The 41,623-nt window shown below is 65.4% G+C and carries 37 protein-coding genes, 4 tRNA genes and 1 pseudogene (1 of these 42 only partly in view); 23 read left to right on the top strand and 19 right to left on the bottom strand.

Annotation, left to right across the window (positions count from 1 at the left end):
* The 3 genes from AC07RM_RS32630 to AC07RM_RS32640 form a co-directional block, all read left to right on the top strand.
* Positions 1 to 626, top strand: the 3' portion of a protein-coding gene (locus AC07RM_RS32630; RefSeq protein ID WP_495337116.1) for a LysR family transcriptional regulator. 259 nt of this gene lie to the left of the window's left edge; the window shows 626 of its 885 coding nt (coding positions 260-885); the start codon falls outside the window, past its left edge; it ends in the stop codon at positions 624 to 626.
* Between the two features lie 76 nt (positions 627 to 702).
* Positions 703 to 1,863 carry an agmatine deiminase family protein gene (locus AC07RM_RS32635; protein WP_495337117.1) on the top strand — a complete coding sequence of 387 codons (1,161 nt, stop codon included), beginning with the start codon at positions 703 to 705 and terminating at the stop codon, positions 1,861 to 1,863.
* Between the two features lie 28 nt (positions 1,864 to 1,891).
* Positions 1,892 to 2,983, top strand: coding sequence for an agmatine deiminase family protein (locus AC07RM_RS32640; RefSeq protein ID WP_495337118.1), 1,092 nt, complete (start codon positions 1,892 to 1,894; stop codon positions 2,981 to 2,983).
* Positions 2,984 to 2,989: 6 nt separating this feature from the next.
* Here AC07RM_RS32640 and paoC read toward each other — a convergent pair whose 3' ends face one another.
* From paoC to paoA, 3 genes are read right to left on the bottom strand one after another with little or no spacing between them, the layout of a single operon-like run.
* Positions 2,990 to 5,200, bottom strand: coding sequence for an aldehyde oxidoreductase molybdenum-binding subunit PaoC (paoC, locus tag AC07RM_RS32645; RefSeq protein ID WP_495337119.1), 2,211 nt, complete (start codon positions 5,198 to 5,200; stop codon positions 2,990 to 2,992).
* Between the two features lie 5 nt (positions 5,201 to 5,205).
* Positions 5,206 to 6,156, bottom strand: coding sequence for an FAD binding domain-containing protein (locus AC07RM_RS32650; protein WP_296791335.1), 951 nt, complete (start codon positions 6,154 to 6,156; stop codon positions 5,206 to 5,208).
* Positions 6,153 to 6,809, bottom strand: coding sequence for an aldehyde dehydrogenase iron-sulfur subunit PaoA (paoA, locus tag AC07RM_RS32655; RefSeq protein ID WP_495337120.1), 657 nt, complete (start codon positions 6,807 to 6,809; stop codon positions 6,153 to 6,155). The genes AC07RM_RS32650 and paoA overlap by 4 nt, the downstream gene beginning before the upstream one ends.
* Positions 6,810 to 7,431: 622 nt before the next feature.
* Between paoA and AC07RM_RS32660 the strand changes: the two genes are divergently transcribed.
* From AC07RM_RS32660 to AC07RM_RS32675, 4 genes are read left to right on the top strand one after another with little or no spacing between them, the layout of a single operon-like run.
* A complete protein-coding gene (locus AC07RM_RS32660) occupies positions 7,432 to 8,250 on the top strand; it encodes a DNA adenine methylase (protein WP_495337121.1) in 819 nt (272 codons plus the stop codon).
* Positions 8,251 to 8,258: 8 nt separating this feature from the next.
* Positions 8,259 to 9,542 (top strand): metallophosphoesterase family protein, encoded by a 1,284-nt coding sequence (locus AC07RM_RS32665; protein ID WP_495337122.1) that lies wholly within the window; start codon positions 8,259 to 8,261, stop codon positions 9,540 to 9,542.
* Entirely contained in the window at positions 9,539 to 11,425 is a 1,887-nt protein-coding gene (locus AC07RM_RS32670) for an ORC-CDC6 family AAA ATPase (protein WP_495337123.1), read from the top strand. The genes AC07RM_RS32665 and AC07RM_RS32670 overlap by 4 nt, the downstream gene beginning before the upstream one ends.
* Entirely contained in the window at positions 11,416 to 12,333 is a 918-nt protein-coding gene (locus AC07RM_RS32675) for a hypothetical protein (protein ID WP_495337124.1), read from the top strand. The genes AC07RM_RS32670 and AC07RM_RS32675 overlap by 10 nt, the downstream gene beginning before the upstream one ends.
* 793 nt (positions 12,334 to 13,126) lie before the next feature.
* Here AC07RM_RS32675 and AC07RM_RS32680 read toward each other — a convergent pair.
* The 8 genes from AC07RM_RS32680 to AC07RM_RS32715 form a co-directional block, all read right to left on the bottom strand.
* Positions 13,127 to 13,993 (bottom strand): hypothetical protein, encoded by an 867-nt coding sequence (locus AC07RM_RS32680; protein WP_495337125.1) that lies wholly within the window; start codon positions 13,991 to 13,993, stop codon positions 13,127 to 13,129.
* 7 nt (positions 13,994 to 14,000) lie between these two features.
* Positions 14,001 to 15,374 carry an AAA family ATPase gene (locus AC07RM_RS32685; protein WP_495337126.1) on the bottom strand — a complete coding sequence of 458 codons (1,374 nt, stop codon included), beginning with the start codon at positions 15,372 to 15,374 and terminating at the stop codon, positions 14,001 to 14,003.
* A 200-nt stretch (positions 15,375 to 15,574) separates the two neighbouring features.
* A tRNA-Ser gene (locus AC07RM_RS32690) sits at positions 15,575 to 15,662 on the bottom strand.
* Positions 15,663 to 15,697: 35 nt separating this feature from the next.
* A complete protein-coding gene (hemW, locus tag AC07RM_RS32695; protein WP_495337127.1) occupies positions 15,698 to 16,972 on the bottom strand; it encodes a radical SAM family heme chaperone HemW in 1,275 nt (424 codons plus the stop codon).
* Positions 16,963 to 17,562: an RdgB/HAM1 family non-canonical purine NTP pyrophosphatase gene (gene rdgB / locus AC07RM_RS32700; RefSeq protein WP_490875831.1), complete on the bottom strand. Its 600-nt coding sequence runs from the start codon at positions 17,560 to 17,562 to the stop codon at positions 16,963 to 16,965. Before rdgB ends, hemW begins: the two co-directional genes overlap by 10 nt.
* A gap of 52 nt (positions 17,563 to 17,614) precedes the next feature.
* Complete coding sequence (gene rph / locus AC07RM_RS32705) at positions 17,615 to 18,346, bottom strand: ribonuclease PH (protein ID WP_431510329.1); 732 nt, start codon at positions 18,344 to 18,346, stop codon at positions 17,615 to 17,617.
* A 67-nt stretch (positions 18,347 to 18,413) separates the two neighbouring features.
* Positions 18,414 to 19,325, bottom strand: a complete 912-nt coding sequence (locus AC07RM_RS32710; RefSeq protein ID WP_093341139.1) for a PP2C family protein-serine/threonine phosphatase — start codon at positions 19,323 to 19,325, stop codon at positions 18,414 to 18,416.
* Positions 19,326 to 19,374: 49 nt separating this feature from the next.
* The gene (locus tag AC07RM_RS32715; RefSeq protein WP_093341141.1) at positions 19,375 to 20,382 is read right to left on the bottom strand and encodes a serine/threonine protein kinase; all 1,008 of its coding nucleotides are present in this window, start codon (positions 20,380 to 20,382) and stop codon (positions 19,375 to 19,377) included.
* A 91-nt stretch (positions 20,383 to 20,473) separates the two neighbouring features.
* On the opposite strand from AC07RM_RS32715, the gene AC07RM_RS32720 reads away from it, so the two are divergent.
* From AC07RM_RS32720 to AC07RM_RS32735, 4 genes are all read left to right on the top strand, one after another.
* Positions 20,474 to 21,397: a YicC/YloC family endoribonuclease gene (locus AC07RM_RS32720; protein ID WP_495337128.1), complete on the top strand. Its 924-nt coding sequence runs from the start codon at positions 20,474 to 20,476 to the stop codon at positions 21,395 to 21,397.
* Between the two features lie 20 nt (positions 21,398 to 21,417).
* On the top strand, positions 21,418 to 22,038 hold the full coding sequence (gene gmk, locus AC07RM_RS32725) for a guanylate kinase (protein ID WP_057595158.1): 621 nt from the start codon (positions 21,418 to 21,420) through the stop codon (positions 22,036 to 22,038).
* Positions 22,039 to 22,068: 30 nt separating this feature from the next.
* On the top strand, positions 22,069 to 22,272 hold the full coding sequence (gene rpoZ / locus AC07RM_RS32730; protein ID WP_057595157.1) for a DNA-directed RNA polymerase subunit omega: 204 nt from the start codon (positions 22,069 to 22,071) through the stop codon (positions 22,270 to 22,272).
* Positions 22,273 to 22,367: 95 nt separating this feature from the next.
* Complete coding sequence (locus tag AC07RM_RS32735; protein ID WP_296785316.1) at positions 22,368 to 24,623, top strand: RelA/SpoT family protein; 2,256 nt, start codon at positions 22,368 to 22,370, stop codon at positions 24,621 to 24,623.
* A 27-nt stretch (positions 24,624 to 24,650) separates the two neighbouring features.
* Here AC07RM_RS32735 and greB read toward each other — a convergent pair whose 3' ends face one another.
* The 4 genes from greB to hrcA all read right to left on the bottom strand — a co-directional run bounded on the left by greB (position 24,651) and on the right by hrcA (position 26,603).
* Positions 24,651 to 25,226: a transcription elongation factor GreB gene (gene greB / locus AC07RM_RS32740; RefSeq protein WP_495337129.1), complete on the bottom strand. Its 576-nt coding sequence runs from the start codon at positions 25,224 to 25,226 to the stop codon at positions 24,651 to 24,653.
* Positions 25,227 to 25,332: 106 nt separating this feature from the next.
* Positions 25,333 to 25,409, bottom strand: a tRNA-Arg gene (locus tag AC07RM_RS32745).
* 70 nt (positions 25,410 to 25,479) lie between these two features.
* Positions 25,480 to 25,556, bottom strand: a tRNA-Ile gene (locus AC07RM_RS32750).
* Positions 25,557 to 25,595: 39 nt separating this feature from the next.
* Positions 25,596 to 26,603, bottom strand: a complete 1,008-nt coding sequence (gene hrcA / locus AC07RM_RS32755) for a heat-inducible transcriptional repressor HrcA (protein WP_093341149.1) — start codon at positions 26,601 to 26,603, stop codon at positions 25,596 to 25,598.
* A 30-nt stretch (positions 26,604 to 26,633) separates the two neighbouring features.
* Here hrcA and AC07RM_RS32760 point away from each other — a divergent pair, with 30 nt between their 5' ends.
* The 3 genes from AC07RM_RS32760 to rapZ are packed head-to-tail and all read left to right on the top strand — an operon-like array spanning position 26,634 to position 30,136.
* Complete coding sequence (locus AC07RM_RS32760; RefSeq protein WP_093341151.1) at positions 26,634 to 27,542, top strand: NAD kinase; 909 nt, start codon at positions 26,634 to 26,636, stop codon at positions 27,540 to 27,542.
* A 1-nt stretch (position 27,543) separates the two neighbouring features.
* On the top strand, positions 27,544 to 29,229 hold the full coding sequence (gene recN, locus AC07RM_RS32765; RefSeq protein WP_490875828.1) for a DNA repair protein RecN: 1,686 nt from the start codon (positions 27,544 to 27,546) through the stop codon (positions 29,227 to 29,229).
* A gap of 31 nt (positions 29,230 to 29,260) precedes the next feature.
* A complete protein-coding gene (rapZ, locus tag AC07RM_RS32770; protein ID WP_495337130.1) occupies positions 29,261 to 30,136 on the top strand; it encodes an RNase adapter RapZ in 876 nt (291 codons plus the stop codon).
* A 25-nt stretch (positions 30,137 to 30,161) separates the two neighbouring features.
* Here the strand turns inward: rapZ and mutY are convergent, their stop codons facing one another.
* The 3 genes from mutY to mutM form a co-directional block, all read right to left on the bottom strand.
* The gene (gene mutY, locus AC07RM_RS32775) at positions 30,162 to 31,202 is read right to left on the bottom strand and encodes an A/G-specific adenine glycosylase (protein ID WP_495337136.1); all 1,041 of its coding nucleotides are present in this window, start codon (positions 31,200 to 31,202) and stop codon (positions 30,162 to 30,164) included.
* A gap of 70 nt (positions 31,203 to 31,272) precedes the next feature.
* On the bottom strand, positions 31,273 to 33,240 hold the full coding sequence (locus tag AC07RM_RS32780) for a dynamin family protein (RefSeq protein WP_093341154.1): 1,968 nt from the start codon (positions 33,238 to 33,240) through the stop codon (positions 31,273 to 31,275).
* Between the two features lie 109 nt (positions 33,241 to 33,349).
* Positions 33,350 to 34,159, bottom strand: coding sequence for a bifunctional DNA-formamidopyrimidine glycosylase/DNA-(apurinic or apyrimidinic site) lyase (mutM, locus tag AC07RM_RS32785; RefSeq protein ID WP_093341156.1), 810 nt, complete (start codon positions 34,157 to 34,159; stop codon positions 33,350 to 33,352).
* Positions 34,160 to 34,230: 71 nt separating this feature from the next.
* On the opposite strand from mutM, the gene AC07RM_RS32790 reads away from it, so the two are divergent.
* The 8 genes from AC07RM_RS32790 (at position 34,231) to AC07RM_RS32825 (ending at position 40,934) form a co-directional block, all read left to right on the top strand.
* Positions 34,231 to 36,132 carry a tetratricopeptide repeat protein gene (locus tag AC07RM_RS32790; protein ID WP_431510334.1) on the top strand — a complete coding sequence of 634 codons (1,902 nt, stop codon included), beginning with the start codon at positions 34,231 to 34,233 and terminating at the stop codon, positions 36,130 to 36,132.
* A gap of 1 nt (position 36,133) precedes the next feature.
* Positions 36,134 to 36,676, top strand: a complete 543-nt coding sequence (locus tag AC07RM_RS32795) for a lipoprotein insertase outer membrane protein LolB (protein ID WP_495337131.1) — start codon at positions 36,134 to 36,136, stop codon at positions 36,674 to 36,676.
* Positions 36,673 to 37,563, top strand: coding sequence for a 4-(cytidine 5'-diphospho)-2-C-methyl-D-erythritol kinase (ispE, locus tag AC07RM_RS32800; protein ID WP_495337132.1), 891 nt, complete (start codon positions 36,673 to 36,675; stop codon positions 37,561 to 37,563). Before AC07RM_RS32795 ends, ispE begins: the two co-directional genes overlap by 4 nt.
* A gap of 72 nt (positions 37,564 to 37,635) precedes the next feature.
* A tRNA-Gln gene (locus AC07RM_RS32805) sits at positions 37,636 to 37,712 on the top strand.
* 174 nt (positions 37,713 to 37,886) lie between these two features.
* The gene (locus tag AC07RM_RS32810; protein WP_093341162.1) at positions 37,887 to 38,861 is read left to right on the top strand and encodes a ribose-phosphate pyrophosphokinase; all 975 of its coding nucleotides are present in this window, start codon (positions 37,887 to 37,889) and stop codon (positions 38,859 to 38,861) included.
* 135 nt (positions 38,862 to 38,996) lie between these two features.
* Positions 38,997 to 39,641, top strand: coding sequence for a 50S ribosomal protein L25/general stress protein Ctc (locus AC07RM_RS32815; RefSeq protein ID WP_093341163.1), 645 nt, complete (start codon positions 38,997 to 38,999; stop codon positions 39,639 to 39,641).
* 84 nt (positions 39,642 to 39,725) lie between these two features.
* Positions 39,726 to 40,358: an aminoacyl-tRNA hydrolase gene (pth, locus tag AC07RM_RS32820; RefSeq protein ID WP_495337133.1), complete on the top strand. Its 633-nt coding sequence runs from the start codon at positions 39,726 to 39,728 to the stop codon at positions 40,356 to 40,358.
* Between the two features lie 96 nt (positions 40,359 to 40,454).
* Entirely contained in the window at positions 40,455 to 40,934 is a 480-nt protein-coding gene (locus tag AC07RM_RS32825; protein WP_495337134.1) for a hypothetical protein, read from the top strand.
* Here AC07RM_RS32825 and AC07RM_RS32830 read toward each other — a convergent pair.
* A complete protein-coding gene (locus tag AC07RM_RS32830; RefSeq protein ID WP_495337135.1) occupies positions 40,920 to 41,213 on the bottom strand; it encodes a YfhL family 4Fe-4S dicluster ferredoxin in 294 nt (97 codons plus the stop codon). The two genes, AC07RM_RS32825 and AC07RM_RS32830, sit on opposite strands and share 15 nt — an antisense overlap.
* 117 nt (positions 41,214 to 41,330) lie before the next feature.
* Here AC07RM_RS32830 and AC07RM_RS32835 point away from each other — a divergent pair.
* A pseudogene (locus tag AC07RM_RS32835) lies at positions 41,331 to 41,623 on the top strand (ABC transporter permease); the annotation flags it as partial.

The raw sequence follows: 41,623 nt of genomic DNA on the forward strand, positions 1-41,623 counted from the left end.
GCATCGAGACCTACATGGACGACCGCCTCGTCACGCTGGTCTGCCCCGCGCCCGTCGCGCACGGCTGGCTGCAGCCGCGCATCGACCGGCTGCTGCAGGCGCATCCCGACCTGTGCCCGATCGTCTCGGTCGACGAGAGCGCCCGCTTCATCGACGAGCTCGACGTGGACATCGCGATCACGCGCGAGCCGCTGCAGCAACAGGGCGTGTTCGAGACGCCCCTGCTGAGCGACGAACTGGTGGCGGTCGGCCTGCCCGACGCCGACACGGAGGCCGCGCCCGGCCTGCTGTGCCTCGAGGCCGACCTCACGAGCGACCGCATCGGCCCCTTCATCCGCGAGCACTTCGGCCAGTTGCGCAAGGCCGCGATCTACGACGACCCGCGCCTGCTGCTCGACGCCGCGCTGCGCGGCCGCGGCCTCGCGCTGGTGTCGCGGCTGTCGGCCGACGATGCGCTGCGCAGCGGCCGCTTGCGTCACCTGGCGGCCTGGCCGAGCCTGCCGCTCGGCACCCTCTGGCTCTCTCGCACCGAAGGCCCGTCGCGCCTGCCGCTGGTGCGCGAGGTGTTCGACAGCCTGCGGGCGTTTGCACGCGAGGACGGCCAATTCATGAGCCAAATCGATTGATATGGCCAGAAAAGATCAATTGTGCGGATGAATGAGCGTCTACAGAATCCGGGACTCCGTAGAAACCCTGATTTTTATGACGACTCGACGAACACTCCTGGGCCTCGGTGGCCTGGGCCTCTTCCATGGACTGCTGAGCGCCTGCGGCGGTGGCGGCGGCAGTGCCGGCGGCCCCGCGCTCCCCTTTCCGCCGCCGGCGCCCGCTCCCGCGCCCGCACCTTCCCCCGCGCCCGGCAGCGCCTGGCGCATGCCCGACGAGGGCGGTGCCCATCGCGCCGTCTGGATGGCGTTCGCCGCGCGCGAATCGATCTGGACCGCCGAGCTGCGCGAGCCGGTGCAGCGCGCACTGGCGCGCATCGCCAATGCGATCAGCGTCTACGAGCCGGTGAAGATGCTCGTGAACGCCGAGGATGCCGCCACGGCGCGCCAGCTCTGCGGCTCCAACGTGCAGCTGATCGAACACCCGATCGATGACCTCTGGGCGCGCGACACCGGTTGCGTGTTCGTGCGCAACGCCCGCGGCGAGCGGGCCGCCGTGAACTTCAACTTCAACGGCTGGGGCCGCAAGCAGCCGCATGCGCGCGACGCCACGGTGGCGGCGCGCATGGCCGAACTCGCGGGCGTGCCGCTGCTGCGCAGCCGCCTGGTGCTCGAAGGCGGCGGCATCGAGGTCGACGGGGAAGGCACGGCCATCGTCACCGAGAGCTGCGTGCTCAACGAGAACCGCAACCCGGGCGTGACCAAGGCCGCGGCCGAGGAAGAGCTCCGGCGCCTGCTGGGACTCACGAAGATCATCTGGCTGCCCGGCATCGCCAACCGCGACATCACCGACGGCCATACCGACTTCTATGCACGCTTCCTCAAGCCGGGCGTGGTGGTGGCGGCACTGGACAACGACCCCGAGTCCTTCGACCATGCCGTGACCCGGCGCCACCTCGACCTGCTGCGCACGGCGACCGATGCGCGCGGACGCGCCCTGCGCATCGTCACGCTGGCAACGCCGGGCCGGGTGCGCCCCACCTACGCACGCAAGGAGTTCGCGGCCGGCTACGTGAATTTCCTGCTGACCGACAAGGCCCTGTTCCTGCCCGAGTTCGGCGACGGGGCGGCCGACGGGGCGGCCCGCGCGGCGCTGTCCGCGGAGCTGCCGAGCCACCAGATCGTGCAGCTCGACATCGATGCCATCGCCGCGGGCGGCGGCGGCATCCACTGCACCACGCAGCAGGAGCCGGCGTGATCCCGAACGCTTTCGCCAGGAGACCGACATGCATTTCTCGATGACCCGCCGCCGCCTGACAAGCGCCCTCGGCCTCGCGCCGCTGGGCTGCATCGCCATCGCACCCGCCGCCGCGCCCGAAAGCTGGCAGATGCCCGACGAAGCCGCGCCGCACCGCGCCACCTGGATGTCCTTCGGCCCGAGCGAGGCGATCTGGGGCCGGCGCCTGCTGACGCCGGTGCGCCAGCATCTGGCCCGCATCGCGCGCACCATCGCCGAGTTCGAACCCGTGCACCTGCTGGTGCGCGAACGCGAACACGACCTGGCCGCGCGCCTGTGCGGCAACCGCGTGCAGCTCGAGGTGCAGCCGGTGGACGACCTCTGGATGCGCGACACCGGGCCGGTGTTCGTGCGCAATGGCGCGGGCGAATGGGGCGGCGTCGATTTCAACTTCAACGGCTGGGGCGGCAAGCAGGCCCATGCCGACGATGCCGAGGTGGCCGGCTATGTGAGCGGTGCCGCCAAGGCACGGCCGCTGGCGACGGAGCTGGTGCTCGAGGGCGGCGGCATCGAGGTCGATGGCGCGGGCACGGCGCTGATCACCGAGAGCTGCGTGCTCAACGCCAACCGCAATCCCGGCTGGGGCCAGGAGGACTGCGAGGCCGAACTGCGGCGCCTGCTGGGCCTGCGCAAGATCATCTGGCTGCCCGGCATCGCGGGCCGCGACATCACCGACGGCCACACCGACTTCTATGCGCGCTTCGCGGCACCGGGCATCGTGGTGGCGGGCCTGGAGAACGACCCCGATGCCTACGACCACGCCGTGACCCGGCGCCACCTCGAGATCCTGCGGCAGGCCACCGACGCGCGCGGCCAGCGCCTGCGCGTGGAAGTGCTCGCGGGGCCGGACTCGGTGCGCGACGCCTACGACAGCGACGAGTTCGCGGCCGGCTACATCAACTTCTACGTCTGCAACGGCGCCGTCATCGCGCCGCAGTTCGGCGATGCGCGCGCCGACGGCAACGCCCGCGCATTGCTGCGCGAGCTGTTCCCGAAGCGCGAGGTGGTGCAGCTCGACATCGATGCGATCGCCGCGGGCGGCGGCGGCATCCACTGCACCACGCAGCAGCAGCCGCGTTGAGGCCGCTCACGCCACCGGCGGCAGTCGATCGAGCAGCTTGTCGAGCGTGATCGGATAGCTGCGCACGCGGATGCCGGTCGCGTTGTAGACCGCGTTGGCGACCGCGGCCGCGACGCCGCACATGCCGAGCTCGCCCACGCCCTTGGCCTTCATCGGCGAGGAGATCGGATCGGTCTCGTCGAGGAAGACCACGTCCTGGTGCGGGATGTCGGCATGCACCGGCACCTCGTAGCCCGCGAGGTCGTGGTTGACGAAGAAGCCGTGCCGCTTGTCGACCGCCAGCTCCTCCATCAGCGCGCCGCCCACGCCCATGGTCATGGCGCCGATCACCTGGCTGCGCGCGGCCTTGGGGTTGAGGATGCGGCCCGCGGCGCAGACCGCGAGCATGCGCCGCACGCGGATCTCGCCGGTGACCGCATCGACGCCGACTTCGACGAAGTGCGCGCCGAAGGTCGACTGCTGGTACTTCTTGTCGAGGTCGCCGTACTCGATGCCGTCCTCGGCCGACAGGCCCTCGGCGCCCGCGGCCTCGGCCAGCGGCACCGTGCGCTCGCCGGCGCGCACCATGCCGTCGGCAAAGCTCGCATCGGCGACCGCGAAGCCCAGCTTGCCCGCCACCGCCTCGCGCAGCTTCATGCAGGCCGCGAACACGCCCGAGGTCGAGTTGTTCGCGCCCCACTGCCCGCCCGAGCCGGCCGAGGCCGGGTAGGCCGAATCGCCGAGCCGCACCTGCACCTTGTCGAGCGGCAGCCCCATGGTCTCGGCGGCGGTCTGCGCAATGATGGTGTACGAGCCGGTGCCGATGTCGGTCATGTCGGTCTCCACCGTGACCACGCCGCGGTTGTCGAGCCGCACGCGCGCGGCCGACTTCGTGAGCAGGTTGTTGCGGAAGGCCGCCGCGACACCCATGCCCACGAGCCAGCGGCCGTCGCGCTGTTGGCCCGGCGCCGCGTTGCGCCGGTTCCAGCCGAAGCGCTCGGCGCCGGTGCGCAGGCATTCGATGAGGCTGCGCTGCGAGTACGGGCGCTCGGGCTTCTCGGGATCGACCTGGGTGTCGTTGAGCACGCGGAACGCGATCGGGTCGATTCCGAGCTTCTCGGCCATCTCGTCCATCGCGACCTCGAGCGCCATCAGGCCCGGCGCCTCGCCGGGCGCGCGCATCGCGTTGCCCTCGGGCAGGTCGAGCACCGCGAGCCGCGTGGCCGTGAGCCGGTTCGCGCCCGCATACAGCAGCCGGGTCTGGTTGACCGCCGTCTCGGGCTGGCCGCCTTCGAGGTCGCCCGACCAGCCTTCGTGCGCGATGGCCGTGATGCGGCCGTCGCGCGCGGCACCGATGCGGATGCGCTGCACGGTCGCGGGCCGGTGCGTGGTGTTGTTGATCATCAGCGGTCGCGTCAGCGCCACCTTCACGGGCCGGCGCGCGGCACGTGCGCCCAGCGCGGCGAGCAGCGCATCGGCGCGCACGAACAGCTTGCCGCCGAAGCCGCCGCCGATGAAGGGCGAGACCAGGCGCACGTTCTCCTTCGGGATGCCCAGCGTCTTGGCGACGTCGCCGACGCCCCAGGCGATCATCTGGTTGGCGGTCCAGATCGTGAGCCGGTCGCCCTGCCACTGCGCGATGGAGGCATGCGGTTCCATCATCGCGTGCGACTCGTCGGGCGTGCTGTAGGTCGCGTCGAGCTGCACCGGCGCCGCGGCGAAGGCGCCCGCGAAATCGCCGACCTTCGTCTCCGGCTCGCCCGACATGGGGCTGGCCTTGGGCGGCTTGGCCGACGCCATCTCGGCCGCGAGGTCGAAGCGGCCGGCCGCGCGCGTGTACTCGATGCGCACCAGCTGCGCCGCGGCGCGCGCCTGCTCGAAGCTCTGGGCCACCACCACGGCCACCGCCTGGTGGTAGTGGTCGATCTCGGGCCCGGCCAGCAGCTTGGCAGTGTTGAAGTCGCCCTTGCCCAGCTTGCCCGCATTGCGCGCGGTGACGATCGCCAGCACGCCCGGCGCGGCCTGCGCCGCGCGCAGGTCCATCGAGGCGATGCGGCCCTTGGCGATGCCGGCGCCGATCACATAGCCATAGGCCGCGCCCGGCACTTCGGCATGGCGCTCGTAGGCATAGCGCGCGCTGCCGGTGGTCTTGACCGGACCGTCGATGCGGTCGGTGGGTCGGCCGATGACCTTGAGCTGGTCGATCGCGTTGGTGGTCGCGGGGGTGTCGAATTTCATGATGTTCAGCTCCTCGCCTGCACCAGGGCCGCCGCGAGCGCGCGTTCGGCCAATGGCAACTTGAATGCGTTCTCGTGGGTCGGTTGCGCATCGGCCAGCAGCCGTGCGCTCACCGCGCGCGCGCCCTGCGGCATCGCGGCCTCGGCGGCCTCGATGCGCCACGGCTTGTGCGCCACGCCGCCGAGCGCCACGCGCCCGGTGCCATCGCGCTGCACGATGGCCGCCACCGACACCAGTGCGAAGGCGTAGGAAGCGCGGTCGCGCACCTTGCGGTAGACCTGCGTGCCGCCCACGGGCCGCGGCAGCGTCACGCCGGTGATCAGCTCGTCGCGCTCGAGCGCGGTCTCGATGTGCGGTGTGTCGCCGGGCAGCCGGTGGAAGTCGGCGATCGGAATCACGCGCGTGCGCCCGTCGGGCTTCACGGTCTCGACGGCCGCGTCGAGCACGCGCATCGCCACCGCCATGTCGCTCGGATGGGTCGCGATGCAGGCCTGGCTGGCGCCGATCACGGCGAGTTGCCGCGTCACGCCGCCGATGGCGCTGCAGCCGCTGCCGGGGCGGCGCTTGTTGCAAGGCTGGTCGGTGTCGTAGAAGTAGGGACAGCGCGTGCGCTGCAGCAGGTTGCCGGCCGTGGTCGCCTTGTTGCGCAACTGGCCCGAGGCACCGGCCAGCAGCGCGCGCGACAGCACGCCGTAGTCGCGGCGCACGCGCTCGTCGGCCGCCAGGTCGGTGTTGCGCACCAGCGCGCCGATGCGCAGGCCGCCGTCGGTGGTCGGCTCGATGCGGTCGAGCTTCAGCGGGTTCACGTCGACCAGGTGCACCGGCGCCTCGATCTGTAGCTTCATCAGGTCGAGCAGGTTGGTGCCGCCCGCGATGAACTTGGCGCCGGGATGGCCGGCCACGGCCGCCGCGGCCTGCGCGGGCGTCTGCGCGCGTTCGTAGGTGAAGGGCTTCATGCGCGGCTCCCTGCCACCTCGGTGATGGCATCGACGATGTTCGAGTAGGCGCCGCATCGACAGATGTTGCCGCTCATGCGCTCGCGCAGTTCGTCGGCCGACAGCAGCGGCCGCGCCGTGAGATCGGCGCTCACGTGGCTGGGCACGCCGCGCCGCACCTCATCGATGACGCCGACCGCCGAACAGATCTGGCCCGGCGTGCAGTAGCCGCACTGGTAGCCGTCGTGCTTGACGAAGGCCGTCTGCAGCGAATGCATGGCCTGCGGCGTGCCCAGTCCTTCGATGGTCGTGACCTGGGCGCCCTCGTGCATGACCGCGAGCGTGAGGCAGGAATTGATGCGGCGTCCGTCGAGCAGCACGGTGCAGGCACCGCACTGGCCGTGGTCGCAGCCCTTCTTGGTGCCGGTCAGGTGCAGGTGTTCGCGCAGTGCGTCGAGCAGGGTCGTGCGCGTGTCGAGCTCGAGCGCATGCGATTGGCCGTTGACCTGCAGCGAGAGTCTGGTGGGAGGCATGTTCGTGGGCGGTGGTGATGCCGCGGCCGGTGCGGCCGCGGCGGGCAAATGAGACGAGACCGCGGCGGCGGTGGCGGCGGTCGCGATGAGCGCGTCGCGCCGGGTGATTGACGTCGTAGGCGATGTCGTGGGGCTTTCCATGGGGGGACTCCTGTTGTTCGAGGGTCGGGTGCGCGTGGGAACACTCTGATAGCGCGAGCTACCGGGGTTCGCAGTAGGAGAAGGGATGTTGTTGGGTCCCGTGGGGGGCTCGTCGCGCGAGGACGCCGGCGCCAGCGCTCGTTCGCCCGTCTGGTGCGAGCGTGGCGAAGCACCATTCTTGGGACCTGTTCGTGGAATCGATTGCGCGTTTCGCGCGTTTTCTTGCCCGATTCGACGAGTTTGCGCCGCTCCGCGGCCGCGTATGGCTCGCGCGTAAAACGAAGAAGGACGCCTTACGAAGCCGGTGCGACTACGCTTGGCGCAGCCCAGCGTTACGGTTGCAGTTGCCGCTTCTCACGCGCAAAGTCGGGTTGCCCGCTTTTCAATAATAAAGTCCCGTCGCGCGGACTGCGCGGAGCCTTCCAAAAGCAGGCTTAAGTGATCTTGGCGAAGATGGCGTTAGCGCACTCGGTTTCAAACTAGCTCGAGGCAGCCCGTCGGCCCTGCGATTTACTGGAGAACCGGAAGCCTTGTGGATCACTGTCCAAGTACACTGCCGGACGCTAGCGTCCGGCAACGAAAACGACACAAAAAGGCATTCAATGATCAAGCGAGGTACTAGATGACTGTGCCAATTCTGCGCTGGGCCGGAAGCAAGAGAAAACTGCTCCCGACTCTGATAGCAGCCGCACCTCAAGGCTATAGCAGGTATGTCGAGCCTTTTGCTGGATCCGCAGTTCTCTATTTGCGTCTTGACCACACTCCAGCGCTATTGGGTGATATCAACGCGGACCTTATCGAAACCTACGCGACAGTTAAGAGACATCCAAAACGAGTCTGGACAAGGACTGCCGCGATGAGCACAGATCCCGACTACTACTACGACCTTCGAGCGTTGGATGCATCTCGCATGGGGATCCTTGATCGTGCCGCGCGCTTTATCTACCTTAATCGCTTTTGCTTCAACGGCGTCTACCGCACCAACAGACAGGGGCTGTTCAACGTGGCACGAGGCAATGGACACCTCTTTGTTCCAGAATACGAAGTCTTTGCCGCCTTTGCGGAGAAGCTCGCGGATGCCACATTGGTTTGTGGAGATTTTGAATCCGTAGTAGCTCAGACTCGGAAAGGAGACTTTCTGTATCTGGATCCACCCTATAGTTTAGAAGGGAGGCGAGATCGCGGAGAGTACGGACCGGGAACCTTCCGCGAGAAAGATGAAGACCGTCTCGTCACCGCCATTGTTTCAGCATCCGATCGAGGCGCAAAGGTGCTGCTTTCTTATTCGCCTTCGCGACGCATGCTCCAACGCCTGCCGGGTTGGCAAGTCAAACGGCTAAAAGTTGCGCGCAACGTGGCTGGCTTCGCTTCGTCCCGACGTACGGCGAATGAAGTCTTGGTATCCAACTACAGTTGGCGCGCTGACGCGCAAGACCGGTAACGAAGGACATGCCAGACGAATTAGCAAATCAGCCAGTGAAAGCCATGCTTCGCATTGCCGTAATCGGTGACCCTCATTTCGTGCTAGCCGACCATGACTTGGCCAAGGGGTCGTACTTAAAGTTTGATTCAAAGGGTGATTTTGTTCCGAAGCAATCAAACCAACATCCTTGGGCCTCTCTCACCGATCTAGCTCGAACGCCCCAAGCCAATCAAGCCGATTTAGTTATCTGCGTAGGCGACTTGAGTTCAGGTGGTGACAAACTTGCTTTGGAAATGGGGTGGAAGAATCTCAACGAGTTGGCGACGCTACTAGGCGCTAAGATTTTGGCTTGTGCTACGGGAAACCACGACGTTCGCTCACGCAGTCAAAGCAAGGACGTGCAAGCGAATGTGATTCGACAGCTAGGGGGCTCGCGCGGCCTGAACGAGAACCTCAAAATTCTCGAACCACCTTATCCACTTGTTGATCAAGGAAAGATTACCGGCGTTACGGCCGACGATTTACGTACTCGATACTTCGGCGACAACATTATTCTGATAACGACAAATGAATATCGGTTAGTTGTTCTCAACAGTTGCAGCGAGCACACAGCCGACAACGTAGATTTCGAGAAGGGTGCATTCCCCGCTTCGGTTAAGAAGGCCTTAGTCAAGGCTTTAGCATCATCTCCTGAGCCGAAGCTCAATCTGCTAGTTTGTCACCACCCACCCACTTCACACGGCTACTTCGGCGAAAACAACTACGATTTCATTTCTGGCGGTGGCGAAATGTTGACCGCCCTTGAAGAACACGGTGCTTGGCTGGTGATCCATGGTCATAAGCACCATGGTCACCTAACATACGCACCAGGAGGCGGTCGCTCTCCGGTTGTATTCGCGGCAGCGAGCTTGGGCGCTACGCTTTCGCAAATTGGCAATGGGTTTAGGAATCAATTTTACATGATCGAATTGCAGGCTGCCGGGGAAGACTTGCGAGGGCATGTACGAGCATGGGATTGGTACAACGGAGTGGGCTATAACCAAGCCAATCGCAAACCTGGAGGCATTTTTGACGGTTGTGGCTTCGGGCATCGCCGGTCCCCCAGCGAGATTGCAGCGGCGATCGCTGTGGCCACTGATGAAAAATTGCCAATGCGATGGAACGATGTGCGGACTGCTATTCCTGACCTAAATTTCGTGATCCCGTCGGATTATCCTCTAATTGAACGGGCTCTCAAAAGTAAACACGCAATTGCCGTTGAGCCAGACCCTCAGGATAACTGGGTCACACTCGCAAAGGCCGCGATGTGAGCGCAACTTTTCTCGACCCGTTTAATGCGAAAGCGATGACGTTTTGGGAAGTAGCGTCTACTTTCGTTCCATCTCCAAAGTTCACCTCGCTTGCCGGAAAGTGGAATGCGCTGCTTATTGGCCCACGCGGCAGCGGGAAAACAACGCTTATGAAGATGCTCAGCATTGAAGCCCTCCGAGCATGGAACGGCCCTGAAGCAGCCTCATATCGCGCAAACATCGCTTACACAGGCATCTATGTGCCATCCGACATAGCTTGGGGCGAAATGGTACGGGCCTTGTCATCAACTCTAGATGAGCAGTCAACCAACTTCATCTCCGCTGCAGCCTTTGTGACGAATGTGCTTCAGTCTGTTGTAATGGCGATGCAAAGTAGACTGAACGTCGCAGAAACTCAGAGCGCTGCGTCTCAATTTCGCGTAGCCCGCTGCTCTAACGAAAAACTAGAAACTACTGTTGCGGAGATTGCCGAACTGTGGAAGCTGACGACACGGTCGCTGTCATTGAGAGGTTTGGCAAATGCCCTAGGGCAACGTCTGATCGACATTAAGCGACAAGCCAACCTGATCGCGGTAACACCAGACCTTACGCTGAATGATATCGCAGCACGCATGCCCTATATTGGGCTTCCGCTTGTTGAATCTGTCAACGGCGCGGTTGCACTTTTCGATCAAGCAATAGATGAAGAAGCGGGACTTTGGGCTCTATTACTTGATGAGTTCGAAGTGGCACCAGTACACCTCCAGAAAGAAGTTTTGACCGGACTTCGGGCCTCTTCCACAAAAATTCTCTTTAAGGTGGCGCTCGCGCCATGCGGACCTCATACTCTACTCAATATTGGCGAGGCTACACGCCCAACAAACGAAAATGACTACAAGCAAGTGGAGCTATGGTATGTCAATAAAGACGACGCAGAAGATTTTTGCAGTCAGCTTTTCGAATCACGAAAATCGAGTCTTCGAGATGTGCCATCTGATGCCTCCGCAGAGTATGTATTTGGGTCCTCTGGCTATGCGATTGTTGATGAGACGGGTGAGGCGCCAGCAATAGCTTCATACGGCAGGGGAGCATTGTGGGCTAGAGAGTTTTCGCAGCTTGCTGAGAAAGACAATCTTTTCAAACTCTTCTTAGCGCAAAAAGGAATAGATCCAAAAAATCTCGATCCTTCCCCGTCAGCGCAGAACGGCAACACCATTCGAAAGATTGCGCCTGTGGTGGCATTTCGAAATGCCTATAAGGGAAAAATAGAAGGAAAAAAGCGCGGTCGAAAGCCTTTTAAATCTGGCTATAGCGGCTGGGCTGCAATATGTGCAATTAGTGAAGGAAATCCGCGCTGGTTAATCCGCATTATTAACTCAATAACTGCCAACTTGCCAAGTGGCAGTGCGAGCTTTCCGGTCTCCGTCACTGTGCAGCAGGGACAACTTACTGGTCAGTCGCAGGCATTCGCCGAAATTTTGCGTGCTGCCGCCACGGGTCAGCTTCGCGGGTTGGATACAACAACGCCTGTTTACGAAACACTTGAAAAAATCGGGAAATATTTTCATAACCGCTTGGTGCTTGACAAATTCGTTGAGGATCCACCGATGTCATTTATCGTAGATCAGAACACGGATCGAGACACTGAAAATGCACTTCGCATCGCCGTCAATCACGGTGCGATTGTTTGTTACGAAACACCCGATAGTTTGGGCGGCTACTCTTCTCTCAAGGGGAAGCGTTTCCGGCTCGCATACATTCTTGCTCCAGAATTCAAACTGCCGCTTCGAAAATCCAAATCAGTAAGCTTGAGCTCGGCTTTGGTCGAGCGCGCAAATGGGGAATCACTTAACTCCTTAAAACCAGCTGCGGTACCGAGCCAAGGAACATTTTCATGGGACTAGTCATCACTGAGCTGACGCAAGTCACTCTTGAGACGCCCCCCTCCTTGGCAGACCTGGGCGGCAAACCCGATATCGCGGTGCTCAGCTCGGGGGATAAACGACGTCATCGTTTTTTTTCGCGCACTTTGGAGCGTGTTTCGGGCGTTGCCACGCTCTATTGCCGAAAGCAGCAGGGCTCCGCATCCGCACCCGATTTTGAAGCGCTTATGTCGAGCGTGTTGGCGGTCGCCGAAAAGGTAAAAACTGTTGATGCCGAACCTTTAAAATTTTTAGTCGACGTATCCTGTTTGCCAAGAACATCGATCGCACAAGTTTTTGCTGCGATTGGCCTAATTGCACAAAAACGAGTTGTGCGACTCAATCTGGCCTATAGCCTTGCAGCATACGCGCCATCCCCGACGGTCTGGGCAACGCCCAACCGCACAATCTCGCCTGTTCATCCCGCGTTCTCTGGCTGGACTTCAGAAGGCGCGAGCGCTCCGCTCGACGTTGTAGTGGGGCTGGGCTACGAAAAGGGTAAGGCACTAGGAGCAGTCGAGTACCTTGAACCTCGATACCGGTGGATTTGCATTCCTCAATCACCCGAAACCGCGTATCTGCATGAGGTGATGGAACACAACAAGCACCTCATCGACAATAGCAAAGGACGAGTCACGAACTATGAAGTGCTTTCTCCTGTTGAAACGTACTTCTCGCTTCGTTCGCTAGTCGAAGGAATCACGCAAAGTGCCCGCCCAGTGTTGCTTCCATTTGGGCCAAAGATTTTTTTTGCCCTCAATCTTTTGATCGCCCTCAGCATTGAGGAAGCTGCCGTGTGGCACGTCAGCGGCGAGCGAGACGACTATGACGAGCGCCACCCATCGCGTCACTCCGTAATTCTGGGGTGCTCGGTAGGCAGCTCGGAATAGGCGGCCGGGCCCGCCGTCGTGTGTCAGGGCCAAGCACAATGTCCGACCGCAGTCGGTCATGCCGCTATCTGGCCCTGATCGTCAGCACGACCTGAAGCCGTTGCATGTACTGGCTCGATGGCCGGGACGCCGAGAACAGCGTGGCGCTGAAGACGAACGGCGCCCCCGGCTCACAGCACTCCACGCATCGTTCCTTACCGCTCGTAGCGGACAGGACAAGGTACTACCGAGGCGACGATGCACTCATCGCGAGGCGACGAGGCGCTCCACAATCTCCCACGCACTTAATAAGCGCAAGATATTCCCCTGTATAAAACCTCACGTACTCTTCTGCTGACAGGCTGATCTTGCACAGCCGCTCTACAACGTCGAAAAGCACAGAGAGTCGGCTGAGTAACAACCTTGTCTTAGCAGTTCGGAGAGGTCATGCGCGAGATGCGGCTCGAACTGGGCCTAGGCCCAGTTAGTTCGGCAAGAACTCCGCCTTCCATCAAAAGCTACCTGCGCTAAATCGAGAATGTCCCAGCGAATCCCACTCTGCAGACGGCAGATGTGACCGCCAACGCGCCTAGGATTCGCCATAGTCGAAAAAATCTACTAAGAAGTGCGCTGCGCGCACAGCGGCATTGGCGCCATCGCATCTATCTCCGAACTCAAATCTTCAAAAAAATTTCTTTACGCTTCACTTCTAGATCTCGCGCAGTTGATCGGCAGGATGACAGACTCAACTATTGCCATCGCTGAAGACACGCAAGGGCTCTAACGTTCTAATCGACGTCTTAAATGTGGTTATTCATGCCAACTTTTTCTTGAGACTCTTTATTGCTGCGCTCGTAGATTTACCGAGTGCTTTTAACCTTTGATCGACCACGCGCCGCGCCTTTATCGCACGTTCCAATCCAGCAGGCGTCATAATTTTTGCGTACAACTTGACGAGTTTTTCAGCCTCATCTCGACGTAGAGCAAATACATCGATTAAAGCATCTTCAGCCTGCGCCGCTCCGAATATCCCCATCTCGACATTCAACACCATATCTCTAACTGCCGCATCTAGATCCCGGGCCTGCTTGGCTCTTGTAACCGCACGCGCAAAAAACTTCTTCTCCAAAACTTCCGTCTTAAAAAGCTTACATTCGTCAATGACTGCCTGCCCTTCTATTGAAAGCCCGACAAAGGTAAAATCTTTTCTCAGTTTTATATGGTCACTGTATCTGTGATGGACAGGGTGCACCCACAAAAATCGCTTTGATCCAGGGTATCGCACTGGCGCACGCGAGCGAACCTTGAGAGGATCAAACAATCCTTTGAAATTGTTGCACTGCTTGCACGAAACGGCGAGGTTGCGCGGCTCATAGGTAAATTTAGCATACCCGAATGTATGTCGCCGCTTAACATAGTCGTCGCTTTTCCCGTTCAAAAGCGTGCAGGCTTTAGACGCATTCTTCGGCAGAACATGCTCTAATTCGCGATACCCAATTTGATTGGATTCAATCAACATCTGGCAATAGACACAGCGATCATTCTGCAGTTCTAGTAGCCGAACACGAAAAGCTTTTACGGCTGGATCCGACGTGGACCACTTCGCTCCCGCTAGGCTGCGTACTTTCTTGAATAGCGCAGCGTCGCTTTGCGTCCATTCGATCTGGCTAAACAGTTTCATTGCCAAATTACACCAGCTTATTCAAGCGTTTAGCGACGCTGTCAAGTACTTCGCGCAAAGGATCAAATGGCGGCAATGACTCTACATCTGCGGTCAGTCTGGAAGACCAAGATGACGCTTGGGCGCTGCTAATTGCAGCCCCGTTCGAGAGTTTTCGCAAGGCGACGTTTGCTAGCTTGAGGAAGCCAGGGGCTCGCGTCGTATCCATCGCAAAAATTTCGTCGTAGACGTCACTGGCATTCCATCCGAAGGTTGTGACTAATGGCTCGCTACGAACGACGGCATCAATGCGATTGGCTCGCTTAAGTGTCCTGATATTTCCCCAATCTGCTGACACGCCGGATGCAACCAAAGGAGAATGCGTGGCGACAATCGCTTGGCAGTCCTCATGGCGATCCAAAAGCTTTTTCAGATTTGGCATGAAATTTTGTTGCCAATTGGGATGAAGACTATTTTCCGGCTCGTCTACAAGAACAAGCGCCTGATCACGTAATTCAACCACAAGAGATCCAAAGCTACCCAGCCAACCCCATTGACCTGAACTCAAATATTCGCCCGCGATAAATTCGGGTTTTCCCGCCTTCTTAAATTCTGTTCCCTCAATTTCGATGGCACCACTTCTGAGGAGGAGTTCAACTTCAGCGATAGACAATAAACTCATCCTTGCGCGAATCCGACCGTCACCAATGAGAAGAGATTTTCCTGAATTTGTGGAGTGAAATTCCCTTTCAGTTCGCTCGATCAAATCTGATTTTCCCATTCGATCAACCAATTTGAGCAGCGCTTCATCCTCTACAGTTTTAACTCCGTTGTATTTCAGGTCACGAAGCCACTCAGAGAAAGACTTGGAATTAAGGTATTCTTCAATGCTCTTGCGCCCCTCTGCTCTCTTTAGATGCACACGCACCACTGCATCTAATCCCAGGTGCTTAAATGTCTCCACTAGTGCGTCATAGCGATCAAGCAAAAGATGGCGATTCGCTAGTAGACTTCCGATTAGGCTTCTCTCACTTTGCTGCACGCCAGCCATGCCATTACTTGCGCGCTGCCCTAAGTATACAAAGTCCGAATATTGCTTAGATCGTCTACTATTTTTTAAATCGGTAGTGCCAGCGCGAGGAAATCTGTCCAAAGGAGTGCCAGAAATTGCAATTACCTTGGAAGGCTGTTCCATTGAGTCAAAAAAGACACTAGGCCCTCGTGGAGGTGAATACCGGCGACGACCTAATGCCGCTTCAGCAATCAAACGCAAAAGATAGCTTTTTCTACCGCCGTTTTCCGCAATGAAAACGGTGACCCAGTTCCGCGCATCATGCCGTTCTGGAGCTATGGCCAGGGGGCTCCTGAACCCGCTACCCGAGGACTTGAAGGTCTTGATCATTGTTGGCTGCGTATCGTCGAGCACTGCACTGTTTTGACGTGATCCAACGTTGTGCCGCATGCAAGTCGACGAAGCCTCGAGGGAGTCCGATGCTCAGCATGGATCCGCTTTACATCGGCGCTCATGCGCTTCTCATTCTGGGCCTTTGTGCGGAGACGACAGCCTACCCTCCACTTAGCCCACTGATTTGTATGCGTTGTTGGCGGAGAGTGTGAGATTCGAACTCACGGACGCTTTCACGTCGGCAGTTTTCAAGACTGCTGGTTTAAACCACTCACCCAACTCTCCGGAGCCGGCGATTCTATGCCGACCTCGGCCCGTGCTCAGTCCTCGGGCAGGAACAGGGTCTGCAGGTCGCTGAGGAAATCGAGCCCGCGCTCGGTGGGCCACACGCGGCTCAGGTCGCGTTCGACGAGGCCCTTGCGCTCGGCCTCCTCCAGCCCGCGCTGGATCGCGGTGAAGGCCAGGCCGGTGCGCTCGCCGAACTGCATCAGCGTGAAGCCGGCCTTCAGGCGCATGGCGTTCAGCATGAATTCGAACGGCAGGTCGGCCAGCGCGACCTCGTCGCTCTGCGCGACGGCGGTGCCGGCACGGGCGTTGTCCATGTACAGGCGCGGTTCGCGAAAGCGCACCTGGCGCACGATGCGATGGGCGAAGCTGAGCTTGCTGTGGGCGCCGGCGCCGATGCCGAGGTAGTCGCCGAACTGCCAGTAGTTGAGGTTGTGCGCGCAGGTGTGGCCGGGCCGCGCATAGGCCGAGACCTCGTAGCGCGACATGCCGATAACACCGGTGCGCTCGGTGATGCGGTCGAGCATCGCGTAGGCGATGTCGTCCTCGGGCAGCTGCGGCGGGAACTTGGCGAACCAGGTATTCGGCTCGATGGTGAGGTGATAGACCGACAGGTGCGGCGGCGCGAGCGCGAGCGCCTGCGTGAGGTCGGCGTCGAGCTGCTCGAGCGACTGGCCCGGCAGCGCGTACATGAGGTCGAGGTTGAAGGTGTCGAACGAAGCGGCTGCCTCCTCGGCGGCGGCGATCGCCTGGGCTCGGTCGTGCACGCGGCCCAGCGCCTTCAGGTGCTCGTCGTTGAAGCTTTGCACGCCCAGCGACAGCCGGGTGACGCCGGCCGCGCGGTAGGCGCGGAAGCGGTCGCGCTCGAAGGTGCCGGGGTTGGCCTCGAGCGTGATCTCGCAGTCGGGCGTGAGCTTCAAGCGCGCGCGCACGTCGCCCAGCAGGCGGTCGATGGCCTGGGGCGAGAACAGGCTCGGGGTACCGCCGCCGATGAAGATGGCCTGGACGCCGCGACCCCAGATCAACGGCAGCGCGGCATCGAGATCGGCAATGAGCGCGTCGATGTACGCGGACTCGGGCATGCCGTCGGCCTCGGCGGTGCTCGTGGCGCGCCACTCGTGGGAATTGAAATCGCAGTACGGGCACTTGCGCAGGCACCACGGCAGGTGGATGTACAGCGTGAGCGGCGGCAGCGCCGTCAGCTGCAGCGGGCCGGGGCGCATCCAGTGCAGCACGTCGTTGGCATGCGGCGCGCCGACCGGCGCCGCGGGCTGGATGGGAACGACGGACGAGGGACCGGTCACAGCCATCGCTCGCGCATCAGCGCCAGCATGGCGCGCGCGGCCTGGCCGCGGTGGCTGTGGGCGTTCTTCACCTCGGGCGAGAGCTGGGCGAAGGTCTTGCCGAAGGCGGGCAGGTACATCACGGGGTCGAAGCCGAAGCCGTTGTCGCCGACCGGCGCCGGCGCGATCTCGCCGGCCACGCGGCCCACCGCGATCAGCGGCTCGGGATCGTCGTGCCTGCGCAGCGCGACCAGTGTGCTGACGAGCGCGGCGCGGCGATTGGCCTGTCCGGCCAGTTGCTCGAGCAGCGCCTTCACGTTGTTGGCATCGCCCTTGGGGTAGCCGAACTGGGTGGCGTAGTAGGCGGTGTCGACGCCCGGCAGGCCGCCGAAGGCATCGACGCACAGGCCGGCGTCGTCGGCGATGGCGGGCAGGCCGGTGGCGGCGCTGGCGTGGCGTGCCTTGGTCAGCGCGTTCTCGACGAAGGTGCGGAACGGCTCATCGGCCTCGCTCACGCCGAGCTCCGACTGCCGCACGAGCGTGACGTCGAGTTCGGCGAAGAGCTGCTGCAGTTCGGCCAGTTTGCCGGCGTTGTTGGAAGCCAGGACGAGTTTCATACGTGGAAAGGAATAACGACGGCGGCCTTCTGCGGGCCGCGGTTCATGGCTGCTACTTCGACTGCAGGGCCTGCTGTTGCAGGACGACGAGTTCGCCGATGCCCTTTTCGGCCAGGCCCAGCAGCAGGTTCATCTCCTCGCGCGTGAAGGCCACGCCCTCGGCGGTGCCCTGCACTTCGACGAAGTGGCCGGCGCCGGTCATGACGACGTTCATGTCGGTGTCGCAGGCGGAGTCCTCGGTGTACTCGAGGTCGAGCAGCGGCGTGCCGCCGACGATGCCCACCGAGATGGCGGCGACATGGCCCTTGATCGGCGAAGCGGACAGCGTGCCGGCGGCGATCAGCTTGTTGACGGCATCCTGCGCGGCGACGAAGGCACCGGTGATGGCGGCGGTGCGGGTGCCGCCGTCGGCCTGCAGCACGTCGCAGTCGAGGTGGATGGTGCGTTCGCCGAGCGCGGCGAGGTCGAACACGGCGCGCATCGAGCGGCCGATGAGGCGCTGGATCTCCTGCGTGCGGCCGGTCTGCTTGCCCTTGGCGGCCTCGCGGCTGCTGCGGGTGTGGGTGGCGCGCGGCAGCATGCCGTATTCGGCCGTGACCCAGCCTTCGCCGCTGCCCTTCTTGTGCGGCGGCACCTTCTCCTCGACCGAGGCGGTGCACAGCACGCGGGTCTGGCCGAACTCGATCAGCACCGAGCCCTCGGCGTGGATGGTGAAGCCGCGCGTGATGCGCACGGGGCGCAACTGGTCGGCGGCGCGGCCGCCGCTACGGGTGAAAGCTGTCATGGTCTGATGAGGAAGAAAGGAAGGGAAAAACACAGGCGCGCCCTCGAACGGGAAGGCGCGGAACGATTCAGGTCTTGCGGGCCGCCGAACGCCGGATGGCTTCGTTGATCTCGGCGATGGAACGCTCGATGGCGTCCTCGTCGAGGTCCTCGATCTCGTCGTCGGCGAGCATGCCGGCCTGGATGGTCGAGGCGAACACGCCGTCGCTGATGCTGTCGGTGGAGATGCCGGGCTCCTCGCCGGGCGCGTCGGGCATTTCCCACTCGAGCGCGATCAGCGTCACGTTGTCGCTGTGCGAACCGCCCTTGCGCAGCGCCATCTCGGCGAGGTCGGGCGCGGCATCGGACACGGGCTTGCCGGACGACAGGGTGTGCACGATCAGCGCATCGTCGAGCACGCCCCAGACGCCGTCGGAGCACAGCATGATGCGGTCGCCGCGCTGCAGCGCGAGCGGGGCCGACACGTCGAACAACGGCGTGGTGGGCGAGCCCAGGCAGGTGAGCAGCAGGTTGCGGTTGGCGGGCGAGGACTCGGACACGCCGCGGTGGCGCGGGCGCTCGGCATGCGAATGGTCGAGCGTGCGCACCAGCAGGCGGCCGTCGCGCACGACGTACAGGCGCGAATCGCCGCAATGCATCCAGGTGGCCATGCCGGCCTGCAGCACGGCCGCGACGACGGTGGTGCGCGGCGTGTCGAGCATCGCCTTGCTGCTGGCGTAACGCATGATCTGCTGGTGCGCGGCCATCGCCGATTCGGCGAGAAAGGCCTTGGGGTCCTTCACCATCGGGCGCGCCTCGCGCTGGTAGAGCGCGGCCACGGTCTGCAGCGCGATCTGCGCGGCCACCTCGCCCTCGGGATGGCCGCCCATGCCGTCGGCCAGCACGAACAGGCCCGATTCGCGCGTGTAGCAGTAGCCCATGCGGTCTTCGTTCTTGAGGCGGCCGCCCTTGCGGCTGACCTGGAAGACGGAGAACTTCATGGCCGCGCCTCCAGGCGGGCAAGGATCGAGGAGGCGATGCGCTGCGTCGTCATGCCGGGCGGGTCGTCGGTGCCGCCGCGCGGGGCGCGCTCTTCTTGTCGAAGGAGCGGATGTTGTCGATCGAGAGGCGGACCTTCTCGCCCACCGTGAGCTTGGTGTAGCGGCGCTCGCCCTCGCGGCTGAGCTCCTTCTGCAGCGCGAACACGGACTGTGGGCGCGAGAGCGGATCGAGCGACATGCACCACTCGACCACCTCGATGAGGTTGTCGGAATAGACGCCGCGCAGGCGCGACAGCGAGAGGCTCAGGCGGTCCTTCTCGATGCGGCGCGGCGCGTCGTTGGGCGGATAGCCCTGCATGCAGGCGTAGATGCAGGCGCCGATCGCGTAGATGTCGGTCCAGGGGCCCATCGAGGAATCGCGGCGGTACATCTCGGGCGCGGCGAAGCCGGGCGTGTACATCGGGCGGATGAAGATGCCTTCCTTGCTGAGCACTTCGCGCGCTGCGCCGAAGTCGATCAGCACGGCCCGGTCGTCGTCGGTGACGAAGATGTTGGCGGGCTTGATGTCGAGGTGCAGCATCTTGTACTGGTGCACGATGCGCAGGCCACGCAGGATCTCGTCGAACAGCGAGCGGATGGTCGATTCGCGGAACACCTTCTGCCGCTTGAGGTCGCGCGCGGTGACCACGAAGTCCTGCAGGGTCGCGCCCTCCAGATAGTTCATGACCATGTAGACGGTCTCGTTCTCGCGGAAGAAGTTGAGCACGCTGACCACCGAGGCATGCGAGATCTGCGCGAGCGAGCGGCCTTCCTCGAAGAAGCTCTTGAGACCCAGGCGGTACAGCGAGAGCTTCTCGGCCGGCACCTGCGGGGCGAGTTCGCCGGGGCCGCGGGTAGCGAGCGAAGAAGGGAGATACTCCTTGACCGCGACCTGCTGGCCGCTGGGATCGATGGCCAGGTACACCACCCCGAAACCGCCCGCCGACAACCTGCGAACGATGCGGTAGCCACCGATGATCGTATCGGGCAGCAGAGGTGACGGCTTGACCTTTGACATAATCCGGGAGTTTCGCCCGAAGGCGATGGTGCGGCAAGCGAACGCCGTGCCGGTGCCTCGGTGAATGCAAGCAGAACCACAGAGAGGCGCAATGCCAGTTTACAGCATGACCGGCTATGCCAGCGGCCAGAACGGCCCCTCGGGCAGCCACGCCGAAACCGACGCGCGGCCCCTGGCCGCGGGCCGGCTCGGGGTCGAAATCCGCTCGGTCAACAGCCGCTTTCTCGACCTCACCTTCAAGCTCCCCGAAGAGCTGCGCCAGCACGAGACCGCCCTGCGCGAACTGCTGACCGGCCGCCTCAAGCGCGGCAAGGTCGAACTGCGCGCGGCCATCGAAACCAATGCCCAGGGCGGCGTGGCGGAGCCTTCCGTCAAGCTGCTGCAACGGCTCAACGGCGTGCAGGACGGCATCAAGGCCTGGCTGCCCGGCGCGCGCGAACTCAGCGTGGCCGACGTGCTGCGGCTGGCCGGCAGCGACAGTACGCCGCGCGGCGACTGGGGCGCCGACCTGCTCGAGGTGGCCGGCAAGGCGCTCGAGGCGCTGGTGTCGGCCCGCCAGCGCGAAGGCGCGCGGCTGGCCAAGATGCTCGAGGCGCACCTGGGACAGCTGCGCGAGCTGGTCGCGCAGGCCGGACCGCTGGTGCCGCAGCTGGTCGAACAGCAGCGCACCCGTTTTCTCGAGCGCTGGCAGGAGGCCATGGGCCTGGGCGCCAACGGCGGCGGCACGCTGCCCGAGGCGGCGCAGGACCGCGCACTGACCGAGGCGACCGCGTTCGCGATCCGCATCGACGTGGCCGAGGAGCTGACGCGGCTGAACTCGCACCTCGACGAGATCGAGCGGCTGCTCAAGAAGGGCGGCGAGATCGGCAAGCGGCTCGACTTCCTGATCCAGGAGCTGCATCGCGAGGCCAACACGCTGGGCTCCAAGTCGGCGGCGCTGGAACTCACGCGCATCGGCGTGGACATGAAGGTGCTGATCGAGCAGATGCGCGAGCAGGTCCAGAACATCGAGTGAGCGAGCGAGTGAAGGAAAGCATGGACTATCCCGGCAACATCTTCGTGGTTGCGGCACCGAGCGGGGCCGGCAAGTCGAGCCTCGTGAAGGCCCTGATGGAGCTCGACTCGGCGGTGCAGCCCTCCGTGTCGCACACGACGCGCTCGCCGCGCGGGCAGGAAAAGCACGGCCGCGAATACTTCTTCGCCTCGACCTCGGAGTTCGACGCCATGGTGGCCTCGGACGCCTTCGTCGAATGGGCCCACGTGCACGGGCAGCGCTACGGCACCTCCAAGAAGGCGATCGAGGAACGGATCGCCCAGGGCGCCGACGTGATCCTCGAAATCGACTTTCAGGGCGCCCTGCAGATCCGCAAGGCCTTCGCGAACGCGGTGATGATCTTCATCCTGCCGCCGAGCTGGGAAGAGCTGCGCTCGCGGCTGGAACGCCGGGGCGAGGACAGCGCCGCGGTCATCGAACTGCGGCTGCAGAACGCCGCCGAAGAGATGGCGCAGGCCGGGAAATTCGATTTCGTTATAATCAACGAGTTATTTGAGCGCGCACTGTTCGATCTCAAGGCGATCGTCCACGCTCAGCGGCTCCGGTATTCCGCGCAGCGACGCGCGCGTGCCGACACTTTCGCCGCCTTGAACATCCCCTGATTCCACGCTCACCGACCGAAAGATTCCATCATGGCCCGCATCACCGTCGAAGACTGCCTGCAGCAGATCCCCAACCGCTTCCAGCTCGTGCTCGCCGCGACCTACCGCGCGCGCATGCTGAGCCAGGGCCATGCCCCGAAGATCGAAAGCAAGAACAAGCCAGCCGTGACCGCGCTGCGCGAGATCGCCGAAGGCAAGATCGGCCTGGAAATGCTCAAGAAGGTTCCCGGCTGATCGCTGACGCAGGCTTGCAACGGAAAAGCACCGCGACGCGGTGCTTTTTTTACGCCTGATCACGTCCACACAGCGGTCACGCTAAAGTGATAGCCATGAGCGCGGTCGCAAAATCTCAGTCCCATGCCCCTGCGGGCACGCCGAAGCCGAGCCCGGCGGCGCTGAATGCGGCCGCCGCCAGCTTCGCGGCCCTGACGGCGCGGCTCGACTACCTGAGCCCCGAAGACACCGAACTGGTCCGCCGCGCCTACCGTTTTGCCGACGAGGCCCACCTGGGCCAGCTGCGCAACAGCGGCGAGCCCTACATCACCCACCCGATCGCCGTGGCGGCGCAATGCGCCGAATGGAAGCTCGACGCGCAGGCCCTGATGGCCGCCCTGCTGCACGACGCCATCGAGGACTGCGGCGTCACCAAGCCCGAGCTGATCGAGCGCTTCGGCGCGCCGGTGGCCGAACTGGTCGACGGCCTCACCAAGCTCGACAAGCTGCAGTTCAACACGCGCGAAGAGAACCAGGCCGAGTCCTTCCGCAAGATGCTGCTGGCGATGGCACGCGACGTGCGCGTCATCCTGGTCAAGCTGGCCGACCGCACGCACAACATGCGCACGCTGGCCGACGCGCCGCGCGAGAAATGGGCCCGGATCTCGCGCGAAACACTCGACATCTACGCCCCCATCGCGCACCGGCTCGGCCTCAACCAGACGTACCGCGAGTTACAGGAACTGTCGTTCCGGCACCTCAAACCGTGGCGCTATGCCACGCTGGCCAAGGCCGTGGCCAAGGCGCGCGGCCGCCGGCGCGACCTGATCCAGAAGGTGCAGCGCGAGGTCGAGACCGCCTTCGCCGCCGCCCACATGACGCTGCGGATCGCGGGGCGCGAGAAGACGCTCTATTCGATCTACCGCAAGATGGAGGAAAAGCACCTGAGCTTTGCCCAGGTGACCGACATCTACGGCTTCCGGCTGATCGTGCCGAACGTGATCGCCTGCTACACCGGCCTGGGCATCCTGCACCAGATGTACAAGCCGCTGCCGGGCAAGTTCAAGGACCACATCGCGATCGCCAAGCTCAACGGCTACCAGTCGCTGCACACCACGCTGGTGGGCCCGGCGGGCGTCAGCGTCGAATTCCAGCTGCGCACCGACGCCATGCACGTGGTGGCCGAATCGGGCGTGGCGGCGCACTGGCTCTACAAGGCCGCGGACCCGAGCACGGCCAGCAACGACCGCCTGGGCACCAAGTGGCTGCAGTCGCTGCTCGACATCCAGGACGAGACGCGCGACGCCGCGGAGTTCTGGGACCACGTCAAGGTCGACCTGTTCCCCGACGCCGTCTACGTCTTCACGCCCAAGAGCCAGATCATGGCGCTGCCGCGCGGCGCGACCGTGGTCGACTTCGCCTACGCGATCCACAGCAACATCGGCGACCACACCTCGGCCGCGCGCATCAACGGCGACCAGGTGCCGCTGCGCACCGAGCTCAAGAACGGCGACGTGGTCGAGGTGATCACCGCGCCGGTGTCCACACCCAACCCGGCCTGGCTCGGCTTCGTGCGGACCGGCCGTGCGCGCTCGAAGATCCGCCACTACCTCAAGACCCTGGCCCATGCCGAATCCGAAGGCCTGGGCGAGAAGCTGCTGGCGCAGGCCCTGCGCGCCGAAGGCCTGAGCAAGCTGCCCGAGGACGATGCGGAGCACCAGCCGCTGTGGGAAAAGCTGCTGCGCTTCACCGGCAACCGCACGCGCGCCGAGCTGCTGACCGACATCGGCCTGGGCAAGCGCATCGCGAGCATCGTGGCCAAGCGGCTGATGGCGCTCATGGCCGAGCTCGGCGAGCGTCCCGACGCGCTGCTGCTGAGCCGCGAGCGCTTCATCTCGCACGAAACCATCTCGCAGGGCGCCGTCACGCTCGACGGCAGCGAGAACTCCTCGGTGCGCTTCGCGCTGTGCTGCCGCCCGATCCCGGGCGACCCGATCGTGGGCTACCTCGGCCACGGCGAAGGCCTGGTGGTGCACACCGAGGCCTGCGGCGTGGGCCAGCGCCTGCGCCACAAGGACAGCGAACGCTTCTTCGCGGTCGAGTGGGCCGACGAACCGACGCGCGCCTTCGAAACCGGCGTGATCATCACCGTGCGCAACGACAAGGGCGTGCTGGCGCGCGTGGCCGCGACGCTGGCCGACGCCGAAGCCGACATCACCCACGTCGAGATGGCCGACGAGACGCCGCAGGATTCCACCGATCTGCGCTTCGTGATCGCGGTACGCGACCGCTCGCATCTGGACGCGGTGCTGCGCTCGGTGCGCCGGACCACCTCGGTGCTGTCCGCGGCGCGCACCGTTCCCGCGTCCTGAGTCCGCGCCGCGCCCGCGGCGCAGCCTCTATGCGGCGCCCGGCGCCGGCGCCGGATAGACGACCGACAGCAGCTCGACCTCGTGCGTGCCGCCCGGCGTGACGAGCTTCACCACATCGCCCTCCCGCGCCTTCAGCAGCGCCCGCGCGATCGGTGAGATCCAGCTGACCTGCGACTGCGCGCTGTCGGCCTCGTCGATGCCGAGGATCGTCACGCTGCGCTCGTCGCCGTTCTCGTCCGCATAGCGCACCGTGGCGCCGAAGAAGACCTGGTCGCTGCCGTGGTGCACCGAGGGATCGGTCACCTCGGCGATCTCGAGGCGCTTGGTGAGGAAGCGGATGCGGCGGTCGATCTCGCGCAGCCGCTTCTTGCCGTAGAGGTAGTCGCCGTTCTCCGAGCGATCGCCATTCTTGGCGGCCCAGTGCACGGCCTCGACCACCTTGGGCCGCTCCTCGTCCATCAGCTGCAGCAGCTCGGTCCGCAGCCGCGCATAGCCGGCGGGGGTGATGTAGTTCTTGCCGCCCGCGGGCAGCGGCGGCATCGCGCCGTCCGCACCGTCGTCGTCCGCGTCGGAATCGGTTTCCTTGGTGAATGCCTTGTTCAAGCGACGCCTCCGGAGATCGAAGAGAAGCGTGGCGTCCGCCCTGCGCGGACGAGCCTCGTACCCAAAAGAAAAGGGTCAACTCGTTTCCGAGTTGACCCTTGAAGAGTGGTGCGGCTGGCAGGAATTGAACCCACGACCCCTTGGTTCGTAGCCAAGTACTCTATCCAACTGAGCTACAGCCGCACAGCTTGCTATCATAGCATGTATTTTTGAGGCCTTTTCGATCCGTCGAAACAAATCTCAAAAATACGGGTGGTAGGCCGTGATGGGCTTGAACCATCGACCAACGGATTATGAGTCCGCTGCTCTAACCAACTGAGCTAACGGCCCACGTGGGCTCGATTCTATTCGCGCCGAAAAGGCGCCTTGCTACTTGCGGTGGCTCAGCGCGTTGCTGACCAGCTTGGAAGTGATGTCGACGATCTGGATCATGCGCTCGTAGGGCATGCGCGTCGGGCCGATCACGCCGAGCGTGCCCACGACCTGGCCGTCGACCTCGTAGTTGGCGCTGACAATGGACAGCTCCTCGACCGGCACCACCTGGCTCTCGCCGCCGATGAAAATGCGCACGCCCTCGGCCTTGCTCGACACGTCGAGCAGCCGCATCAGCTGCGCCTTCTGCTCGAAGAGCTCGAAGGCGCGGCGCAACTGCCCCATGTCACTCGAGAAGTCGCTGACCGCGAGCAGGTTGCGCTCGCCCGAGATCACGACGTCGTCCTCCTGCGATTCGCTCAGCACGTCAGAACTGACCTTCACGGCCGCCTGCATCAGCGCCGCGATCTCGCCGCGCAGCGTGTCGACCTCGGACTGCAGCCGGTCGCGCACCTGCTCGATCGTCAGGCCCGCGTAGTGGGCGTTGATGTAGTTCGCGGCCTCGACCAGCTGCGACTGCGAATAGTCGGCCTCCGGAAATATCACGCGGTTCTGCACGTCGCCTTCGGGCGAGACGATGATCACCAGCAGCCGGCGGTCCGACAGGCGCAGGAACTCGATCTGCTTGAACACCGACGAGCGCCGTGGCGCCATCACCACGCCGACGAACTGCGAGAGGTTCGACAGCAGGTGCGCCGCGTTGGCGATCACGCGCTGCGGCTGGTCGGGCGCGAGGCTCGGCGCGGCCAGGTGCTCGCGCTGCGCGGTGAGCATGGTGTCGACGAAAAGCCTGTAGCCGCGCGCCGTGGGCACGCGGCCGGCCGAGGTGTGCGGACTGGCGATCAGCCCGAGCGACTCGAGGTCCGACATGACGTTGCGGATGGTCGCGGGCGAGAGGTCCAGGCCCGAGGAGCGCGAGAGCGTTCGCGAGCCGACAGGCTGGCCTTCGGCGATGTAGCGCTCGACGAGCGTCTTGAGCAGCAACTTGGCGCGGTCGTCCAGCATTGCAAGATTTTAGTGTTGTAATTTGTAGCCATGACCTCTCCCTTTCGTCACGTCGCGCTGATCGGCAAATACCAGGCTTCCGGAGCCCGGTGCGGCGAGCGCGACAGCGTGATGGAGGGCATCGCGAGTTTTCTCGAATCCCAGGGCTGCAAGGTCTACGTCGAACAGCCGCGCGGCGACGACGAACCGGCCCAGGCCCTGCCCACCGGCGACCGCTACGAAGCCCTCACGGTCGAGCAGATCGGCCAGCAGTGCGACCTCGGCCTGGTGGTCGGCGGCGACGGCACCATGCTCGGCATCGGCCGGCAGCTCGCGGCCTTCGGCATCCCGCTGATCGGCATCAACCGAGGCCGGCTCGGCTTCATCACCGACATCCCGCTCGACAACTTCCAGGCCACGCTGATCCCGATGCTGGCCGGCGAATACGAGGAAGACCACCGCAGCCTGATGCACGCGCAGGTGATGCGCGACGGCGCCGTGGTGTTCGATGCGCTCGCGATGAACGACGTGGTGGTCAACCGCGGCGCGACCTCGGGCATGGTCGAGCTGCGGGTATCGGTGGGCAAGCATTTCGTAGCCAACCAGCGCGCCGACGGCCTGATCATCGCGTCGCCCACGGGTTCGACGGCCTATGCGCTGTCGGCCGGCGGGCCGCTGCTGCATCCGGCGGTGCCGGGCTGGGTGCTGGTGCCGATCGCGCCGCACACGCTGTCGAACCGCCCGGTGCTGCTGCCCGACGCCGACGAGATCGTGATCGAGCTCGTGGGCGGGCGCGATGCCAGCGCGAATTTCGACATGCAATCGCTGGCCTCGCTCGCGATCGGCGACCGCGTGGTGGTGCGCCGCTCCGATTTCCGGGTGCGCTTCCTGCATCCGCGCGGCTGGAGCTATTTCGACACCCTGCGCAAGAAACTGCATTGGAACGAAGGAGGTTCCTGAGATGGCGCTCAGACGCATCGCACTGCGCGATTTCGTGATCGTGCGATCCCTGGAGATCGACCTGTCCGACGGCTTCACGGTGCTGACCGGCGAAACCGGCGCGGGCAAATCCATCCTGATCGACGCGCTGCAGCTCGCGCTCGGCAACCGTGCCGATGCGGGCGCGGTGCGCGAAGGCGCCGAGCGGCTCGACGTGAGCGCGGAGTTCGACAACGACCCGGCCTTCGTGGCCTGGCTCGACGAAGGCGGCTTCGAGGCGGGCGATGCCCTGCTGCTGCGCCGCACCGTCGACCTGCAGGGCCGCAGCCGCGGCTGGATCAACGGCAGCCCCGCCACCGCGACGCAGCTGCGCGACATCGGCGACCGGCTGCTCGACATCCATGGCCAGCACGCCTGGCAGAGCCTCACGCGGCCCGACGCGGTGCGCGGCCTGCTCGATGCCTACGCCGGCGTGCGCACCGATGCGCTCGACGCCGCCTGGCAGGGCTGGCGCCAGGCGCTGTCCGCGCTCGAGCGTGCGCGCGGCACGCAGGATTCGCTGCAGCGCGAGCGCGAACGGCTGCAGTGGCAGATCTCGGAGGTCGCGAAGCTCGCGCCCGGCGCCGACGAATGGGAAGAACTGTCGGGAAGCCACACGCGCATCTCGAACGCGCAGGCGCTGATCGACGCCGCCCAGGGCGCCAGCCACGCGCTCGAGGACGAGGACAACGGCGCGCTGGCCGCGCTCTCGCGCGCGGTCACGCTGCTGCAGAACTGCGAACACATCGAGCCCGAGTTCCGCGCGCTCGGCGAGGTGCTGTCCTCGAGCATCGCGCAGGCCGCCGACGCCGCGCACTCGCTGCACGGCTACCTGCGCGACGCCGACACCGACCCGCAGCGGCTGGCCGAACTCGACGAACGCATGAGCCTCTGGATGTCGCTGGCGCGCCGCTACAAGCGCCCACCGGCCGAACTGCCGGCGCTGCTGGCCGGCTGGCAGGCCGAGCTGCAGTCCCTCGACGCACAAAGCGACCTCGAAGGCCTGGAACGCGCCGAGCAGACGGCGCAGCAGGCTTACCTGAAGGAAGCCCGCGCGCTCGGCAAGCTGCGCAAGCAGGCCGCGCCCAAGCTGGCCCAGGCGGTCACGCAGGCGATGCAGGGTCTGGGCATGCAGGGCGGCCGCTTCGAGGTCGATCTGCAGCCGCTGGCCCAGCCGGGCAAGGCCGGCCTCGAGGAGATCGCCTTCCTGGTCGCCGGCCACACCGGCAGCACGCCGCGGCCGATCGGCAAGGTGGCCTCGGGCGGCGAGCTCTCGCGCATCGCGCTCGCGATCGCGGTCACCACCAGCCAGCTCGGCGCCGCCCAGACACTGATCTTCGACGAGGTCGATTCGGGCGTCGGCGGCGCGGTCGCCGAGACCGTGGGCCGGCTCATGAAGCAGCTGGGCCGCGACCGCCAGGTGCTCGCGGTCACCCACCTGCCCCAGGTGGCGGCCTGCGCCGACCACCACCTCGTGGTCGCCAAGCGGCAGACCGCGGGAACCACCGGCAAGGATGGTCCGCGCACCGAGAGCGGCGTGTCGCTGCTCGACGACGACAGCCGCGCGAACGAGATCGCGCGCATGCTGGGCGGCGAGAAGGTCTCGCAGACCTCGCTCGCCCACGCGCGCGAGATGCTGGGCCACAAGACGCCGGCGGCCACCTCATGAAGGCGGTGCGCCACGACCACGGGGCTGCGCGATGAGCCTCGACCTGGTGCTCATCACCGGCATGTCGGGCTCCGGCAAGTCGGTCGCGCTGCATGCGCTCGAGGACGCCGGCTACTACTGCGTCGACAACCTGCCGCCCGAGCTGCTCACGCCCTTCATCGCGCTGCAGCACGCGCAGAACGCGCAGCGCGTGGCGATCGCGATGGACGTGCGCAGCGGCGTCTCGCTGCCGATCGTTCCGCAGCAACTCGAGGCGCTGCGCAACGACGGCGTGTCGCTGCGCTCGCTGTTCCTCGACGCGACCACCGACGCGCTGCTGCGCCGATATTCGGAAACCCGGCGCCGCCATCCGCTGTCGAGCCAGGAAGGCCGCACCGACGTGCCCGACCAGCAGCGCGTGCTGGTGCAGGCCATCGAGCTCGAGCGCGAACTGCTGGCCGACCTGCGCGAAGGCGCCGACGTGATCGACACCAGCCTGATCCGGCCGGCGCAGCTGCAGAGCTACGTCAAGTCGCTGATCTCGGCGCCGCAGAGCCGCCTGACGCTGGTCTTCGAGTCCTTCGCGTTCAAGCGCGGCGTGCCGCTCGATGCCGATTTCGTGTTCGACGTGCGCATGCTGCCCAACCCGCACTACGTGCCCACGCTGCGGCCGCTGACGGGCCGCGACGCGCCGGTGGCCGACTGGCTGCGCGAGCACGACGACGTGGCACGCATGTACGAGGACATCGAGCAGTTCCTCACGCGCTGGCTCGATGCGCTCGCGCGCGACCACCGCAGCTACGTGACGGTGGCGATCGGCTGCACCGGCGGCCAGCACCGCTCGGTGTTCCTGGTCGAGCAGCTGGCGCGCAGCTTCGGCGCGCGCTGGGGCGCGCTCAAGCGGCACCGCGAACTCGACGCGAACTGAAGAAAAAAGGGCGAGGGGCCGGGCCTCAGCCCCCGGTGTTCTCGAGCAGCTTGCGCACCGGCGCGGGCAGCCCCAGGCCCAGCCATTCCGAGGCCTCGACCCAGCGCGCCGCATCGCCCTGCGGCGTTCCGCCATCGATGCGCACCGGATGCAGGTGCAGGTCCTTGTGGGTCAGCACGTGCACGAAGGGCGCGAGGTCCTCGCAGCGATCGCGTTCGGCCGCGGGCAGCGCGGCCAGCAGTTCGTCGCGCGAATCGAACACCGGCAGGCAGTGCAGGCCGGCCCAGATGCCCTTGGCGGGCCGCTTCTCGAGCCACACGCGCCCGCTCGCATCGCGCGCCAGCAGCACCCACAGCGACTGCGCCGTGCGCCGCAGCTTGCGCGTCTTGACCGGATAGCGCTCGGGCGAGCCTTCGCGCCGCGCCACGCAGCTGTCGTTGACCGGGCACAGCATGCAGCTCGGCTTGCGCGGCAGGCAGACGGTGGCGCCGAGGTCCATCTGCCCCTGCGTGTAGCTCGCGATCGCCTCGCGGTCGTCGGCCGGCGGCAGCAGCCGCGTCGCATGCTCCCAGAGCAGGCGCTCGCTGGCCGAGGAGGACAGGTCCTCGCCGAAGCCCAGCACCCGCGTCAGCACGCGCTTCACGTTGCCGTCGAGGATGGCGACGCGCTCGCCGAAGCAGAAGGCCGCGACGGCCGCGGCGGTGGAACGGCCGATGCCCGGCAAGGTCGCCAGCTCGGCGGCCGTCTGCGGGAAGCTGCCGCCGAAGCGCGCCATCACCTCCTGCGCGCAGCGGTGCATGTTGCGCGCGCGGCTGTAGTAGCCGAGGCCGCTCCAGAGCCCGAAGACCTCGTCCTCGGTGCCTTCGGCCAGCGCCCGCACGTCGGGAAAGCGCTCGAGGAAGCGCGCGAAATAGCCGAGCACGGTCGTGACCTGCGTCTGCTGCAGCATCACCTCGGACAGCCACACGCGGTAGGGATCGCGCGTGTTCTGCCACGGCAGCTCGCTGCGGCCATGGCTGCGCTGCCAGGCGACCACGCGCTCGGCGAAGTGCGCCGGGAGTTTCAAGGCGGCGGGCGCGGCAGCCTCGGGGCTGCGCTTGCGCGTGCGCGCGGCAACGGTCGCCGGCACGTCGTGCTCAGGCCGCGGCACGCAGCTCGCCGGCCGAGGCCGCCGTGGCGGACGGCTTGCCCTGCTGCGCGATCAGCGCGGTGAATTCGCTCAGGCGCTGCTGCAGCCCGGCCAGCGCGCTCTCCTGCGCCGCCAGTTCGAGCAGCCGCTCGTCGAGGCTGCCGGCCGCGTTCTGGATGCGCTCGATCGCCTCGATGCGCTTGCTGAAGTTGCGGCGGCGCTCCTTGAGCTGCGCATCGATCTGCGCGCTGGCGCCCTTGCTCCAGCGCTCGACCTCGGTCATGGCGGCCTCGTTCACCAAGCGCAGCCGGCTCGCGAGCGCGCGCACCAGCTTGTCGCAGAAGTCGGCCTGCGCGAGCTTGAGCATGTTGCCCACGCCCAGGTAGTGGATGTGGCTGCGCTCGATCTGGCTGAGCTCCTGCTCGAAGCCGCTGAGGTCGGGCTCGGCCGGCGCCTGCAGGGTGAAGCCCTGCTCGGCATTGAGCTGGCGGAAGGTGGCGTGCAGCATCGACTGGATCTCGGCCGTGGTCGCCTGCACCTCGCGCAGGTTGTTGCGCAGCGAATCGAAGGTCTCGCCGTACACCTTGCGCACGTTGAACTTGACGCCGGGGCGCTTGAGCGCGGCCGACAGCCGCACCATGTCGGCCTTGAGCGCCGTGCGGCCCAGCACCGCGTAGACCTCGCGCAGCAGCTTGCCCTGCACCGAGCGCAGCGCCAGGATGCGCGCGTTGCTGCCCTCGAACTCGTTCTGTTCCTGGTCGATGCGCGCGCGCATGTGCCGGATCACCGACACGTTCTTGCCGCGCAGCCCCTGCAGCTCGAGCGCCTGCTCGGCCAGGTCGCGCTGGCGCACCTTGAGGATGCGCTCGGCCTCGGTCCGCAGCGCGGCCATGCCGGCATCGACGGCCAGCCGCAGCATGGTCTCGCGCTTGCCGAGCACGCCCTGGCCCAGCAGGGCCTCGAGCGCGGGCAGGCGGCTGGCCTCGAGCAGCCGCGCATCGCGGTGCACCTTGGCCTGCAGGCCCTTCTGCGCCGACACCGGCAGCACCTGCGCGAGCGGCACATCGAGGTGCTTGGCGGCGACCTGGCGCTGCTGCTCGATCTGCTGCTCGATCTGCGCGTGGGTGCTCAGCGTGTCCCACAGGGTGTCGATCTTGTTGAGCACCACGAAGCGCGTGTCGCTGCCCTCGTTCTCGGTCACGAGGTGCTCGCGCCAGATCGACAGGTCGGAGCGGGTGACGCCGGTTTCGGCGCCGAGGATGAAGACCACCGCGTGCGCCTGCGGGATCAGGCTCACCGTCAGCTCGGGTTCGGCGCCGATCGCGTTGAGGCCCGGGGTGTCGAGGATCACCAGCCCCTGCTCGAGCAGCGGATGCGGCATGTTTAGCACGGCATGGCGCCAGCGCGGGATCTCGACCCGGCCCTCGGCGTCCTGCACCGGGTTGTCGTCGGGCGTTTCCTCGTTCCAGAAGCCCAGCGCGCGCGCCTCGTCCTGCGAGACCCAGCGCACCTCGGCCACCTTGGCCATGGCCTGGGCCAGCCGTTCGGCATCGCCGACGTCGATCGCGATCTCGGTCCAGCGCGCGGGCTGGTCGCGCCAGTAGGCGAGCGAATGCGGTTCGAGGCGGGTTTCGATCGGCAGCAGGCGCAGCTTGGGCGCCAGCATGGCGTCGTAGCCGAGCTCGGTCGGGCACATGGTGGTGCGGCCCGCGCTCGCCGGCATGATGCGCCGCCCGTAGCCGGCGAAGAAGATCGCGTTGATCAGCTCCGACTTGCCGCGCGAGAACTCCGCGACGAAGGCCACCATGACCTTGCTGGTGCGGATCTGCGATTCGAGCCCGCGCAGCCGCTCGGCCACCGCCTGGTCGAGCAGCTCGTTCTCGGTCAGCCAGCGGGACAGCCACTGCAAGCGGTGGGCGAAATTGCTCCGCCACGCACCGTGCTGGTCGAGTTGTTGGTTGAAGGAGCGGCTCAAGGTGGAAATGTAAAAACTTTCTTACAAATATAACATCGCAATCTGAAAACCGGGTGACCGGTACGCATTGACCTCCGGCCGTGCTGCGGCACTGCGACCGATCATCGGACTACTTCTGGCACACCGGACAGAAATAGGTCGAGCGCTGCCCCTGGCGCAGCAGCCGGATCGGCGTGCCGCAGACCCTGCACGGTTCGCCGGCACGGCCGTAGACCGTGGCCTCGAGCTGGAAGTAGCCGTTCTGGCCGTCGATGGAAAAGTCGCGCAGGGTGCTGCCGCCCTTCTCGACCGCCCGCGCCAGGATCTCCTTGACCGCGGCATGCAGCCGCGCGGCGCGCGGCCGGCTGATGCGCGCGGCCGACAGCGTGGGACGGATGCCGGCCTGGAACAGTGCCTCCGAGGCATAGATGTTGCCCACGCCCACCACCACGTCGCCCGCGAGCAGCACCTGCTTGATCGCGGTGCGGCGCTTGCGCAGGCCGGCATGGAAGGCATCGAGGTCGAAGGCCTCGCCCAGCGGCTCCATGCCGAGCCCGCCAAGCAACTTGATCGCCCAGGGCGCGGCCTCGTCGTCGACGTAGACCACGGCGCCGAAGCGGCGCGGATCGTTGAGCCGCAGCGTGCCGCGGTCGGTGACCAGGTCGAAGTGATCGTGCACGCCGGGCTCGGGCAAGGCGGCATCGAAGCGCAGGCTGCCCGACATGCCCAGGTGCAGCAGCAGCAAGCCCACGTCGAGATCGATCAGGAGGTATTTGCCGCGCCGGCGCACCTCGCGCACGCGGCGGCCCACGAGCAGCTCGGGTGCCACCATCAGCGCCCAGCGCAACGGCTTGCCGATGCGCACCGCATCGATGCGCGCGCCGGCGATGCGGTCCGCGATTCCGCGCCGCGTGACTTCGACTTCGGGTAGCTCAGGCATGGGGCTCCAACAACTGCAGGACACGAAGCCCCACGCGGTGCTCGTTCAAATGCATGGATTATTATGGTTCGATGATTCCATCGCCCCGCCGACACCGCCTTGCGGCGGCCGCGTCACTCGTGCTCCTGGCCTGCGCCGCCCACGTTCACGCGCAGTCCTCCGACCCCGCCGCGCCGGACAGCCCGGCTCCCATCATCGAACGCAGTGCGCCGCCCAAGCCGGCAACGCCGGCGAGCCCGCAGCCCGCCAAGCCGCCCGCGCGGACGGCGCCCGCGAAGCCCGCTGCGGCGGCCGCCGCGGCCGATCCCGCGCCGCAGCCTTCGGCCCTGAGCGCCGACATGTTCTACGAGATCCTCATGGGCGAGCTCAGCGCGCGCTCGGGCGATCCCGGTTCGGGCTACCAGTACGTGCTCGATGCGGCGCGCAGGCTGCGCGACGGCAAGCTGTTCCAGCGCGCGATCGAGATCGCGCTGCAGTCGCGCTCGGGCGATGCGGCCCTCGCCGCGGCACGTGCCTGGCAGGACACGGTGCCCAACTCGCGCGACGCGCGCCGTTTCGAGCTGCAGATCCTGATCCTGCTCAACCGCATCGGCGACACGACCGAACTGCTGCGCGCCGAGATCGCGGCCAGCCCGCAGGTCGAGCGGCCGCTGCTGATGGCCGTGATCGCGCGCAACTACTCGCGCGCCACCGACAAGAAGCTCGCCGCCTCGGTGGTCGAGCAGGCGCTGGTCGACGAATTCAAGAATCCCGCGACGGCGGGCATGGCCTGGGCCACGGTGGGCCGGCTGCGCCTCAATGCCGGCGACAACTCGGGTGCGCTCGAGGCCGCGCGCAAGGGCCAGCAGGCCGACCCGGCCTCCGATGCGCCCCCGGCGCTCGCGCTCGAACTCATCGATCCGGGCCAGCCGCTGGCCGAACCGATCGTCACGCGCTACCTGGCCGGCAATCCGAAGGCTTCGCCCGAGCTGCGCGTGGCCTATTCGCGCGTGCTGGTCGAGAACCGCCGCTACGCCGAGGCCTCGAGCCAGCTGCAATCGCTGACCGTCGCGCGCCCCGAGCTCGCCGAACCCTGGCTGCTGCTCGGCAGCCTGCAGGCCCAGGCACGCCAGGACGCCGCGGCCGAGACTTCGCTCAAGCGCTACCTCGAGCTGGCCAGCAGCCAGCCGGCCGCCGCCGCGCAGGCCGAGGCCGGCGATCGCAACCGCGGCGTGACGCAGGCCTACCTGCTGCTGTCGCAACTGGCCGAGCGGCGCAAGGACTTCACCGGCGCCGAGCGCTGGCTCGCGCGCATCGACAACACCGACGACCTGGTGATCGCGCAGACCCGCCGTGCCGGCCTGCTGGCGCGCCAGGGCAAGCTGCCGCAGGCACGCGAACTCGTGCGCGGCCTGCCCGAGCGCACGCCCGAGGACAAGAAGCAGAAGTTCCTGGCCGAGGTGCAGCTGCTGCGCGACGCCAAGCAGTTCCAGGCCGCCTACGACATGCTGGCCCAGGCCTCGGCCGCCGCGCCCGACGACACCGACCTCGTCTACGACCAGGCCATGATGGCCGAGAAGCTCGACCGCCTCGACGAGATGGAGCGTCTGCTGCGCCGGCTGATGCAGCTCAAGCCCGAGAACCAGAACGCCTACAACGCGCTCGGCTACTCGTTCGCCGATCGCAAGATCCGGCTCGAGGAAGCCCGCACGCTGATCCAGAAGGCCGTGCAGCTCGCGCCGGAAGACCCGTTCATCGCCGACAGCCTGGGCTGGGTCGAGTTCAGACTCGGCAACACGGCCGAGGCCATCCGCATCCTCGAGGCCGCCTACAAGACGCGCCCCGATCCGGAGATCGGCGCCCACTTCGGCGAAGTGCTGTGGTCCATCGGCCAGAAGGACCGCGCGGTCACGATCTGGAAGGAAGCGCTGCTGAGCGACGCCGACAACGAAACCCTGCAGGAAACGCTCAAGCGCCTGCGGGTCAAGCCCTGAGATGGCGGCGCTCGTGGCTTCCGGCGGCGCGCGGCCCGATGGCGGCCGGCGCCTGCTGCTGACGGCAATCGCTACTTTTTCCATAGCGGGATGCGCGCAGCTCACGGGCGGCTCGAAGGCCTCCGTGCCGCGCGCGACGAATGCCTGGAGCGGCCGCATGTCGCTGCGCGTGGACAGCGAACCGGTGCAGACCTTCTCGGCGCTGTTCGAACTGCGCGGCTCGCCCGAGACCGGCGAGCTCTCGCTCACCACGCCGATCGGCAGCACGCTGGCCCAGTTGCACTGGTCGCCCGGCGAAGCCCTGCTCAAGAACGGCAGCGACACGCGGCGCTACGCCTCGCTCGATGCGCTGATCGAGGCCGCCACCGGCGCCGCGATCCCGGTCGCCGCGCTGTTCGGCTGGCTCGAGGGCCGCAACGACCCCGTGCCCGGCTGGCGAGCCGACCTCGGCCAGCTCGCGAGCGGCCGGCTGCAGGCGCAGCGCGAGACACCGGCACCGCGGGCCGACCTGCGCATCGTGTTCGAGCGCATGCCGGCGTCATGAAGGCGATCTACGACCTTCCCGCGCCGGCCAAGCTCAACCTCTTCCTCCACGTCACCGGCCGGCGCGACGACGGCTACCACCTGCTGCAGTCGGTCTTCATGCTGATCGACTGGTGCGACACGCTCCACGTCGAACTGCGCGGCGACGGCCAGCTGAGCCGCGAGGACCTGACCGTGCCGCTGCCGGCCGACGACCTCGTGCTGCGCGCCGCGCGCGCGCTGCAGGCCCATGCGGCGCCGGGCCAGGGCGCGCACATCGGCGTCGCGAAACACGTGCCCTCGCAGGCCGGCATGGGCGGCGGCTCTTCCGATGCCGCGACCTGCCTGCTGGCGCTCAACCGGCTCTGGAACCTGCGGCTGCCGCTCGCGGAGCTCGCGCGCATCGGCCTGTCGCTGGGCGCCGACGTGCCTTTCTTCCTCTCGGGCCACAACGCCTGGGTCGAAGGCATCGGCGAAAAAATCCGCCCGATCGAACTGCCGTCGGCACGCTTCGTTGTGGTCAAACCACCCGAGGGACTCGATACCCGTTTAATTTTTTCTGCGGATGATCTGCAACGGGCAAGTCCTGTTGCTATAATCACGGGCTTTGCTGCAGTACGCGAACAGCACGCAGATCAAAACCTCTTGAGCCTCGGCGAGGAAGTTTTCGATTTCGGCCACAACGACCTGCAGCCGGTTGCCCAACGGCTCTGTCCCACGATCACCGACGCCATCGATTGGCTCGGCGCTCGAGGATTGAATGCCAGGATGACCGGCTCCGGAAGTTCGGTGTTCGCCAGAATGCAGCAGGAACCGCAGAACGCGGAACTGCTTTCGGGCCCCACGGGCTGGCAGGTTCGCCAATGCGACAATCTGGCCGCTCATCCACTTCGAGGTTGGGCAGCCTGAAAAACTGATCGGAGCGCCCAGGCGTTTCGATGCGACATATATCGGTAGGCGGTGCAAGCCGTCGACCTGTGTAGGGGAGTCGCCAAGCTGGTTAAGGCACTGGATTTTGATTCCAGCATGCAAAGGTTCGAATCCTTTCTCCCCTGCCAAACCTTTCAGAAACTACGGCCCGCGGGCCGTAGTTTCTTTTTGACGCCGCGGTCCCTGGACCCGGCACTTCGTTTGCGGCCGACCCGCTGCAATAATCGGCGGCCCCAGGGTCGCCAAGACTCGTAACTCTTTGGCGGCTTTCCCAAGCCAAATCGCTCAGCCGGGACGCGCTCATGCAGGCTCACCATCCTGATTTCATGGTTTTCACCGGCAATGCCAATCCGGGCCTTGCTGCAGAAATCGCGAGCAACCTGGGCACCACCCTCGGTGCCGCCCGCGTCGGTCGCTTCTCCGACGGTGAAGTCACCGTCGAGATCAACCAGAACGTGCGGGCACGCGATGTGTTCGTGGTGCAGTCCACCTGCGCCCCGACCAACGAGAACCTGATGGAACTGCTGATCATGGTCGACGCGCTCAAGCGCGCCTCGGCCGAACGCATCAGCGCCGTGATTCCCTATTTCGGCTATGCCCGCCAGGACCGCCGCCCGCGCTCGAGCCGCGTGCCGATCTCGGCCAAGGTCGTGGCCAACCTGCTGGAAACCGTGGGCGTCGAGCGCGTGCTCACGATGGACCTGCACGCCGACCAGATCCAGGGCTTCTTCGACATCCCGGTCGACAACATCTACGCCTCGCCGGTGCTGCTGGGCGACCTGCGCGCCAAGAACTACGAAGACCTGATCGTGGTCTCGCCCGACGTCGGTGGCGTGGTCCGTGCCCGCGCACTGGCCAAGCAACTGAACTGCGACCTCGCCATCATCGACAAGCGCCGCCCCAAGGCCAACGTCAGCGAAGTCATGAACGTGATCGGCGAGATCGACGGCCGCAACTGCGTGATCATGGACGACATGATCGACACCGCCGGCACGCTGGTCAAAGCGGCCGAAGTGCTGAAGGAACGCGGCGCCAAGAGCGTCTACGCCTACTGCACGCACCCGATCTTCTCGGGCCCCGCGATCGAGCGCCTCAGCAAGGGCACGGCCCTCGACGAAGTGGTCGTGACCAACACCATTCCCCTTTCCGACAGCGCCAACGGCTGCGGAAAGATCCGCCAGCTCTCCGTGGCACCGCTGATCGCCGAGACGATCCAGCGCATTGCCAAGGGCGAGTCGGTGATGAGTTTGTTCTCGGACCAGGACAATCTCTTCTGAGATTGCGCTCCTGCCGTTCGGGCAAAAAGCCGGCTTCCCTGATCGGAAAGTCATTTTGAAACCGGCGCCGCACTGGTCGCGGTCGGCGCTCAAGAAGCGAAATGGCCGTCGTGCCTTCGCTCCAAGGAGTTAACTATGAAATTCGTCGCTTTCGAGCGCGCCAAGCAGGGCACGGGTGCGAGCCGCCGTCTCCGCATCTCGGGCAAGACGCCCGGCATCGTCTACGGTGGCGAAGGCCAGCCGCAACTGATCGAGCTCGATCACAACGCGCTGTGGCACGCCCTCAAGAAGGAAGCCTTCCACGCCTCCGTCCTCGAGATGGAACTCGGCGGCAGCGTGAGCAAGGTGCTGCTGCGTGACGTGCAGTACCACCCGTTCCGCCAGCTGGTCCAGCACATCGACTTCCAACGCGTCGATGCCAAGACCCGCCTGCACATGAAGGTGCCGCTGCACTTCAAGGGCGAGGAAGAGTCCGATGCCGTCAAGCTCGACCACAACCTCGTGAACCACGTGCTGACCGAACTCGAAGTGAGCTGCCTGCCCAGCGACCTGCCCGAGTTCATCGAAGTCGACCTCTCGACGCTGAAGAAGAACGCCACGCTGCACGTCAACGACATCAAGCTGCCCAAGGGCGTGAAGTTCGTGAGCCACGGCAAGACCAACCCGGTCGTGGTCTCGGCCGTGCCGCCGCTGGTCGCCGAAGAGCCGGCACCTGCTGCCGAAGGCGCTGCCGAAGCTGCACCCGCAGCGGCTCCCGCCAAGAAGTCCGGCAAGAAGTAATTCTTCTCGGCTTCGCGCTGCAAACCAAAAGGCCCGCCTCGCGCGGGCCTTTTGCATTGCGCGACCGCCCGATAATCCCGCCCCATGATCAAACTGTTCGTCGGCCTCGGCAATCCCGGGCCTGAATACGAAGCCACGCGGCACAACGCCGGCTTCTGGTGGATCGACGCCCTCGCGCGCGACTGGAAACTCAACCTCGTGCCCGAGCGCAGCTACCACGGCCTCGCGGCGCGCGCGAACATCGGCGGCCAGAGCATCTGGCTGCTCGAGCCGCAGACCTTCATGAACCTTTCGGGCAAGTCGGTCGCGGCGCTCGCGCGCTTCTTCAAGATCGCGCCCGGGGAAATCCTCGTGGCGCACGACGAGCTCGATGTGGTGCCCGGCCAGGCCAAGCTCAAGTTCGGCGGCAGCCATGCGGGCCACAACGGCCTGCGCGACATCCATGCGCAACTCGGCACCGGCGACTACTGGCGGCTGCGCCTGGGCATCGGCCATCCCGGCGTGAAGTCGGAGGTGATCAACTGGGTGCTCAAGAAGCCGCTGAAGGAACAACGCGACGCGATCGACGATGCGATCGTGCGCAGCCTGCATGCCCTGCCCGCGCTGCTCGCGGGCGAAATGGAAAAGGCCACGGCCACCATCCACACGAGCAAACCGCCCCGGCCCAAACCGCCGCGGCGCGAGCCTGGCGACGGCAGCGCGCCCGCCGCACCCTAGCCAGCGTTCATCGCGGGAAGCGCCGACAGAGCGCGAAGCAAGAGGGAGAGAAGAACGATGTCGACAACGAAGGAGAGAACGAGAAGAACGCACGGCATGCGCCGGACCATCGTCGCGAGCGCGATGGCCATCGGCGCCTGCGCGCTGTCGAGCGCATTCGCGCAGCAGCCGGGCACGTCGACCTGGCGCTGCGGCAACAGCTACAGCGACCGCCCCTGCGCAGGCGGAACGACGGTGAAAGTGGACGACGCGCGCAGCGACGACGACCGCCAGGCCGCCGACGAGGCCACGCGGCGCAACGCGAAGCTCGCCGACCGGCTCGAACGCACGCGGCTGTCCGAGGAGAAGCAGGCGCATCAGCGCGACCAACGCGCCGCGCAGGATGCCCAGCGCGCTGCCCTCGCGCAACGCAGGCTCGAAACCCAGGAGCGCCTGGAGAAGGCCAGGGCCACGAAGCTCGCGGCCGAGCCGCGCAAGGCCACGGCCAGTTACGGGGAGAGACCGGGATCGAAGCCCGAGGAGGAAGGCGGCGCGAAGAAGAAACGCCGCAAGCCCGCGGCCTCAGACGCCGGTTGAGGGTGGGAACGGAGGCTGCGGTGCCGCGGCCTTCGTTGCCGTGAGACGCTGGTACTTCTGCAGCAGCGTCTCGCGGCTTTCCACGTGGTCCGGATGGATCGGGATGCAGGCCACGGGGCAGATCTGCACGCACTGCGGCTCATCGAAGTGGCCCACGCATTCGGTGCACTTGTGCGGATCGATCTCGTAGATCGCCTCGCCCATGTAGATCGCATCGTTCGGGCACTCCGGCTCGCAGACATCGCAGTTGATGCATTCGTCGGTGATCATGAGGGCCATGCCGCGATTATCCCAGGCGGCGGAGTCCCCGGCGGCAACGTGGGAGAGCCATCCCCTCGGGGATCCGGTGCTACGGCACGCTTGTTGCAGTTGTCGGGTTATGCTGCGCCCCGCCCCATGAGCCTCTTCTTAATCAAGCGCCTTGCCACGCTGATCGGCACGCTGATCGGCGCCTCCATCATCGTCTTCCTCGTCCTGGAGATCCTGCCCGGCAACGCCGCGCAGATGCTCATGGGCCCGGATGCCGCCCCCGAAGCCGTCGCCGCCCTGGCCACCAAGCTCGGCCTCGACCAACCCGCCTGGACCCGCTACTGGCACTGGATCGCAGGTCTCCTCACCGGCGACCTCGGCGACTCCTACGCCTACAGCTCCCCCGTGCTCGACCTCATCCTCGAGCGCCTCGCACTCAC

The organism is Variovorax sp. GW821-FHT09B05 (assembly GCF_059418265.1).

Excerpts from the sequence above, each read along its gene's own strand:
- AC07RM_RS32635 (WP_495337117.1), top strand. The coding sequence starts at position 703 with ATGACGACTCGACGAACACTCCTGGGCCTCGGTGGCCTGGGCCTCTTC.
- AC07RM_RS32640 (WP_495337118.1), top strand. The coding sequence starts at position 1,892 with ATGCATTTCTCGATGACCCGCCGCCGCCTGACAAGCGCCCTCGGCCTC.
- paoC (WP_495337119.1), bottom strand. The coding sequence starts at position 5,200 with ATGAAATTCGACACCCCCGCGACCACCAACGCGATCGACCAGCTCAAG.
- AC07RM_RS32650 (WP_296791335.1), bottom strand. The coding sequence starts at position 6,156 with ATGAAGCCCTTCACCTACGAACGCGCGCAGACGCCCGCGCAGGCCGCG.
- paoA (WP_495337120.1), bottom strand. The coding sequence starts at position 6,809 with ATGGAAAGCCCCACGACATCGCCTACGACGTCAATCACCCGGCGCGAC.
- AC07RM_RS32660 (WP_495337121.1), top strand. The coding sequence starts at position 7,432 with ATGACTGTGCCAATTCTGCGCTGGGCCGGAAGCAAGAGAAAACTGCTC.
- AC07RM_RS32665 (WP_495337122.1), top strand. The coding sequence starts at position 8,259 with ATGCCAGACGAATTAGCAAATCAGCCAGTGAAAGCCATGCTTCGCATT.
- AC07RM_RS32675 (WP_495337124.1), top strand. The coding sequence starts at position 11,416 with ATGGGACTAGTCATCACTGAGCTGACGCAAGTCACTCTTGAGACGCCC.
- AC07RM_RS32680 (WP_495337125.1), bottom strand. The coding sequence starts at position 13,993 with ATGAAACTGTTTAGCCAGATCGAATGGACGCAAAGCGACGCTGCGCTA.
- AC07RM_RS32685 (WP_495337126.1), bottom strand. The coding sequence starts at position 15,374 with ATGATCAAGACCTTCAAGTCCTCGGGTAGCGGGTTCAGGAGCCCCCTG.
- hemW (WP_495337127.1), bottom strand. The coding sequence starts at position 16,972 with ATGGCTGTGACCGGTCCCTCGTCCGTCGTTCCCATCCAGCCCGCGGCG.
- rdgB (WP_490875831.1), bottom strand. The coding sequence starts at position 17,562 with ATGAAACTCGTCCTGGCTTCCAACAACGCCGGCAAACTGGCCGAACTG.
- rph (WP_431510329.1), bottom strand. The coding sequence starts at position 18,346 with ATGACAGCTTTCACCCGTAGCGGCGGCCGCGCCGCCGACCAGTTGCGC.
- AC07RM_RS32710 (WP_093341139.1), bottom strand. The coding sequence starts at position 19,325 with ATGAAGTTCTCCGTCTTCCAGGTCAGCCGCAAGGGCGGCCGCCTCAAG.
- AC07RM_RS32715 (WP_093341141.1), bottom strand. The coding sequence starts at position 20,382 with ATGTCAAAGGTCAAGCCGTCACCTCTGCTGCCCGATACGATCATCGGT.
- AC07RM_RS32720 (WP_495337128.1), top strand. The coding sequence starts at position 20,474 with ATGCCAGTTTACAGCATGACCGGCTATGCCAGCGGCCAGAACGGCCCC.
- gmk (WP_057595158.1), top strand. The coding sequence starts at position 21,418 with ATGGACTATCCCGGCAACATCTTCGTGGTTGCGGCACCGAGCGGGGCC.
- rpoZ (WP_057595157.1), top strand. The coding sequence starts at position 22,069 with ATGGCCCGCATCACCGTCGAAGACTGCCTGCAGCAGATCCCCAACCGC.
- AC07RM_RS32735 (WP_296785316.1), top strand. The coding sequence starts at position 22,368 with ATGAGCGCGGTCGCAAAATCTCAGTCCCATGCCCCTGCGGGCACGCCG.
- hrcA (WP_093341149.1), bottom strand. The coding sequence starts at position 26,603 with ATGCTGGACGACCGCGCCAAGTTGCTGCTCAAGACGCTCGTCGAGCGC.
- AC07RM_RS32760 (WP_093341151.1), top strand. The coding sequence starts at position 26,634 with ATGACCTCTCCCTTTCGTCACGTCGCGCTGATCGGCAAATACCAGGCT.
- recN (WP_490875828.1), top strand. The coding sequence starts at position 27,544 with ATGGCGCTCAGACGCATCGCACTGCGCGATTTCGTGATCGTGCGATCC.
- rapZ (WP_495337130.1), top strand. The coding sequence starts at position 29,261 with ATGAGCCTCGACCTGGTGCTCATCACCGGCATGTCGGGCTCCGGCAAG.
- mutM (WP_093341156.1), bottom strand. The coding sequence starts at position 34,159 with ATGCCTGAGCTACCCGAAGTCGAAGTCACGCGGCGCGGAATCGCGGAC.
- AC07RM_RS32790 (WP_431510334.1), top strand. The coding sequence starts at position 34,231 with ATGATTCCATCGCCCCGCCGACACCGCCTTGCGGCGGCCGCGTCACTC.
- AC07RM_RS32795 (WP_495337131.1), top strand. The coding sequence starts at position 36,134 with ATGGCGGCGCTCGTGGCTTCCGGCGGCGCGCGGCCCGATGGCGGCCGG.
- ispE (WP_495337132.1), top strand. The coding sequence starts at position 36,673 with ATGAAGGCGATCTACGACCTTCCCGCGCCGGCCAAGCTCAACCTCTTC.
- AC07RM_RS32810 (WP_093341162.1), top strand. The coding sequence starts at position 37,887 with ATGCAGGCTCACCATCCTGATTTCATGGTTTTCACCGGCAATGCCAAT.
- AC07RM_RS32815 (WP_093341163.1), top strand. The coding sequence starts at position 38,997 with ATGAAATTCGTCGCTTTCGAGCGCGCCAAGCAGGGCACGGGTGCGAGC.
- pth (WP_495337133.1), top strand. The coding sequence starts at position 39,726 with ATGATCAAACTGTTCGTCGGCCTCGGCAATCCCGGGCCTGAATACGAA.
- AC07RM_RS32825 (WP_495337134.1), top strand. The coding sequence starts at position 40,455 with ATGCGCCGGACCATCGTCGCGAGCGCGATGGCCATCGGCGCCTGCGCG.
- AC07RM_RS32830 (WP_495337135.1), bottom strand. The coding sequence starts at position 41,213 with ATGGCCCTCATGATCACCGACGAATGCATCAACTGCGATGTCTGCGAG.